Source organism: Dysgonomonas sp. HDW5A (assembly GCF_011299555.1).
Lineage (GTDB): Bacteria > Bacteroidota > Bacteroidia > Bacteroidales > Dysgonomonadaceae > Dysgonomonas_A.
Genome location: NZ_CP049857.1, coordinates 2,364,534 through 2,422,204 on the forward strand (window position 1 = coordinate 2,364,534; position 57,671 = coordinate 2,422,204).

The 57,671-nt window shown below is 36.1% G+C and carries 45 protein-coding genes and 1 tRNA gene (2 of these 46 cut by a window edge); 31 read left to right on the top strand and 15 right to left on the bottom strand.

Translation table 11 applies throughout. The features are described 5' to 3' along the window. Positions 1-1,446, top strand: partial view of a TonB-dependent receptor gene (locus G7050_RS09850; RefSeq protein WP_166114634.1) — the 3' portion only. The gene continues 1,038 nt to the left of window position 1, outside the view; only the last 1,446 of its 2,484 coding nucleotides appear in the window; the start codon falls outside the window, past its left edge; the stop codon is at positions 1,444-1,446. Between the two features lie 108 nt (positions 1,447-1,554). On the opposite strand, the gene G7050_RS09855 is transcribed toward G7050_RS09850, so the two are convergent. Beyond that, a complete protein-coding gene (locus tag G7050_RS09855; protein ID WP_166114637.1) occupies positions 1,555-2,082 on the bottom strand; it encodes an NAD(P)H-dependent oxidoreductase in 528 nt (175 codons plus the stop codon). Positions 2,083-2,117: 35 nt separating this feature from the next. Next, positions 2,118-2,507, bottom strand: a complete 390-nt coding sequence (locus tag G7050_RS09860) for a nuclear transport factor 2 family protein (RefSeq protein WP_166114640.1) — start codon at positions 2,505-2,507, stop codon at positions 2,118-2,120. Between the two features lie 324 nt (positions 2,508-2,831). Between G7050_RS09860 and G7050_RS09865 the strand changes: the two genes are divergently transcribed. Further along, a complete protein-coding gene (locus G7050_RS09865) occupies positions 2,832-3,185 on the top strand; it encodes a helix-turn-helix domain-containing protein (RefSeq protein WP_166114643.1) in 354 nt (117 codons plus the stop codon). A 108-nt stretch (positions 3,186-3,293) separates the two neighbouring features. Here the strand turns inward: G7050_RS09865 and G7050_RS09870 are convergent, their stop codons facing one another. Next, entirely contained in the window at positions 3,294-4,523 is a 1,230-nt protein-coding gene (locus tag G7050_RS09870) for a DUF4468 domain-containing protein (protein WP_166114646.1), read from the bottom strand. Between the two features lie 1,039 nt (positions 4,524-5,562). Here G7050_RS09870 and G7050_RS09875 point away from each other — a divergent pair. From G7050_RS09875 to G7050_RS09885, 3 genes are all read left to right on the top strand, one after another. Continuing rightward, a complete protein-coding gene (locus tag G7050_RS09875; RefSeq protein WP_166114649.1) occupies positions 5,563-7,662 on the top strand; it encodes a S9 family peptidase in 2,100 nt (699 codons plus the stop codon). Between the two features lie 240 nt (positions 7,663-7,902). After that, a tRNA-Asp gene (locus tag G7050_RS09880) sits at positions 7,903-7,976 on the top strand. Between the two features lie 298 nt (positions 7,977-8,274). Next, positions 8,275-8,685, top strand: a complete 411-nt coding sequence (locus tag G7050_RS09885; RefSeq protein WP_166114653.1) for an Arm DNA-binding domain-containing protein — start codon at positions 8,275-8,277, stop codon at positions 8,683-8,685. Positions 8,686-8,812: 127 nt separating this feature from the next. On the opposite strand, the gene istB is transcribed toward G7050_RS09885, so the two are convergent. The 3 genes from istB to G7050_RS09900 all read right to left on the bottom strand — a co-directional run bounded on the left by istB (position 8,813) and on the right by G7050_RS09900 (position 11,957). After that, a complete protein-coding gene (gene istB / locus G7050_RS09890) occupies positions 8,813-9,559 on the bottom strand; it encodes an IS21-like element helper ATPase IstB (RefSeq protein WP_166111946.1) in 747 nt (248 codons plus the stop codon). Between the two features lie 35 nt (positions 9,560-9,594). Further along, the gene (istA, locus tag G7050_RS09895) at positions 9,595-11,118 is read right to left on the bottom strand and encodes an IS21 family transposase (protein ID WP_255499085.1); all 1,524 of its coding nucleotides are present in this window, start codon (positions 11,116-11,118) and stop codon (positions 9,595-9,597) included. Positions 11,119-11,393: 275 nt separating this feature from the next. Next, positions 11,394-11,957 (bottom strand): 5'-methylthioadenosine/S-adenosylhomocysteine nucleosidase, encoded by a 564-nt coding sequence (locus G7050_RS09900; protein ID WP_166114656.1) that lies wholly within the window; start codon positions 11,955-11,957, stop codon positions 11,394-11,396. 118 nt (positions 11,958-12,075) lie between these two features. Between G7050_RS09900 and G7050_RS09905 the strand changes: the two genes are divergently transcribed. Together G7050_RS09905 and pdxY are read left to right on the top strand one after the other, a co-directional pair. Further along, a complete protein-coding gene (locus G7050_RS09905) occupies positions 12,076-13,023 on the top strand; it encodes a GyrI-like domain-containing protein (protein WP_166114659.1) in 948 nt (315 codons plus the stop codon). A gap of 240 nt (positions 13,024-13,263) precedes the next feature. Beyond that, the gene (gene pdxY / locus G7050_RS09910) at positions 13,264-14,088 is read left to right on the top strand and encodes a pyridoxal kinase (RefSeq protein WP_166114662.1); all 825 of its coding nucleotides are present in this window, start codon (positions 13,264-13,266) and stop codon (positions 14,086-14,088) included. 22 nt (positions 14,089-14,110) lie between these two features. On the opposite strand, the gene G7050_RS09915 is transcribed toward pdxY, so the two are convergent. The 3 genes from G7050_RS09915 to G7050_RS09925 form a co-directional block, all read right to left on the bottom strand. Then, positions 14,111-15,427: a TolC family protein gene (locus G7050_RS09915; protein ID WP_166114665.1), complete on the bottom strand. Its 1,317-nt coding sequence runs from the start codon at positions 15,425-15,427 to the stop codon at positions 14,111-14,113. Positions 15,428-15,456: 29 nt separating this feature from the next. Then, positions 15,457-18,513, bottom strand: coding sequence for an efflux RND transporter permease subunit (locus G7050_RS09920; RefSeq protein WP_166114668.1), 3,057 nt, complete (start codon positions 18,511-18,513; stop codon positions 15,457-15,459). Between the two features lie 90 nt (positions 18,514-18,603). Continuing rightward, the gene (locus G7050_RS09925) at positions 18,604-19,692 is read right to left on the bottom strand and encodes an efflux RND transporter periplasmic adaptor subunit (protein WP_166114671.1); all 1,089 of its coding nucleotides are present in this window, start codon (positions 19,690-19,692) and stop codon (positions 18,604-18,606) included. Positions 19,693-20,082: 390 nt separating this feature from the next. Here G7050_RS09925 and G7050_RS09930 point away from each other — a divergent pair, with 390 nt between their 5' ends. From G7050_RS09930 to G7050_RS09955, 6 genes are all read left to right on the top strand, one after another. Beyond that, complete coding sequence (locus G7050_RS09930; protein ID WP_166114674.1) at positions 20,083-20,511, top strand: SRPBCC domain-containing protein; 429 nt, start codon at positions 20,083-20,085, stop codon at positions 20,509-20,511. A gap of 158 nt (positions 20,512-20,669) precedes the next feature. Beyond that, on the top strand, positions 20,670-21,122 hold the full coding sequence (locus G7050_RS09935; RefSeq protein WP_166114677.1) for a VOC family protein: 453 nt from the start codon (positions 20,670-20,672) through the stop codon (positions 21,120-21,122). A 4-nt stretch (positions 21,123-21,126) separates the two neighbouring features. Further along, positions 21,127-21,513, top strand: coding sequence for a VOC family protein (locus G7050_RS09940; protein WP_166114680.1), 387 nt, complete (start codon positions 21,127-21,129; stop codon positions 21,511-21,513). Between the two features lie 150 nt (positions 21,514-21,663). Beyond that, a complete protein-coding gene (locus G7050_RS09945) occupies positions 21,664-22,098 on the top strand; it encodes an SRPBCC family protein (RefSeq protein WP_166114683.1) in 435 nt (144 codons plus the stop codon). 7 nt (positions 22,099-22,105) lie between these two features. Continuing rightward, the gene (locus tag G7050_RS09950) at positions 22,106-22,567 is read left to right on the top strand and encodes a VOC family protein (RefSeq protein WP_255499303.1); all 462 of its coding nucleotides are present in this window, start codon (positions 22,106-22,108) and stop codon (positions 22,565-22,567) included. A gap of 384 nt (positions 22,568-22,951) precedes the next feature. Next, on the top strand, positions 22,952-23,584 hold the full coding sequence (locus G7050_RS09955) for a DUF4136 domain-containing protein (protein ID WP_166114698.1): 633 nt from the start codon (positions 22,952-22,954) through the stop codon (positions 23,582-23,584). A gap of 172 nt (positions 23,585-23,756) precedes the next feature. Here the strand turns inward: G7050_RS09955 and G7050_RS09960 are convergent, their stop codons facing one another. The 3 genes from G7050_RS09960 to G7050_RS09970 form a co-directional block, all read right to left on the bottom strand. Beyond that, on the bottom strand, positions 23,757-24,002 hold the full coding sequence (locus tag G7050_RS09960; protein WP_166114699.1) for a hypothetical protein: 246 nt from the start codon (positions 24,000-24,002) through the stop codon (positions 23,757-23,759). A 202-nt stretch (positions 24,003-24,204) separates the two neighbouring features. Further along, positions 24,205-25,161, bottom strand: a complete 957-nt coding sequence (locus G7050_RS09965; protein ID WP_166114700.1) for a DUF5106 domain-containing protein — start codon at positions 25,159-25,161, stop codon at positions 24,205-24,207. A gap of 258 nt (positions 25,162-25,419) precedes the next feature. Further along, positions 25,420-26,190: an NYN domain-containing protein gene (locus G7050_RS09970; RefSeq protein ID WP_166114702.1), complete on the bottom strand. Its 771-nt coding sequence runs from the start codon at positions 26,188-26,190 to the stop codon at positions 25,420-25,422. Between the two features lie 234 nt (positions 26,191-26,424). Here G7050_RS09970 and G7050_RS09975 point away from each other — a divergent pair, with 234 nt between their 5' ends. Further along, positions 26,425-26,967: an RNA polymerase sigma factor gene (locus G7050_RS09975; protein WP_166114705.1), complete on the top strand. Its 543-nt coding sequence runs from the start codon at positions 26,425-26,427 to the stop codon at positions 26,965-26,967. Between the two features lie 29 nt (positions 26,968-26,996). Here G7050_RS09975 and G7050_RS09980 read toward each other — a convergent pair whose 3' ends face one another. Then, positions 26,997-27,332 carry a carboxymuconolactone decarboxylase family protein gene (locus G7050_RS09980; RefSeq protein WP_166114708.1) on the bottom strand — a complete coding sequence of 112 codons (336 nt, stop codon included), beginning with the start codon at positions 27,330-27,332 and terminating at the stop codon, positions 26,997-26,999. Positions 27,333-27,511: 179 nt separating this feature from the next. Here G7050_RS09980 and G7050_RS09985 point away from each other — a divergent pair, with 179 nt between their 5' ends. Next, complete coding sequence (locus tag G7050_RS09985) at positions 27,512-30,214, top strand: cation-transporting P-type ATPase (protein ID WP_166114711.1); 2,703 nt, start codon at positions 27,512-27,514, stop codon at positions 30,212-30,214. A gap of 76 nt (positions 30,215-30,290) precedes the next feature. On the opposite strand, the gene G7050_RS09990 is transcribed toward G7050_RS09985, so the two are convergent. Further along, complete coding sequence (locus G7050_RS09990) at positions 30,291-32,216, bottom strand: sialate O-acetylesterase (protein ID WP_166114714.1); 1,926 nt, start codon at positions 32,214-32,216, stop codon at positions 30,291-30,293. Positions 32,217-32,759: 543 nt separating this feature from the next. Between G7050_RS09990 and G7050_RS09995 the strand changes: the two genes are divergently transcribed. The 3 genes from G7050_RS09995 to G7050_RS10005 all read left to right on the top strand — a co-directional run bounded on the left by G7050_RS09995 (position 32,760) and on the right by G7050_RS10005 (position 36,381). Next, entirely contained in the window at positions 32,760-34,019 is a 1,260-nt protein-coding gene (locus tag G7050_RS09995; RefSeq protein WP_166114717.1) for a site-specific integrase, read from the top strand. Between the two features lie 85 nt (positions 34,020-34,104). Further along, positions 34,105-35,067 carry a hypothetical protein gene (locus G7050_RS10000; RefSeq protein WP_166114720.1) on the top strand — a complete coding sequence of 321 codons (963 nt, stop codon included), beginning with the start codon at positions 34,105-34,107 and terminating at the stop codon, positions 35,065-35,067. A gap of 306 nt (positions 35,068-35,373) precedes the next feature. Next, on the top strand, positions 35,374-36,381 hold the full coding sequence (locus tag G7050_RS10005; RefSeq protein WP_166114723.1) for a hypothetical protein: 1,008 nt from the start codon (positions 35,374-35,376) through the stop codon (positions 36,379-36,381). Positions 36,382-37,132: 751 nt separating this feature from the next. Here G7050_RS10005 and G7050_RS10010 read toward each other — a convergent pair. Further along, on the bottom strand, positions 37,133-37,975 hold the full coding sequence (locus tag G7050_RS10010; RefSeq protein ID WP_166114725.1) for a helix-turn-helix transcriptional regulator: 843 nt from the start codon (positions 37,973-37,975) through the stop codon (positions 37,133-37,135). A gap of 271 nt (positions 37,976-38,246) precedes the next feature. On the opposite strand from G7050_RS10010, the gene G7050_RS10015 reads away from it, so the two are divergent. The 13 genes from G7050_RS10015 to G7050_RS10075 form a co-directional block, all read left to right on the top strand. Continuing rightward, a complete protein-coding gene (locus G7050_RS10015) occupies positions 38,247-38,684 on the top strand; it encodes a DUF3868 domain-containing protein (protein WP_166114729.1) in 438 nt (145 codons plus the stop codon). Positions 38,685-38,740: 56 nt separating this feature from the next. Continuing rightward, positions 38,741-39,979, top strand: a complete 1,239-nt coding sequence (locus G7050_RS10020) for a hypothetical protein (RefSeq protein WP_166114731.1) — start codon at positions 38,741-38,743, stop codon at positions 39,977-39,979. Positions 39,980-40,080: 101 nt separating this feature from the next. Continuing rightward, positions 40,081-41,091: a hypothetical protein gene (locus G7050_RS10025; protein ID WP_166114733.1), complete on the top strand. Its 1,011-nt coding sequence runs from the start codon at positions 40,081-40,083 to the stop codon at positions 41,089-41,091. Between the two features lie 35 nt (positions 41,092-41,126). Next, the gene (locus G7050_RS10030) at positions 41,127-41,726 is read left to right on the top strand and encodes a DUF3575 domain-containing protein (protein ID WP_166114736.1); all 600 of its coding nucleotides are present in this window, start codon (positions 41,127-41,129) and stop codon (positions 41,724-41,726) included. Positions 41,727-41,737: 11 nt separating this feature from the next. Continuing rightward, positions 41,738-43,657, top strand: coding sequence for an OmpA family protein (locus G7050_RS10035; protein ID WP_166114741.1), 1,920 nt, complete (start codon positions 41,738-41,740; stop codon positions 43,655-43,657). A 15-nt stretch (positions 43,658-43,672) separates the two neighbouring features. Continuing rightward, complete coding sequence (locus tag G7050_RS10040) at positions 43,673-46,132, top strand: Calx-beta domain-containing protein (RefSeq protein ID WP_166114744.1); 2,460 nt, start codon at positions 43,673-43,675, stop codon at positions 46,130-46,132. Further along, on the top strand, positions 46,098-46,238 hold the full coding sequence (locus tag G7050_RS10045; RefSeq protein WP_166114747.1) for a hypothetical protein: 141 nt from the start codon (positions 46,098-46,100) through the stop codon (positions 46,236-46,238). The genes G7050_RS10040 and G7050_RS10045 overlap by 35 nt, the downstream gene beginning before the upstream one ends. A gap of 45 nt (positions 46,239-46,283) precedes the next feature. Then, on the top strand, positions 46,284-46,784 hold the full coding sequence (locus G7050_RS10050; RefSeq protein ID WP_166114749.1) for a hypothetical protein: 501 nt from the start codon (positions 46,284-46,286) through the stop codon (positions 46,782-46,784). A 198-nt stretch (positions 46,785-46,982) separates the two neighbouring features. After that, a complete protein-coding gene (locus tag G7050_RS10055) occupies positions 46,983-48,272 on the top strand; it encodes a fimbrial protein (protein ID WP_166114752.1) in 1,290 nt (429 codons plus the stop codon). 53 nt (positions 48,273-48,325) lie between these two features. Beyond that, on the top strand, positions 48,326-49,261 hold the full coding sequence (locus G7050_RS10060) for a hypothetical protein (RefSeq protein WP_166114755.1): 936 nt from the start codon (positions 48,326-48,328) through the stop codon (positions 49,259-49,261). 36 nt (positions 49,262-49,297) lie between these two features. Next, on the top strand, positions 49,298-53,830 hold the full coding sequence (locus G7050_RS10065; RefSeq protein WP_166114758.1) for an immunoglobulin domain-containing protein: 4,533 nt from the start codon (positions 49,298-49,300) through the stop codon (positions 53,828-53,830). 127 nt (positions 53,831-53,957) lie between these two features. After that, the gene (locus G7050_RS10070; RefSeq protein ID WP_166114760.1) at positions 53,958-55,178 is read left to right on the top strand and encodes a FimB/Mfa2 family fimbrial subunit; all 1,221 of its coding nucleotides are present in this window, start codon (positions 53,958-53,960) and stop codon (positions 55,176-55,178) included. Positions 55,179-55,189: 11 nt separating this feature from the next. Then, on the top strand, positions 55,190-57,671 hold the 5' portion of the coding sequence (locus G7050_RS10075; RefSeq protein WP_166114763.1) for a BACON domain-containing protein. Its footprint extends 62 nt past the window's final position; 2,482 of the gene's 2,544 nt are visible here — the first part of the coding sequence; the start codon lies at positions 55,190-55,192; its stop codon lies beyond the right edge, outside the window.

Below are 57,671 nucleotides of genomic sequence, written 5' to 3' on the forward strand. Positions count from 1 at the left end.
GAGGAAACAGGACGATTTTTAAGACCGGCTGTTATTGATGGTGAAGAAGGTACAACGATTGCCACTGATAAAGATGGCAGATCTTACAAGCAATTTGTACCTTATCAGCAAGTATATCATTACAAGGCTGTTTCGAACAGTAATATCATATTGGGTGATGGAAGTTTGCGTACCATTTTGGGTTACCAGCAAAACCGTCGTCAGGAATTTGAGAATGTGTTGGATAGAGATGAGTATGCTTTGTATTTCCAATTGCATACCTTTAATTATGATGTGCGCTATACATTTCCCGAAATCAGTGGTTATAAGTTTGTGACAGGTGTAAACGGAATGTATCAGTCTTCATTGAATAAAGGGCACGAAAAGCTTCTGCCCGAGTATAAATTATTTGATATGGGTGTATTTGCTATTGCTTCCAAGAGCTTCGGTAAATTAGATATAAGCGGAGGGTTACGTTTCGACCATCGCCACCAGAATGTAAAAGAGTTTGAGCCTCATACTCATGATCATGGAAGTGGCGGACATGACGACCATGAAGAGGGGGACGATCACGATCATGATCACGAACCACAGATATTTCCGGCATACACCCGGAATTTCAATGGGTTGAGCGGAAGTTTAGGATTTACCTATCAGTTATCGGATGGTTGGTATACAAAGTTAAATCTTTCACATGGATTTCGTGCTCCTAATATTAGTGAATTAGCTTCTAACGGAGCACACGGTGGTGCTGTTCGTTATGAAATTGGTAATCCCAACCTGAAAGCCGAAAATAGCTGGCAGGCCGATTTAGGTTTTGGTTATTCATCACCTATAATATCCGGGGAAGTTTCGCTATTTGCTAATCGGATCAATAACTATATTTTCTCTCATAAATTATTAGATGAGGATGGGCACGATTTGTTGACAGACGGATACAAAACATTTCAATTTGTATCGGGAAATGCCCGCATTTTGGGAGGAGAGATCAGTATAGATATCCATCCGATTGAAAGGTTGCATTTTCAAAACTCATTCTCGTATGTCAACTCAGTACAATTGAATCAGCCTGATTCTACAAAGTACTTGCCATTTACCCCTGCACCTAAGTTGATTTCCGATTTACGTTTCGATTTGATCCGTCATGGTAAAACACTCAATAATACGTATGTATCGGTTGGTGTTGAATGTAACTTGAAACAAGACCGTATCTTTTCGGCTTTTGATACCGAAACTGTAACGCCGGCTTACGCCTTGCTGAATGCTTCATTCGGAACCGACTTTGTACACAAAGGCCGTACGTGGGCATCGCTTTATTTTACAGCAAACAATTTAACGAACAAAGCTTATCAGAATCACTTGAGCCGTCTGAAATATACAGACGTAAATCAGGTGACAGGCCGCGAGGGAGTCTTTAATATGGGACGTAATTTTGGGATAAAATTACTTATCCCTTTAAGCTTCTGATAATAGCTTTTCTTTTTTTATCAAAGTTTATATAGTGAAAAGGAGTTACTTTAATCGGTAACTCCTTTGTTTTTATAGCAATGTTTTTTTTATATTTGATTTATCTGGTTATATATTCATTGCAAACTTAATATAATCTTCTGCACTTTTTTCCAGAGCATCCGAATTGGGGGCATTGTGAGAGTCATATAAAACGAAATGCCCTTTGTAGTCTGACTTGGTATAGAGTGCTGTCGTTTTAAAAGGTAGGGTAAGCTGTTCGATAGTTACTTTCCATTCACCATCTTCCTGAAAGTCTTCTTTGTCTATTCCGGCAGAGATGGCCAATGCTATTTTCCTTCCTTTCATCATATTTCCCTTCGAACCATATGCCCATCCGTAGGTAAAAACATCATCCAACCACTGTTTTAGAAAGGGTGGGCAGTTGAACCAATATAGAGGATATTGTAATATTAAAGCGTCATGTGCTTCAATTAGTTTTTGATCTTTCTCTATGTCTATCTTTCCGTCAGGATACTCTGTGTATATATTATGTATCGTAAAATGGTCGGGATGTTTTTCTAACTCGTTTACCCAACGCTTATTTATTACCGAACTTTCGATGTTTGGATGAGCTACAATTACGAGTTTTTTCATAAACCTTTTTTATTTTTAATTGGAAGCTGAATCGATTAATTGGACTGAGAGAATGCGACTTCTTTGAAAATAAGCCATTTCCCATTTTCTTTTATTAAATCAATGCAGAAAAATAATCTTTCGGAACCTCTGTTTATATCTGCCTTTCTTGTAACTACGACCTGTGCAGTAGTATCATTTGCATCAATATAATTGAATTCGGTATAAGTGCTTAGAGGACCATCTCCGGAATCTCTTTTTTTAGTGAAAAGGTCTATGTTTTCTTGATAATTTAATACTATTACTTGTCCTGTTTCAGTTATCGTTGTAATACGTAAATCTGGGTGGTAAATTTTTGTCAATTTTTCGATATTGTAATTACTCGCGTTGTAAACAAGAAATTCAATAGCTTCTTTTACTTCAATTTGATTTTTACTTAGTTCCATACTTAAATGTGAATTGTGTTTGTTACTTATACTATTATTGTTATTTTGAAAATTGTTAGCGAGAGCATTGTTCGCTATGCCCAGGCAGAGACAGGTGATGAAAATGTAATAATGCATTGTTTTATTAGTTAAATTGTTAAACCTAAATTTCGTGTCAATGAATATGAGCCTCAAAAAAGCTTTTTTCATATCTCTACTTTGTTTTAGAAATACAAAATTAGGGTTTTGATTTATCCGCCACAATAAGGGATTTTTTTATATCCTAGTGATAATTTTGTCACTATCTTTGTATCTTGAAAACGATTTAGACTAGATATATAGAGTATGTATGAGCGCAAAATACCATTAGATTTTTCGTGTGGAATAAGCATCGCGATGGAGGTTATTTTCTCCAAATGGAAATTCTGTATACTTATGGAACTTGATAAGGGTACTACAAGACCTAAAGATTTGGTTGAGACGGTTACAGGCATTACAAAACGAGTGCTACATCAACAACTGAAACAATTGGAGTTTTATAAAATAATAGATAGGGTTACTTATCCCGAAATTCCGCCAAGAGTGGAATATTTTCTGACCGAGGATGGAAAACGTATATTACCGATTCTGGATGCGATTAATAAATGGGGGCTCGATTACGCTCCCAAGTTTAAGGAGATAACAGGTTTGGATGGATAGTGAATGAGTTTTACTGACTCTTCTTATTGCGATATACGAGAAAGCGAGAAATTCAAATCGATGAATCTCTCGCTTTCTTATTTTCTTTAGCTATATAGGATTGTAGCCTTATTTAACCCATACATTTAGTATTTCACCAATGTACATTTTATGTAATTCTTTTCCGTTCCACTTTTTAGCAGCATCAGAATTTTTATCAGCTATTGCCTCTTGAGATAGGGGTTGTGCAATCATTTTTTTGCATTCGAATATCATCCATGCTTCGGCAAATGCTGTTGCTCCCGAAGGAGTTATAATGGGGGTTAATCCCGAGCCTTTTATTTTATCTTCGTTTCTTCCGCTTGTTGATCCGCAATACTGAAGAGCATCATTGTAAGCCTCTGTGTAGAAAGATATAGTGTAAGTATCCCCCTTATCCATTGTGGTAATCGAATAGCGTTGAGCTCCTAAGAAGCAAAATGCAACGGGTTTTTCCCAGAATACACCTAATCCGCCCCAAGAGGCTGTCATTACATTTACGTTCTCGCCCGATCCTGAAGTTATCAGTGTGGCATCGCTCAATAGTTTGATAATATTTCCGGGTATTTTATCCGCAGCAATCCGTCTGAATCCCGGTAGTGTACTTACATTAGCCGCAGTGCTTGTTTCTATGGACTGCGTTTCTATCGGTGAGCTGGCAGTTAGTGGAATCAATGGAATGGCAGATGCTGTAGCGGTTTGAGCAGCAGTTGCTGTTCTTTGAGCTTCGGCTTCTGCCGCACCTTCACGTCTTTTTACTCCATTGAGATAGATATCTATAGAGTTGAATATACCGTTGATACTATCAATTGTATTGGTTCTGAATTTGTCGTAATATCTGTTTAGCTTTTCTCCGTTTAATGCAACCTTATCACTGATCATTTCTTCAGCAGCATAAAAGTCTTTATTGGACCCTTTATCGTAATAATCGTATTTTATATTCTTTATCGTTGCAAGGCACTTTCCCGATTCTATCTGTAGAATGAGCTGATATGCCATTGTGGTTTTGTCAAGTGAAAGGGCTGACTTTTTAAATATGATGTCTTTTTCGCCTTTGCACGCAATCGTTTTATCGGCAGCATTTGATAATAATATACGTTGCTTTGGGTTGGTGGGTGAAGCATAATTTTCTTGTGCCCATTTATTCATCAAATCGAATATTTTATCATCCGATATAGTGTTGTTTACTTTTATAGTCTTTGAAAATATAATTTTCCCATCTACTTCGGGTACAGCTCCCTGCAAGTATTTAGAGTCGACCTGAGCATTGATGCTGGCTGCTATTACTATAAACAGTAAAAATAAGATATGCTTTTTCATGATATTTGAGTAAAGTGATATTTATTCAAAGATAGGAAAAACTCATGAAAACATGAGTTTCGATTTTGAAAATAAAGTTCTTAAGCCCTCAAAGTTATTTGTTACCTTGGTAAGCGTTAATCATATTGTTAAATACTTTCGATTACTGAAGAAGAATCGCTGTAGAGCTTTATCTATAAGTAAAGAAAAGGCTACATGAAAAAGAGAAAATAAAAAAAGCATGTGGTAAACTGTCACTTTTGTCACTTTTGTAATCTTTTTATAGTTTATTTGTTGAAATTCAGTGTTTTAAATAATGGTCAAAAATGACATCATAAATAGAGGTTTTGTCACTTTATTGATTACATTTTGTTACTTATGTCAATGGGGAGTTGGGTTATATGTTCTATAAAATTGTCTTTTACTACGCGCAATCAAAGATTGCTTGTATTCCTTTTGCCCAAAGCCGCAAAAGGAATCAAAAAGGCTTTGTGCTGCGTGGCTCGCTTAGCTGACCTTAGCTTACAGGCTAAACTAAACCTACTGCCTTACGGCACGTTTAGTTTTACGCCTGCTTCGCTTGTCAGCTAATGGCTGTGCCACTGATGCACTGGGGCTGACGCATGATATCGTTTTTCGTCCGTCAGGCTTCCGACCTTGCCGGTTGCACGGGGTACCCGCAGGACGAATGAAAGCGTTAAGAAACAAAAGGATATCAATAGTAAATGTTTTCTTTTGTTTTAGCTTTCGAGTCCTTAGCGGGTCAGGCAAAAGGCACAGTCTTGATCTTTTGTTTCGTTTTGCATCAAGGCAAAATGAAAAACAAACCCAAAGGGTGCGTTAGAATAATAGAACATTAAACATAACAAATCAACTACTGATTCGCATTACTTATGTTTCTTTTGTAAGTGATGTAATTTTTGATCATGCTCTTGCTTCTTTTAGGATAAATAGTTCTCGGAACTTAATAACTTAAGTAGAGTCAGATTTTTAGGGTATTATAAAAAAGGATAACTTTGAAGACATAATGAATAAACTAAATTATCAATCTATTTAACGAATGAAATACAAATCTATTATGGCAATTGCTTTGAGTGCCGGAATGTTAGCTTGTGGCTCAGGTCAGGACAAAGCCAAAGAGACCGGTGACGCTCCTTTGATCGGAAAATCCGAAATCAAAATAGCTGATGGTATAATGACTCCCGAGGCTTTGTATAGTTTTGGGCGTCTGAGTGATGTGCAGGTGTCTCCCGATAATGCAAAGGTTTTATATGGAGTTACTTATGTGAGCATTGAACAGAATAAAACTAATCGCGAATTGTTTACCATGAACATAGATGGTACCGACAATAAGCAAATTACGAAAACTCCCAAGAGTGAGAACAATGCTATTTGGGTAAAAAATGGTTCTAAAATTGCATTTTTAACCAGCGAAAGCGGATCGTCTCAAATATGGGAAATGAATCCTGATGGAACAGACCGTATTCAGATTAGCGAAGTCGATGGTGGAGTGAATGGGTTTAGTTACTCGCCGGATGGAAAAAAGGTGCTTTATATTAAAAATGTAAAGTTTGGCGAGCGTGCTGTTGATAAATATCCTGATTTGCCTAAAGCTTCGGGGCGTATCATCGATGATCTCATGTATAAACACTGGGATGTTTGGGTTGAAGAGGTTCCTCATCCGTTTGTTGCTGATTTTGATGGTGGAAAACTGGTAAATGATATTGATCTACTGAACGGAGAACCTTATGAGTCTCCCATGCTTCCATCGGGAGGTATAGAGCAGCTGGCTTGGAGTCCCGATAGCAAAACGGTTGCGTATACTTGCCGTAAGAAAAAAGGTATGGAGTATGCTTTATCTACCAATTCGGATATTTATTTCTATAATATCGAAACAAAAGAAACTCGCAATATTACCGAAGGTATGATGGGATACGATACAAACCCTGTATTCTCTCCTGATGGTAAGTATGTTGCTTGGCAAAGTATGGAGCGTGACGGATATGAGTCGGATAAAAACCGTTTGTTTGTTATGGATCTGTCGTCAGGAGTAAAGACGTATATAACCGAAGACTTTGATTATAATACGGATTTTGCTGTGTGGAGCAAAGACAACCAGAGTATATATATTGTAGCTTGTGTTGAGGCTAAGACTCAGATATATCAGGCTTATATTCATACAAAAGAAATAAAAGCTTTGACTAAGGGCGTTCATGACTATGAGTCGTTTGCTATTGCAGGTGATAAATTAATAGCTGTGCGTCATTCGATGTCTCAACCCAACGAGATTTACTCAGTAAATGCAACAACGGGAGAGGCTAGTCAAATAACTTCAGAGAATAAAGCGATACTTGACCAGATAACAATGGGTAAGGTTGAGGAGAGATGGATTGCAACTACTGATGGCAAGAAAATGTTGACATGGGTGGTGTATCCTCCAAATTTTGATTCGAATAAAAAATATCCGGCACTGTTGTATTGCCAAGGTGGTCCGCAAAGTACAGTAAGCCAATTCTGGTCTTATCGCTGGAATTTGCAGATGATGGCTGCCAATGGTTATATTATTGTTGCTCCTAACCGTCGTGGATTACCTAGTTTTGGTAAAGAGTGGAACGAACAGATCAGTGGCGATTATGGTGGTCAGAATATGAAAGATTATTTGTCGGCAATAGATGAATTGGCTAAAGAACCTTTTGTTGATAAAGATCGTTTGGGATGTACCGGTGCAAGTTATGGCGGGTTTTCGACATATTGGTTGGCAGGTAATCACAATAAACGCTTCAAGGCATTTTTAGCTCATGCGGGTATATTTAATCTTGAGGCTCAATATCTCGAAACCGAAGAGATGTGGTTTGCTAATTGGGATTTAGGCGGTTCGTTCTGGGATCGTAATAATTCTATCGCTCAGAAATCGTATGCTAACTCTCCTCATCGTTTTGTGGATAAATGGGATACTCCTATCATGATAACTCATGGCGAGTTTGATTACCGAATTTTAGCTTCGCAAGGTATGATGGCTTTTAATGCGGCTAAATTAAAAGGTATACCTACTCGTATGTTGATATTCCCTGACGAAAATCATTGGATATCTCAACCTCAAAATGGAATCTTATTTCAGAGAGAATTCTTCCGTTGGTTTGATGAATGGTTGAAAAAGTAAAGATCAAAAACTCATATAAAAGGAGATTTCTTAAAATGTTCTTTGGAAATTCTCCTTTTGTATAAGTTATTTTAATTTTTATAGTGTCTGATAATGAAATGAATAATGAATGTCTGTGGAATTAAATGATTTTATTTTCAAAAAATATCTTCAAACCTATTGCAGAATTCAAATTCTTACCCTATCTTTGCATCGCATTTCAGAGGAAATGTCACTTCAGAAATGAAGTAAAACAAAAATGGTGTGGTAGTTCAGTTGGTTAGAATACCTGCCTGTCACGCAGGGGGTCGCGGGTTCGAGTCCCGTCCATACCGCAGGGAGCCTAAGACAAGAGGCGACAAAAGCAAGACAAGCCCTTCATATTCAGTGAATATGAGGGGCTTTTTCTATTTATATTGTCTGAGTAAAAAGACAAGAAAAAGCCAAAAAACGACAAAGTAAGTAACCCAAAGTGTACCCCCTTTCTAAAAAACATACAAGGGGTACAGCAAATCGGAAAACAGGGGGTACAGTTTGTCCGAAATTGGCAGAGAGTAGTCCTTATTTGGCAGGGTGTATAAAGCTCATTTTGAAATAGTTCAAAGTAATTTTGCAACATTAAAAAATGAGTTTATGAAAAGTACATTTCGCATTCTTTTCTACGTGAAGAGAGACAAACAAAAATCAGATGGCACACTTCCAATTATGTGCCGAATCACTATCGACGGACAACCAAGCCGTTTTAATACCAAAATGAGTATCAATCCCAAGATATGGGATGCAAAAACAGCAGTTGCTATCGGAAAATCAAACGAAGCAATTGAAGTTAATGCCTTATTGAATGAGATTAAAACAAGCATTCACAATGTCTATCATGATTTACAGACAAAGGAAAATAATGTAAATGCAGAAAGAGTAAAGAACATTTTTCTCGGCATTGATGGAAAAAACGGTAAAATAGACCCCTTAAAAACGGAGGAAAGTGCCCCCCTAAAGTTATGTGTTCAAAACAGTCAAAAGTTATCGTCGGTTTCAGGGTCTTGAAGTTGCAGATTTTGCCCGAGTTAAACTTTTCTTTCTTTTCTTAGTTTTCCTGTTTTTAGGTCCACTTAAGTTTTTACAAACTTAGTAATAAGTCTCTATATTTAGATAGGACCTACTACTGTTTTAATTATAGATAGCTATTTTCATTCTTCGATTTTCTTTTTCTGATTGATTCTCCAATTAATTCTACTCTTAGTGAGTCATGTACCAGGCGATCGAGTATGGCATCTGCTACAGTTTTTTCTCCTATGGCATCATACCAATCTTTAACAGGTACTTGTGAGGTTATCATTGTTGATTTTTTCTGATGCCGATCCTCTATAATATCCATCATTATACCTCTGGACTGAGAGTCAAAGGCTTGCATTGCAAAATCATCAAGGATTAGAAGATCCACCCTTTCGATACGTTTAAATTCATTTAGTATAGTCCCTTTTACTTTGGCTATCTTTAAGCTGCTCATCAATTTAGCGGTATTGGCATAAAAGACCTTATATCCATCTTGGCAGGCTTTGTTTCCTAGTGCAGTAGCCAGATAGCTTTTTCCTGTCCCGGTGGGTCCTGTAATAAAGATATTCTTGTTGTCTTTGATAAAATCCAAGCCCGCCAAGCGTTCTACCTGATTACGATCCAAGCCTCTTTCGAAGCTATAATCAATCTCTTCCAAGAAAGCAGTGTACCGAAACGCTGCCAGCTTGGTTGCTCTTTTGATGGCACGATTGCGACGATTATCCCATTCACTGGATACCAAATGGAAGATAAATTGATCTTGTGTCATCTGCTCTTTTAAAGTGTTCTCTAAAGAAGTTTTAAAAGCATCGTGCATCCCTAAGAAACGCATCTGACGCAGTTTCTCTAATGTTTGATTGTTCATGTTGTTCATTGTTTTTTAATAATTAATTTGTTTGTCTATTTATAATAATCTTTGCCTCTGATATTTTCATGTTCGGGTATATCCACTGTTTCTTCAGGTACTTCTACAAACTCAGATTTAGTTTTAAGGATATCCTGGATCTCGTTATAACTGTATCTGTCATAACTCTCAGCCAATCGGCAGGCTGCCGTCAAACGAGCCGCTCCGACCTTCCTGGCCAATAAAAGGATACCCGAACAACTCTTGTTAGCCTGATCCACATAGCGTTTCTTTTCCATCACTTTACGGATGTAACGCTCCACATCCTCATGGATGTCGGCTGCTTCTTTGATAAATACTTCAGGGGACCATTCCAATACGGCTTTATGTTTGGGATGCAGATGATCTGTATTGGTGGTATGCTTAAACTGCAAACGACTGCGGGTATGAGATGCCACAAGGCTATAGCCGTCAAAGATATGCACATCATCCGCTGAGTAAGAGAGCTTAAGCCTTTTACCGATATACGTGTGAGGTACACTGTAATAATGGATATCCTCACTCAAGCGGATATAACCATCTTTACCTACGGTAGCCATCGCGTGTTTTTTAATCTGATAGCGGATTGGATTCAATGGTCCTAAGGATTCTTTTTCAATCTCTTCAAAATAGGAACGACGAGAGTAGTTCCGATTAGTCAACAGATTATTGTTATGCAGGTCTAAAGCAGACAGGATAGCTGCATTTAAACTCTTTAGATCAGGGCAATGAAGATGACTGGTGCGAGTGTAAATATCCTTATAGGTTAGTTTAACGGCATTCTCCACAGGAGCTTTGTCTCGGGGTTTACGAACACGAGCGGGGAACACTGTGACTCCATAATGTTCAGCAAAACGCTCAAACTCTTCATTCAAGATAGATTCATGGCGAGAAGCTTTGGTTACAGCAGCTTTTAGATTGTCAGGAACAACAGCTTGAGGAACACCTCCATAAAAATAAAAACTGTTCTCACAGGCAGAGATAAAATCTTCTTTGCTCTGCCCTGATACTGCTTCCACATAAGTCAACAAGCTACAACCCAAGATTGCCACAAATACATCCACCTCACGAGGGGATTCACCATGAGGATAAATCCAAAGCTTATCTCCTGTATAATCTACAAACATTTTATCCCCTGCTTTATGTTCCATACGCATAGAGGGGTTATTAATCATTCGATAACGTTGAACTGAGATGCGAAACTGAGTTAAGCCATACCCATCGGGGTGTTCTTTGATATACTTTTGCCATTGCTGCATCGTAGTCATCCCTTTACGACCAAGGTCCTTACTGATGCTCGGAAGAAGAGACTCCAGTGTATCCCGACGTGGGTTAGGCATACCGGGAGCATCTGTAATACAAAATAACGCGTGAAGTTCCGTATCACTCTTAGACACAAAATCATCAAAACTAATCTTTAAAGAGTTCCATTTATGGATATACTTCTTAACAGTATTGCGGGAGGTGCGAGCCATTACGGCAATAGTTTTAAGACCCATATGGTCCTCATACAAACGGATAATCGTTCTTAATTTGGTCATTGTTATAAATTTGTTGGGCATAATATTAGATCGCTTTTAGTTAGTCTGAACATCAAACTAACTAAATCAAAGCCCATCAATAACAAGAACTTTAAAACTATTTTAAGAACACAATCACAGGGGTCACTTTCCTCTGGCTTTAAGGGGTCATTTTCAAGCGTTTTAGGGTGGTCAATTTCACCCGTTTTTCGCTGCTCACTTTCCTCCGTTTTTAAGGGGTCATTTTATCCGTTTTTTCCATTAAATAAAACAATTTGTAGTTGTTTTATTATTTATCATTTTTCAAGAAACCATTCGCCAAGTTCTTTGCGGGCATCAGCTAATTTTCCTTCCCAATGTTTTACCGAATTTTGACCTATGAGATCTGTTACATATTTAACAGCAATAAACGGAATATTATATTCCTTACAGACGATGGCTTGTGCAAATGCTTCCATATCTACTACGTCACCATACACCGATTCAGCTTCAGTAACAAAACTGTCTCCCGTATTACATGTTCCCGAGTTACTATTGGCTAGCAAGTCTTCAAAGATTTTGGTTTTAGCCACTAGTGGAGTAAAATCAATTTCGTATTCAACGCCCGGAAGATTTATTGAATGAAAATCTCGATCGATAAACCGTTGACAAATAAATATATCTCCGATATTATGAGTAAGTGTTCCTGCTGTTCCCATATTTAAGACTAAATCGGGCTTTTCCTTGTAAATAGCCTCAGTTAGTTTCATTGCGGCTTTAGCTTTTCCAATACCTGTGAGGGCATATATCATCTCACAACCTTTAAGTGTAACAGGAATAAACTCATCCTTAACAGCATATGTAAGTAAAACTTTTTTCATATTAATTCAAATAAATAAGAAGTAAAGGTATTAATTTCTCCAACAGTATAACTTTGTATCCTTAAAATAGCAAGAATTGTAAAGAGAGAAATACTGATATAAAGTATATTTGCCTGTTATGATAACAAAAGAGAAAAGCAGACAAGAATATCAGGCAAGAATTAATCGGGTAATGGATTATATTGAAAAGCATATCGATCAGCCTATCGATCTAACTACTCTGGCTGATGTTGCACATTTTTCAGCCTTCCATTTTCACCGCATGTTTACTTTCTTGGTAGGTGAGACTCCCAATACTTTTCTGTTAAGAATACGGGTTGAAAAAGCGGCTTATTTATTGAGAGGGTATAAGGAGCTTTCAATTAGTGAAGTAGCTTATTCCTGTGGGTTTAATAATGTATCTTCGTTTAGTCGTACATTTAAAAAATACTTTGGTGTTAATGCTAAATACTTTCGGGAAACAGAAAAAGGTGTCTTTGCAAAGGATGGGCTGTTTTATAGCAAGAACGGTCAATTACTGAGCAAGAATGGTCAAAAAAACTTGGGTATAAATGCTCAATTTTGCAGTGTCGAATTTAAAAACTTAATTATTATGAACACTCAAATTGAAGTAAAAGAAATGCCCGAAATGAAAGTGATCTATTGTCGTCACACAGGACAATTTCACTTAATCTACAAAGCGTATGAGAAATTGATGAAATGGGCAGCCCCACGGAATTTATTGAATTTTCCGGAAACCAAATCTCTGACAGTTTATCATGATGATCCATCTGTAACTGAAATCGAAAAAGTACGTCAGGATGCTTGTATAACCGTTAACGAAGATGTAAAAGTGGATGGTGAAATAGGTAAAATGACTGTAGAAGGAGGTAAATATGTTGTGGGACGTTTCGAAATAAACGAAACTGAGTTTCAGGAAGCCTGGAATACGATGTGTATGTGGTTTACCGAAAGCGGCTATCAGCAAGGAGATGGTAATACGTATGAATTATACTATAATGATCATACACAACATCCGGAGAAAAAGCATATTCTGGATATTTGTATTCCAGTAAAAGTGTTGTAAACACTTGATGTTTTCGATAAAAAATTAGTACGGAAAAATGCTTTTAGCTTGTTTAATCATAGCTAAAAGCATTTTCAATTAGAATGAGAGGCAACTTAATTCTTTTTTTGTACATTTATAGTATATAAGTAAAAGAAAATATTTAATGGCACATTTCAAAAGCAGAACAACCTATCGCTGTTTTGCTTGCCAAAGCAATAAATAGTTCTGCTAACTTAATGGAACCAGATAGATTAAAAGATGAAAGATAAGATACTGTCAATTCAAAGTAAAGTAGTATATGGATATGTGGGAAATAATATTGCAGAACTGGCTATACAATTGCATGGGTTGGATGTAATTTCTTTTCCGACAGTTTATTTATCTGCACATACGGGACACAGACCCATTCATGGAAAAGCTGTTTCGAAAGATTTATTTGATGATCTGATCGCCGGAATCGAAGCTATTGATGTTCTGGATACTACTTCCTGTGTGGTTACAGGCTATATTGGCTCAGAAGAAATTTTACTTTCGTCGTCTGAATTTATACAACGTATAAAGAAAACATTCCCTCATAAATTATATATCTGCGATCCTGTGATGGGTGATATCAGTACAGGTCTTTATGTGCCTGATGCGGTAGCCGGACAGTTGATTTCTACTTTAATACCTTATTGTGATATACTGACACCTAATCAGTTTGAGCTCGAATATATCCTTAAACATAAGGTTAATACGATTGCTGGAATAATTGATTTAGTAAAATCAAACCCAATATTGAGTAAAAAGACTATTGTTGCCACAGGCTGCTATCTGGAAGATACTCCCGAGGGACAGATCGAAACAATTATTATACGAGGAGAAGATACGGAACGAATTTACTCTCAAAATATAGATATTGATGCGGTAGGAACGGGAGACCTTTTTACTGCAATCTTTGCTTCTCAATTAACTAAAGGTAAAGATCTGGTGTCGGCTGCAACAAAAGCTTCATCAACAATAAGTGAGGTGCTGGCTTACATCACTCGAAGAGGTCTCGATGAAATGAATGCCGAATGTTTACTAAGATATATAAGAGAGTAATACCATAAAAAGCTTTATGATCTTAATATATGTATGATAATATATTTCCACTGATTTGGATCAGCGATATTTCACAAAGTTTCGTATTGTATTGAGCCTGAACAAGTCGATCTTCGGCTTCTAGCAAGCTGTTTTGAGCTTCCCGTAATTCGATTCCTGAAAGATCGCCTAACTTATACCGCTCAAGAGCAATCTCATAATTGTCATGAGCTGTTTGAAGATTCTCTTTTTCGAGATTCGTTAATTCCATATTGTTCTGATAAGCCATCCACATTTTCGACAAATCTGTTCTCAGAGACAATTCTACTTGTTGATATTGAAGTTCTTTCGTTTGAACCTCTATTTTCGCATTTTTCCGTTTTCGTTCCCGGTTAAAACCATCAAAAATATTAAACCCTAGGGTAAGACCATAGTTGAATCCCATATTTTTTTGACGATCAACAGAGCCTATTTCATACATATTTTGAGTAAACCCATACCCTGCATTTACTTTCAAATAAGGGAAGTATTGACTTTGAATAGCTTTCAGGTCGAGGACGCTGATATTTTTGTCTCTTTTATATAATTGAAGGAACACATTCGAAACTTGGAGGTTTTGCCAGATATCATCCCTGTTTAGTAGCGAATTAAATTCGATGATTGAATCTGTTATGTATAGCGGTTCTTCTACATTATCCATCGCCATTAATTGATTGATCTGGACGCGTGAAGTAAATATAACCTCATTTTGTTTGATAAGCATAGAACTATCAGCATTGAAGTCTACCTTCGCTTGTTGTAATTCGAGACGAGACCCTGCACCAATACTATAACGAGCTTCTACTATCCTTAATCTTTCTCTGGATAATTTAACCGCATACCTAAGGTTATCTAATCTTATTTTCTGCTGGATATAGTTATAATACTCATTAGATATATTCAGTACGAAATTCTCAATTGCAAGACGTGTATTCAGTTCTCCGATCTGTTGAAGTTCTTTTAGACGACCGTAATTGGCCTGAATGTTGAATCCGTCAAAAACAGTCCAATCCAGATTAATTCCCGCATTTAATGCCTGATTATGTACTCCGTTGTTTTTGGTTATATCACCCGATGTTAAACGTTGCTCGGTATTATTGATTGTTCCCGAATATCCGCTGTTCAAATTCAAATATGGCAAATATCCCGCATTACCGATAGTCCGATTATTGTCGGCTACCTGTTCATCATTTCTGGTTATTCTTATTTCATAATTACGCTCTAGTCCAATTTCGATACAGCGTTTCAGATCAACCCTATCTTGTGCTGAAATAAAATAAGGAAGTGTCAGTAAAAATATAATAATATGATGTTTCTTCATGATATTGCAAATTGAATTTTATCGAGATCTTACGATTTCTGTTCCTTTTGTTCTTTCTTTTGAGCCTTTTTTTCTCTGTCGGTAGATATATACAAATACATTACCGGTACAATAAATACTGTGAGAAATGTGGATATAGTCATCCCTCCGATTACGGCAATACCCATGGCAATCCGTCCGTTCGAACCTTCGGCAGTAGCCAACACTAGTGGTAATAGACCCAGTATAGTTGCAAAACTGGTCATTAAGATAGGACGGAGGCGTTGTACCGATGCCCCTTGAATAGCTTCAAGTCTGCTCATGCCTGTTTCCTGACGCTGATTAGCAAATTCAACTATAAGAATACCATTTTTAGCTACCAACCCGATAAGCATAATAATACCTATTTGGCTGAATATATTCATTGTTATTCCCCAGATGTACATAAATAGTAATGCACCCGCAATAGCTAGTGGGACGGTAAGCATAATAACCAAAGGATCTTTGAAGCTTTCGAACTGTGCTGCCAATATTAAGAAAATAAGTACAATAGCCAATAGAAAGGCAAACATCAAACTCGATGAGCTTTCCCTGAAATCTTTGGAGTCTCCTGCCAACGCTGTACGAAAACTCTCATCTAAAGTTGTCTTTGCGATACGATCCATTTCATTCAAACCTTCGCCGATGGTAACTCCCGGAGCCAGTCCCGCAGATACGGTAGCTGAGTTAAAACGATTGTAACGATATAGTTGTGGTGGAGCTACACTTTCTTCCAGCTCAACAAGATTATCCAATTGAATCATATCCCCGTTTAGATTCTTGAGGTAGATAGATTTTAGATCCAATGGAGTGTTACGCTGTTGGCGGTTTATTTCGCCTAGTATCTGATACTGCTTACCATTCATATAGAAGTAGCCCATACGCTGACCACTCAAAGCATATTGTAGTGTTTGTCCGATATCTCGTGTACTTACGCCTAGTAAGGCAGCCTTATCACGGTCTATCTTAATACGGGTTTCGGGTTTTGTAAATTTGAGGTTTACGTCAGCCATCTGGAATAAAGGACTCTCGTTTACCTTTTGCATAAATTGGGGAATGAACTCTTCCAGTTTTGCAATATTAGGCGCTTGCAAAACATATTGAATAGGCATACTGGTACGCCTGCCTCCAAAAGTCGATTGTTGCTGCACAAAGGCTCTGGCCTCTGTCTCTTTACGAAGTACAGGCGAAAGAGCGTCGGCTATCTGCATTTGACTTCTCTCCCGATCTTTTATATCAGGCAATACAACTGTTATATTTCCGCCGCCGCTTCTAACCCGCATTATATTCGAAAGTCTTTCGGGTGCTATGGAATCTACGGTTTGAGATACTTTTTCGATATAATCTCTGTAAAATTCATAGGTTGCACCTTCAGGACCACTTACCCGTATCGATATTTGCGACCGATCTTCCAAAGGAGCCATCTCCGATGGTATATTTTTAGCAAGAAAGACGATTCCGATAAATGTCACTATTATAATAGGCCATACAAGTAATCTGTGTGTAAGAAAGTAATGTAGTCCTTTACTGTATACTGAATTCAATCCTTTGAAAAAAGGGTCGGTAACTCGGTAAAACCATCCGGGTTTATCGTTTCTTTTTAGAAGCTTGGTTGCCAGCATAGGTGTGAAGGTTAATGCTACGAACGAAGATATAAGAACCGAACCGGCTATAACCATACTGAATTCACGGAATAAACGTCCTGTCATACCTTCGAGAAATACGATAGGGAAGAATACGGCAACTAAAGTTATGGTGGTTGAGATTACAGCAAAAAGTATTTCTTTTGAACCTTCTATCCCTGCCTCTAAGGGAGACATTCCCTCTTCAATCTTCAAATAGATATTCTCCGTGACTACAATGGCATCGTCTACAACAAGTCCTACAGCCAAAACAACGGCCAACATTGATAGTACATTGATAGAATATCCGGCAACGTACATAACGAAGAAAGCACCAATCAATGAAATAGGAATCACCACACAAGGCACTAGCGTAACACGCCAATCGCGTAGGAAAAGAAATATAATAAGTACTACGAGCAGGAATGCTATGTAAATAGTTTCTTCCACTTCAAAAATAGAAGTTCGAATAAACTTGGTATTATCAAAAGCAATGCCTAATTGTACATCATTGGGTAAATCTTTTTGCATTTGTTCCAACCGGATCATTGTTTCATCCGAGATCTCGATTTGATTGGCTCCGGGCTGAGGGATTATAACGACACTCACCATTGGGATGCCGTTCTTTTTCATAATATTCCTTGGGTTTTCGGTTCCCAATTCGGCATTTCCGATATTCCCAAAACGAACAACATTGTAGTTATCTTCTTTTACAACCAGACTGTTGAACTCTTCGGGAGTCTCCATCAATCCAAGTGTACGGATAGAGAGTTCTATCTTGTCGCCCTCTATACTTCCCGATGGTAGTTCTACATTTTCTTTGTCAATGGCACTCTTTACATCCATAGGAGTAATACCATAGGCAGCCATTTTTACAGGGTCGAGCCATAAACGCATCGAGTAACGATGTTGTCCCCATATTTCGACAGCACTCACATTCGGTATAGTTTGTAAACGTTCTTTTATGGTAAGTTCGGCAATTTCGCTCAGTTCCAATAATGACCGTTTGGCACTTTGAACAGTAATCTGGATAATCGGATTTGCATCAGCATCAGCTTTCGATACAGTCGGAGGGTCACAGTCGCGAGGTAAATATCTTTGTGCTCTTGATACTTTGTCGCGCACATCATTGGCGGCCGTTTCAAGGTCTACACTCAACTCAAATTCAACAGTAATGTTGCTAGAGCCTTGGCTACTGCTACTTACTAGTGAACGGATACCGGGAATACCATTGATGTTTTGCTCCAATGGTTCGGTTATCTGGCTTTCTATGATTTCGGCATTTGCCCCCGGATAAGATACACTAACCGTGATAATAGGGTTGTCTATATTGGGATATTCCCGAACTCCAAGGTAAGTATAACCAATCATACCTAAAAGGAATATAATCAGTACAAATACGGTGGATAGCACAGGGCGTCGTATACTTAATTCTGAAATAGTCATAAGTTGATAAACTTAAGTAATAGAACGTTTTTCAATGTTGTGACAGTTATTGTTATGCTTGATTGGAATAATAAAAAAAGTTCGGCGACCTTAATTTATATTGTCAAGAGTAATCGGCATACCATCTCGTAATTGCATTACACCACTTGTTAATAAAGTATCTCCTAAAGCGAGTCCGTCAAGTATTTGTATCGAAGAGGCTGTTCGCATACCTTTTTTTATCTCTACCTGATGAGCTTTCCCGTCTTTGTAAATGTAAGCGATATCACGTCCCATTTCGGCAACAGTAGAAATGCTGGGTATGACCAGCGTATTTTTTATCTCTTGTAATTTTATTTCGATATTAGCAGAATGACCGGGTTTTAGTTTTCCGCCTGCATTCTGATAAATAGCACGGGCTTTTAAAGTCAAGGTTTGCTTGTCGAGGTTAGATTCGATGGCATATACTGAGGCTTGATATTTATTTAAATCATTATCTAATGTGAAGAAAAGAACAGTTCCCGGTTTTATATCGTTGGCTTGTCGTTCATTAACCGAAAACTCAATTTTAAGAGGAGTTATTTTGGTCAATTTCGAAATAATGGTAGCTGAAGTAGCGTAAGCACCTTCACTCACGAAGCGAAGTCCGATAATACCGGTAAAAGGAGCTCTTAATTCAGTCTGAGCAATTTTTGCTTTGACTAATTCAATATCAGCATTTAATTTATCCAGCTCGGTATTTACCGATTCGTATGCTTCCTGGCTGACAGCATCTTTTGCCAATAATGATTTTTGACGAAAAACACGATCTTCGGCAAGAGGTTTTTGAGCTTCGAGTTTTTTGAGCTCAGCCTGTAATGGAGTGTCGTTTACTTTGGCAAGCAAATCGCCTTTTTTGACAGCACTTCCTTCCTTGAAATAAATAGCGGTAATTTTTCCGGAGGTTTCAAAAGATAAATCGACTTCTTCATCAGGAATTAATACACCTTTTGTTTTGAAAACATCATCCAGATTTTGAAATTTAAGTACCATGGCATTTACATTGAGGGAACCCTGTCCTCTGCCACTTGTATTACCTCTTTGTTCCTGAGAATTTTTTTCTTTGAGAGGTAGTATATTTTTGATACTGGGATAAAAAGCCATACCGGCAATTATCAAAACGATTACGATAATGAGTGCTATTTTAGCTTTTTTATTCATGGGGTGATGTTCTGAAATATAAGGTCTCGGACCTATTTGTTGTCCATCTAAGTATACCGAAAAATGGTAGTTATAGCCTTAAAATGTGACATTAAATACTTTCTGTTGTTTAATTAGTTACGAATATACATATAACTAATGCATAATGTTAGACAAGTTTAAAGTGAAAAGGTTTAATCAGATAATAAAAAATTATAACTAAAAAAAGTCATTTCCCATTATACTTTTATATCTCTATATATGTTATATAAATAATGAGGAGTATTTAATAATGTTTTTATAAACTGTAAAAGCTTGTATTTGTTATACTTGATAAAGCAGAGAGACGCTTTGATGCGTAAATCTCAACTGATTGAAAAAAATATTTTTAAAATAAATAAATTTAGGATTATGGATAATTTACCGATTATAATAGAACAAATCTATACAGCTCCTGTGTCAAAAGTATGGGAGGCTCTAACGGATAAGGAGAAAATGGAAGAGTGGTACTTCGATATCAAAGGTTTTATTGCCGAAGAAGGAAAGACTTTTGATTTTGACGTGGAAGATGGTGGAAATTTATATCACCATCATTTTGAAATATTGGAAGTTATTCCCAATAAAAAACTTCGACATACGTGGACACATCCGGGACATAGTAAAGGTCGATCCGTTTTAACCTGGGTATTAGAACCTGTAGGCAAAGGTACAAAGGTGACACTGATTCACGAAGGAGTCGAAAATTTCTCCGATGCAGGAGATGGATTCACAAAAGAGAATTATATTAAAGGCTGGAACGAAATATTAGAAAAATGGTTAAGAAATTTTCTTGAAGGATAAGGACTTAGAGTCCTTTATATTTTGTTGTCGAGGTGAACTTATCCGTTTATTTCTCTAACAATTATGAACATCTGGATCTGCTGGGACAAATTGAGGCAGATTATTAATCAATATTTTATTTATTTACTTAATTAGTTATCTATTAAACTTGAAAAATTATGGCAACAGCAATTCAACCATACCTGACTTTTGAGGGTAATTGTGAAGAGGCATTCAATTTTTATAAATCTGTATTCGGAAAAGAATTTACTTATATAGGTCGTTTTGCGGATATGCCTCCATTGGAAGGACAACCTGCAATATCTCCGGAATATTCTAATAGAATTATGCATGTGGCTTTGCCTATAAATAATGATTTTATGCTTTTTGGAAGTGATAATATGGAGGGGAGCTGTGGAGGCCCTGATCTGGTTATCGGGAATAATATTTCTTTATCCCTTCAAATTGAAACAAAAGAAGAAGCCGATAGAGTATTTGGAGCACTATCGAAAGGAGGTACTGTAGGTGTGCCTATGGGCGATACTTTCTGGAATGCTTATTTTGGAATGTTTACTGATCGGTTTGGAATAAACTGGATGATTAATGTAGAACAGAATACTGATAAAAAGTAACCATATGAAAAAGATAGCAAATCCTGTAGGCTGGTTCGAAATTTATGTTAGTGATTTGGAACGTGCAAAAAAGTTTTACGAAAATGTGTTTGATCGTGAACTGTATGAGATACCAGCTCCTGATGATTCGGATATAAAGATGGTTGTTTTCGAAATGGATGAAGATGCCCCCAACGCTTCCGGAGCATTGGTAAAGATGGAGGGTATGGAACCCGGCGGAAATAGTACAATAGTATATTTTTCTTCTTACGATTGTGAAATTGAACAAAAGAAGGTAGAGGTTGCCGGAGGAAAAATTCTGAAACCCAAATTTTCGATTGGCGAATATGGCTTTATCTCACTAGTTCTGGATACTGAAGAAAATTGTATAGGCATACATTCCCTTAAATAATAATTAATTAAAAGGAAGAATTTATTCGAATATCTTAGTCAGGTCGGGGCGTATACAATACGCCCTGATACACAATCGGTAAAATGTTTCGATAATTATGATTAATAACTTCTAGAATTCTTTCTATTTAATACTTAAAATGATTTCAGAATGGCAAAACATAGAGACATAGTCACTGTACAAGTGCTTGTTGATGCATCTATAGATACTGTTTGGAAATGCTGGACTACCCCCGCTGATATAATTAAATGGAATAATGCATCCGATGACTGGCATACGCCTGAAGCTAGTAATGATTTGAGAAAAGGGGGTAAATTTAGTTATAGGATGGAAGCTAAAGATGCTTCTATGGGGTTCGACTTTGGAGGTGTTTATAGTGATATAATTGATAAACAAGAGATAAATTATACGCTTGAAGATGGTCGGAAGACTAAAATAACTTTTATAGAGGTAGATAACAAAGTTCAAGTTATAGAATCTTTCGAAGCCGAAGATATTAATTCCATAGAAATGCAACGACAAGGTTGGCAAGCTATTCTGGATAATTTTCAAAAATATGTAGAGCATCAATTGCCGAAAAGATGAAAAAAAAATTAGACCATGTCTTTGGTTTGATAATCAAGCCGAAGAAGCTGTAAAATTCTATACTTCGATTTTTAGAGATTCAAAAGTTGAAGGAGTGAGTTATTATGGCAAAGAAGGATTTGATATCCATCATCAGAAAGAAGGGACAGTATTGACCATCGAATTTGAGATAAACGGGCAGTCTCTTACAGCATTAAACGGAGGTCCTGTTTTTCAATTCAATGAGTCAATATCGTTACAGGTATTTTGTGATAGTCAACAAGAAATAGACTATTACTGGGACAAACTTACCGGTGATGGGGGAGAAGAAAGCTATTGCGGATGGCTTAAGGATAAATACGGACTTTCGTGGCAAATAGTACCATCTATGCTTTCTGAATTAATGAAAGATCCGGTTAAAGCCGAAAAAATAATGAGTGTATTTATGGAGATGAGAAAACTTGATCTCGAAAAGATACAAAATGCCTAAGCCGATTTAATACTGTTTTATCTATAAGTAAATTATATTATTACATATATTTTTGAGTAAAGAGTAGGAGCTTAAAGTTAAACACACTATAAGCTCTTATTTTTTTATATGAATAGAGTTTTTTCTATCTATTGTTGCTTTGTAAAATGAGAACATCTTAGGTTCGAAGACTTCTTTCGGAGCTTTTTCGTAATCTTTTTAATTGCTTAAAATCCAGTGAACATTGTTTTCATAAATAATGTTATAAAGTGTGATATGAAATGAGCGATTTGGCTTAGTTAACTCGAAAAGTGAAAATTATAAAACAATATAGAGCTATTTCTTGTTAACATAATACGAAAACTTTATTTAGCATTGGACATATCGAAATTAAATTATAAAATTATGAGAACTTTAAGACTTTTTTCGCTAGTATTATTTAGCGCATTGATGTTTGCTTCGTGTAAGTCATCATTGACAGTGTCGACAGACTATGATCGTAGCGTTGACTTTTCGAAGTATAAAACATTTGGAATTTATAAGTTGGATGCCGAAGCTCAAACTATTAGCCAACTAAATAGAAATCGTATCTATGAAGCTATAAAAGCCGCACTTATCGAACGTGGTTTAACCGAATCTGCAACTCCTGATCTATGGGTAAATAGCCTTGCTTTTGTTGAATCAAGAGAGTCACATTCCAGTACTACCATGACTACCGGTATGGGTATGGGAATGGGTATGGGCGGAATGGGAATGGGTGGTTTCCATCGTCCTTATATGTGGGGTGGTCCTATGATGATGACCGGATCAAGTGTAGCCCGCACTCAGCACAATGTAGATATTTATCATAAAGGATCGTTATTGGTTGACTTGATTGATGCAAGAACTAATACTTTGGTATGGCATGCCGCAGGTAACCGCGATGTTGATAAAAACTTCGGACGTAATGCTGATGAAAAGATCGCAAAATACGTATCTAAAATGTTTGCAAGTTTTCCTCCTGCAACAATTGTAAATACAACAGTAAAGTCTAAATAAGTTTCTGTAGTTCTGAATTAATATGAAAAGCTGCTCCTAAAGAGCAGCTTTTTTCTTTTATGTTATACCATTAATATGCAGAACCAAGATTAATAATAAAAACCCCCCACCATTTTCCAGAGGAAAAATGGTGGGGGGTTAACAGGTCTATTTCTTGTGTCTTATATTAAAGCTACTTGATTGGCTTTATACCCATATTTTTTATATAATTCTTCACATGCTCGTTTCGCTGTTCTGGCGTTAAACTGGCAGGAAGTTCAATTGATGTTCTACTATCAACTACTACACAAACAACATCGCCCATTCTTTTCTTATGCTCTTCTAACATTTGACTTACAAGGTCATTTGCTCTCACACGTTCAGAACGATTAATTGCGCCCTCTTTACCCTTGAGCGGCGTTCTTTTTTTAGTTTCCATATTCACACTATATTTATAAGTAAATAAATAAAATAACCTTCTCAGGCTGGTTTTTTGTGAATATACTCAATAATAATCAGATAAACAATTATTTAACAAAAATAGACAAGTTCCGATGACCCTAAATTGAGCCATATTTTGATTCGTGTAAGATTGCTAATGAGTCTGACACCACAATTACGACGTTTTTGTACAATAGAAATTAACGAGAAATAATTGTAGTATTATTTTCGGATAGCCATTTTTGAAGAACATAAAAATCGACATCTTTTAATATAACTTGTTTATTGGCATCAAGTAAATAAAGTGTGGGTATTGCTTTTAAATCGTAAACCTTTTTGTTTTGTACAATTTGATTTTTATCATATCCGTTTATCCATAAAGGAGGAATATCATTCATATGTTTTTTCCAAATTTCTAAATCAGCATCCGGATAAAATGAAAGTATAGAAAGAGATTTGTTTTGTAGACCTTCATTAATAACATTCGAAGCCTTAATTGCTTCAATCAGCTCTGCACAAGCATGGCAATCGGGATTATAGAATAAAACAATCGTGTATTCGCTTTTTATATCATATAGCCTGCCTGTTTTCCCAGAGGCTAAAGTATATGTAAAGTCTGTTGCTTTATCGCCGATTCTGTTTTTCAATAGCATGTTCAGTTTAAAATCAGCACGCTCTTTATCCGTCTCATTAGTTTTGCCGGACTCTATAATATAATTTAATACAGGGATGTAAAACTCTTCGTTTCGTAAAGGAGAATTCGGATCATAAAGGTATTTATTATATATATCCAGAAAATAGCTGTGCATTTTATTATCTGTCTCAGCCTTTATTAAGGTGCTTTTTATTGAGGCATAGGCTGTATCTTTATCAGCATGAGGCAAGATCTCAATATAATCAGCCATGGCTTGCTCTGTAATACTTGGCAAATGGATATATGCGGTATCGGTGAAGTCAAAATTATCCCAATAGTGTTTCACCAGATAATTTGCTCTGTCTAGTGGAACAACCAGTTCATCAGGAACTATAGGCATTCTGAATTTGCGTTCTTTTTTTTGCTCAGTTGTTGCTTGAGTTTGTTTATCCGTATTGCTACATGCTGACAGGCAAATTCCAAAGGACAGACAGAAAAAGATAATTGTATAATATATTTTCATAATTGTACTTTATTCTCTAAAGATATTCCTCAAAATTAAAAACAGAGTTAAAATGTATAAGCTAATGCTATCCCTATATTATCAGAAGGTGATAGTGTTGGTTCCGATTGTCGGTACACTCTTCTTGTATCTTCCTTGGTGGAGGAAGAATATACGTAGGCAGTAAGTAATTAAAAAATCAAGAAAGAGCGTTTCATTATTTTATCTGCAATATTAGTTTTCTGTTGATTCTACAAATAGATTAATTTCCGACTCCGATTATTCTTTAATCTTAACGTATATATGTTTAATATGTTTCTTGTCGGCAACTCTAACATCTATATCAAAGACTTTGTTCAGCGACTTTATCATAGGAGTAAGTTTGGGGTAGCCATAATTTCGAGGATCAAAATCGGGTCTCTTTTTAATAATCAGATTACCCATATCCCCAAGAAAAGCCCATCCATCATCATCGGCTAAATCCTGAACTGTAGTTTTAAGCAGCTGTATCAGTTTCTTATTAATAGGTTCGATATTAGAATCTTTATCAGATTTAGACTGATTTGAAGATGCTGAATCTTGTTGCGTATCGGATGTTTCAGCTTCAGAATTTCCGATTATTTCGATATAAATAAACTTGTCGCAAGCTACAATAAACGGTTTTGGCGTTTTTTTCTCGCCGATCCCAATAACCAGCATACTCGATTCTCGTAATCTCACAGCTAATCTGGTAAAATCGCTATCACTCGAAACGAGACAAAAGCCATCTACTTTATCGGAGTGAAGTATATCCATGGCATCAATAATCATGGCTGAGTCGGTTGCGTTCTTTCCAGTGGTGTAACTGTATTGTTGTATGGGAGTTATGGCATGTTCCAGTAACGGTTGCTTCCATCCCGAGACAGTTGGTTTAGTCCAGTCTCCATATATTCTTTTGATAGTAGGTACACCTATTTTAGCAATTTCATCGAGCATACCTTTTATATTTGAATAAGGTATATTATCGGCATCAATAAGAACTGCTAATTTTAAGTCTTGACTTTCTCTCATAAACGTAATCTTTTATTAATCTCAAATGTACAATTTCTTTGAGGTTATTCATTGTAAGTATCGTAAAATATTATGATTATGATTTTATTTTTCTATTATATCTTTGTCGGGCATAGTTTGTTTAATTAGTATTTAAATATATCTGCAAAAATTCGAACAACTTCTATTCTTTTATTGTAATGTGGGTGATAATCTTATCTAATATGGTATTAAACTGGATTAAATAGGTGTATAATGAATAATTTTTCTGATTTAAGTTTAATAAACGAACTACAATGTAATAATAAGGATGCTTATGAAATATTGTATATGAGATATTTTCCTGTAATTGCTTCTTATATAAAACAAAATAGAGGTAATGATGAAGATGCACAAGATGTTTTTCAGGAAGCAATTATTGTTTTATTTGAGAAGGTAGAGCATCCCGATTTTGTGTTGACGTCGTCATTATCGACTTATCTGTTTGCTATTTCAAAAAATATTTGGTTGAAGGTTCTGAGAGATCATAAATTTGTTGTGACAGATCAACTTGACGAAACTTTGCATAATGCAGAGTTACTTGTTCATCGAGAAGAAGATGTTGACTTATTTGAAAAGGTCGATTCGTGGCTTAATAAAATAACCAAACATTGTCAACAGGTTCTAAGAGCATTGTTCTTTTACAATCAATCCATTGAGACGTTAATGGGTATTATGGGTTGGAAAAATAGACACACTGCCGATAATCAAAAATATAAATGCATTCAGCAATTAAAGAAAAGCTCAAAAAGAGAATGACTTGATCGTTCCCTTTTTGAGCTTTACCTTTACTCTTCAGTGTCTTTGAAAAATTTCATTGATAATAATCCATATCCGACTGCTGCACCCGATCGTAATGCAGCTGCAATCATGATTGTTTCCGAGAGTTCTTCTTGAGTTATTCCTATTTCTTTTGCTTTTAAAGTGTGAACTTCTATGCAATATGGGCATTGTGTCGTTAAAGCTATTCCGATGGATATTAGTTCTTTGTATTTAGTCGGAATACTAGTTTGGACGTCATGCACTTCTTTATCGAAGCTTAGCCACGCCTTGCTTTGTTGGGGAGCACTTTCAATAATTTCTTTAGCAAACTGTTTGTCTGTGGATTCAGTGTAATGTTTCATACAAATTTTTCATTTATGGGTTTCAGTTATTAATACCTCAAATCTCATTATATCACCCTCATTATATTTTTCTTATTATATAATCTATGTAACAATAATGAGACACCTTTATATTTTTTGATAGAGGAGTAATAAACAATAGGTAATTTTTATTGTTTCATATTGAAACAACCTATTTTATGAGGAAAGATTATATTCATACTAAAAGAGAATGGTATTCTGCCGAAAGTGCTGATGTTATAGACTCCTTGGAATCGGATATTGCTGCCGGATTATCAGACAGTGAGGCTACCCAACGACTACAACAATTTGGCGAAAATGTACTTCCCGATAAGAAAAGAGAAAGCAAATTAATTCGTTTTCTGAAGCATTTTAATGATATATTGATATATGTGCTTTTTGTCGCAGCAATAGTTACTGCCGTATTGGGGCACTATGTTGATACTGCAGTTATTTTGCTGGTTGCTATTGTGAATGCATCAATCGGATATTTTCAGGAGAATAAAGCCGAGAAAGCATTAGAGGATATCAAAAAGATGCTATCTCTTAAAGCACAGGTAATAAGAAACGGAGTAAGAACCGAAATTGATGCTTCTCATTTGACAGTGGGTGACATCGTTTTGTTAAGTCCCGGAGATAAAGTTCCTGCCGATTTGCGTTTGTTGAGAGCCGATAATTTAAAAATAGAAGAATCTCCTTTGACGGGAGAATCTGTTCCTTCGGAGAAGAAAGTTGGAGCTTTACCTCTTGATACCATGTTGGGAGATAGAATCAATATGGCCTTTTCGAGTACTACCGTTAGTGCAGGTACAGGCGTAGGCGTTGTAATAGCCATAGGAAAAGATACTGAAATAGGTAAAATCAATGAGATGATGTCCGAGGTTGAGGAGATTACAACTCCTTTGCTTAAACAAACAGCTAAGTTTGGAAAATCGGTATCTATAATAATTGTCGGCATTGCATTTGTAATTTATTTGTTCGGGTATTTCTTCCGCCATTACGATTCAGGCGAATTGCTTATGTCGGTTATCGGGCTTGCAGTAGCAGCTATTCCCGAAGGTTTGCCTGCCATACTTTCGATTATTTTGGCAATCGGAGTTCAGAATATGGCTCGACGAAATGCAATTGTCCGTACACTCCCGTCGGTAGAAACATTAGGAGCAGTATCTGTTATTTGTTCAGATAAAACAGGTACACTTACTAAAAATGAAATGACTGTAAAAACTGTTGATATACGCGATGGTCAATTTACCGTTACAGGTACCGGTTATGCTCCAACAGGAGATGTATTGAGTAATGGTAAAAAGGTTGATTTTAATTCCGAGCCTATATTGGAAGAACTGATCAACTGTTTCAATATTTGCAATGAGGCATCTTTAGGAAAAGACGAACACGATCATTGGTTTGTAAAAGGAGATCCTACTGAAGGAGCTTTAATAACTCTATACCAAAAAGCAGATGTTGATCATAGTCCCGTTGAACGAAAGTCAACTATTCCTTTCGATTCGGAATATAAATATATGGCTACCCTTATTGAGAATGCTGATCACAATATTATCTATATTAAAGGTGCTCCCGACAGGCTACTGGATATGGCTGAAAAAGAAAAGTCTAAAGCCGGAGAGCAAAATTTTGATCGCCGTTATTGGGAGAGTAAGATTACGGAGCTAGCTCAAAAAGGTCAGCGTATTATCGGTGCAGCCTACAAAATAGTAGATAAGAGTGTAACTGATATCGAACACGAAGATATTCACGATGGTATTGTTTTTCTTGGTCTTGCCGGAATTATAGACCCTCCACGTGAAGAAGCAGTAGAAGCTATCCGATTGTGTGCCGAAGCAGGAATTACCGTCAAAATGATTACAGGTGACCATGTTGATACAGCAAAAACTATCGGAAAAGAGATGGGTATTGGCGATGGTACTAAAGCTTTACAAGGAAAAGACCTTGAAAAAATGAGCGATGCCGAACTTGAAGTTGCCGCTCAGGAATACGATATTTTTGCCCGTACAAGTCCCGAACATAAATTGAAATTGGTAAAAGCTTTACAGGCCAGAGGTACTATTTGTGCTATGACGGGTGATGGGGTGAATGATGCACCTGCCCTGAAAAAAGCTGATGTTGGTATTGCCATGGGGATCAAAGGTACGGAGGTGACCAAGGATGCTTCGGAAATGGTGTTGGCAGACGATAATTTCAGTACGATAGTGGCTGCAGTTGAGGAAGGACGAAGGGTATATGATAATTTGAAAAAAACTATCTTATTTATCTTGCCGACTAATGGAGCGGAAAGCTTTCTTATTATTGCAAGTATTTTATTTGGCACAATGATGCCTTTGACACCCGTTCAGATACTGTGGGTTAATATGGTAACATCGGTAACCGTTTCATTGGCACTAGCCTTTGAGAGAATTGAGCCGGGAGCAATGAAGCGTCCTCCACGTTCGCCTCAAACGCCCTTGTTAAGCGGATATTTTATTTGGCGAATATTGTTTGTATCGGTTCTTATTGGTGGTGGAACTCTTTGGATGACTATAAACTTGTTAGCTCACGGTGTTGCTGAGGAAATTGTAAGGACAATCACTTTGCAGACTATCGTAATTGCTCAGATGTTCCACTTATTCAATAGCCGAAGCATTAGAGGTTTTGCATTTAATAAAGATTTCTTTACGAACAAAGCCGTATTTGTAGTATCAGCTTTATTGATAATTCTTCAGTTAAGTATTACTTATCTGCCATTTATGAATGATGTGTTTGGCACTAATCCTTTGACTTTGGAGGATTGGATATATCCGTTTACTCTTGGCTTTGCAGTATTTGTTATTGTAGAAATTGAAAAAGCTGTAATGAGACAGATTGATAAAAGAAGGATCTTAAAATAAGATTATATATCTTCAAGAAATGAAAAAGACCGATATAAATAATATATCGGTCTTTTTTATTTCGAATAATTTGATTTTACTTATCAGTTCTGAATGGTGCAGCGGGTAATCCTTCGCTATTGAACAGATTCACGTCCGGATTATTTGACCATGAATATCTTACAGCAGCCGGATTAGTTATTTTATCACTTGCCACTATTACTTTATCGCCATCTAAATAAGCTTTAGCCCATACAAATTTATTATCAGCTCCCGCAATTGCAAAACCTTCGATGTATCCATATTTGCTTTTTACAGATAATCCTTTCCCTATGTTATCAAAATAGATGATTGCTTTATCTCCTGATATTTCCATTTTTTTGAATGTCGGTCCCGAATAAACGATGTCACTCTTTCCATAATCTTTATTCAGAGCAATTAGTGCTAAGCGCAAGCCTACATCCTGTTTGTTGCGAGGATGGATATCAGCTCCATCACCTATATCTGTAATTACTGCCTGACCTGTATTGGGTAACGAAAGAGTCATGGCTTGAGCTTCACGTAATTCAGCCCATTTGCTATCCTCCGGTTGAGTATCTTTTGCCATATAATTAGCCAGTTGTACCCAATAGAAAGGAAATTGATATCCCCATTTACCTCTCCAGTCGTTGATAAGGGTAGGGAAGAGGGTACGATAATTGTAAGCGGTATTGGCATTATTTTCGCCCTGATACCATATCGCTCCTTTTATAGATAAGGGAGTTATAGGGTTTATCATTGCGTTGTAAAGTAAGGATGGATAAGCATTGGGGGAGAAATCAATATAACCGAACTTTTTGTTGGTAACCGATGGTTTGTATTCCCATTGTCCCGCCAAAGGATATCTAATGCTGTTTACTTCTATATATAAATCTTCAGGCAAACCGAAGAGTCCACCACCTCCACTATGATCTACCACTTTTACGGTTAAAGTATTTATACCATTTTCCAACACGCCTTTTTCGATATCATATATACGAGGAATGCCATATCCCACTGTTTCTCCTATTTTAGTGCCATTAATCCATGAAACATCGTCATCATCCACAGGACCCAGATGTATTGTCGCAGCTTTGCCAATAGCAGTTTCGGGTAAAGTGAAGTTGTATCTGAACCACACAATACCGTCTATCGAAGCAAGCTCTGTTTGTCCCCATTCTTGTGGTATCTGCATTTTTTCCCAATTTGTAGTTGCATATGAAGGTTTAAACCATTCTTCCTTTATACCCGGATCGTTTGCTAAGGCTGTTAAATAGTCTTTCTTTTTACTTTCGTTCTCCTGTGCAAATTTAGCGAGGTCTATGCCTTTCATGTCAGTGTATCGCTCTTTGAAATTATCGGGTAACTTGTTGAATGAATCCGAGCTTATCCATGTTTCTATATCAGTTCCTCCCCACGATGAATTGATTATACCGATAGGAATATTAAGTTCTCTGTTCAATTTACGGGCAAAGAAATAAGCTGTAGCCGAAAAATTAGAAACCGTTTCGGGCGAACAAACCTGCCATTTGCCTTCAAAATCAGAATTAGGTGTCATGCTCATGGCTTTTTCTACATTAAAGGCTCTGATTAAAGGATAATCGGCGTCTTTTATTTCTTTTTCGTAGTTGTATACTTGTCCCCAACCATTTACAGGCATTTCCATATTAGATTGCCCACTGCATAACCAAATATCTCCAATTAGAATATTGTTTAGGGTTATCGTATTGTTAGCCCCTTGTATTTTCATTTGGTAAGGCCCTCCGTAAGGGATCGGATCGAGATTTACATACCAATAACCCGATTTATCGGTTTTAGCATTTTTAATTTGTCCTAGCATTTCTATTTTGACTTTTTCATTTTTATCAGCCCATCCCCATATTTTTAGAACTTTGTCTCTTTGGAGGATCATATTATCCGAAAATATATGAGGCAATCTAACTTCAGCCTGTAGTACTGATGTGAAAAGAACCGTAAGGAGTAACAGATAAGCGTACTTTTTCATCGATAATAGTTTAAGTATTATGTTTAATTATTAGATACTTACAAATATAATATATCGTACTGAGATTTTGTGTCGATTAAATATTAATAGTTTGGTTTGTCCATATGATAAATTGGAGTGTGAATTTAAGATATTTTCCGCCGTTTTTTATTTTTTATTGATTATTTTGAGTTTTTCTTGATTACTATATATTTGATAAATAGAATTGTATCTTTCCATGATTGCGAATTAACGTTTTGGTGTCGTCTAAAAGTATAATAATATTCAATCTCAATTGTATCTTTGCTGCTCACTTTATATAATGAAAAGTATTTATGTATTGCACTAAACATATCTTTTCATTTTAGGAAAATCAATCAAGAAAAGCTCATAAAGAAGTAATTAAAAACTATTTAACTCTCCCGGTCTAAATGGGTTTAACATTAGCTTTGTTATAATTGAAGTGGAATAACCGACAGTATAACTTCTATGAAGTATTCTTTTATTTGGTATTGGGCGAAATGTCTCCTGTTCAAGCAGAAATAATAACTTATATATAGTAATATGTCCTCATTTACTCTCAATTACAGAGCGTCTACAAAAGGTACGCATTGTGAAGGAAGTTTATATGTTCGTGTAATTCATGAACGGAAATCAGCTACTGTAACAATGCCATATCGCCTTTATCCTCAAGAATGGGATCCTTTGAATCGATGTATCAATTTTGACAGGGCTGATTCATTTAGGTTAAAGTATCTTCATGAAATCGATAATAAAATACAGTCTGATAAAGAATTTTTGGTCCAGACAATTAACCGCCTGCATGATCAAGGTTCTTATACGTTAGAGGATATTTTAGCAGGTTATAGGTTGAAAAACACAGTCAATCTGCTGAGCTTGTATATGGAGCAACAAGCCGATAAGTTACACTCTGGAGGACAAGAGCGTACGGCGAAAGCGTATCGTTCTGCTGTTAAGTCGTTGATAAAGTATAACGGAGGAAAAGATTTATCGTTAGGAGATATTAATGCCCGCTTGATTAAAAATTATGAGTCCTTTTTGAAGGAGGATGGTAAAAGTCTTAATACAATTTCATTCTATATGCGTAATCTGCGTGCTATTTATTATCGTGCCGTACGTGATAGATGCATTGAGTTATGTGTGGAAGATCCTTTTCGTCAAGTATATACAGGGGTTCAGATTACTCGTAAACGAGCATTAAATAAACAAGAGATAAACTCTCTAAACAATCTGATCTTTATTGAAAATAAAAATATTCTGGGAGATAGAACCTCGAACTCGGGACTTCGTTTTGCGCTAGATATTTTTTTATTTTGTTTCTATGCGAGAGGTATGCCTTTTGTAGATTTGGCCTATTTAAGAAAAGAAAATATAGAGAAAGGTGTTCTTGCCTATTTTCGAAAAAAAACAGGGCAATTGATTGAAGTTAAGGTTACTCCTCCTATGCAGAAGATTATAGATCGTTATTCTTCGCAAATTGAAGAGACTCCTTATGTATTTCCTATAATAAAGGATAATTCAAAATCTACGCGGATACAATATGAAAGCGCACTTCGTCTGCAAAATTTACGTTTAAAAAAATTAGCTCTACTTGCTAAAGTAAATAAGAAACTGACAACACATGTTACCCGACATTCATGGGCTACTATTGCAAAAAGTGAAAATCTACCCTTATGGGTTATCAGTGAAGGGTTAGGGCATGCAAATGAAAAGACAACTTATACTTATCTGGCATCTTTTGAACGCTCTGTTCTTGATCGTGCAAATGCTCGGATAATGGCTTCGATAGGCAATTCAAGATAAAGTTGACCGGGTTTTTTGTAAGAGGATTAATCTAATAATTATGTGAAACCTAAATAGGATTGTAAAGCAGACTTAACACTAGGTAATGAATCGAAAATTGAATGAAAATCTGGTAAGTGCCATTAAAATTGCACTTCCTGAAAAAACGAATGTGGCTTTGTACCTGATGGATTTATTATCCTTGGGAAAAGAAGCTGTATATCGTCGTTTGAGAGGTACTGTATCTTTTAATATAGAAGAGTCGGCACTTATCTCAAAAGATCTTAATATATCTCTGGATCAGATTGTTGGTATGAGAAGCGCCGAGAAAGCAATCTTCAATCTTAATCTTATTCAGACTCCCAATATGATGGATGACTATTGTGCATCTATGAGGACTTATATACAGGCATTACGAAAGATTAAACCCTATGCCGATTCTAAATGGCAATCAGCCTGTAGTTCTATCCCTTGTCCGTTTTATATTCAATATGCTTTGATATCTAAGTTCTGTTTGTATAAATGGGCATATCAGATGAGAGGTTTTGATAGTACATTAAAGTTCGCTCAATTTGTTATCCCTCAGAATGTATTGGATACTCACGAAGAGTTTTTGAATGAAAATCGCTTTATCCGTAATGGTTCTTGTATTTTATCCAGAAATATGTTTACTTCTTTAGCTAAGGATATAGCTCTCTTTTCGAGATTAAATGTTCTCACTAAAATTGAAACTCAGCAAATAAAAGAAGAGCTTATTGATATGATCTGTAATTTAGAGTCAATTACGGCTGCTGGTACTTTGAACGTCAATAGTAATATATCTTTTTATTTATCTAATATTGATTTTGAATCATCTTATACCTACTTGGAGTGTAGTGATTTCGAATTGTCTATTTTTAGGGTTTTCTCTTTTGGTTCAATTAATTCGCTAAAACCAGAAGTCTGTAAAGTGCATAAGGAATGGATAAATTCACTCAAAAGATCTTCTACACTGATCTCTAGAAGTGGAGATGTACATCGGGCTGAGTATTTTAACGAACAAAGAGAGTTGTTAAATACAATTTTATGATTCGTATGATGATGCATTGGCTTTGCTTTTACGAAATTCGTCTTCGAAATGACCTATGATGTTTTTTTAAATGTAATGTATAAGGGAATAATGTTTCTCTTGGATAATATTATTCCTCTTTTCGAGACATTTTTTTTGAGGAATGTTGAAAATAGAACATTCAATTCTTAAAATTCCACAAAACGGGAGATTTCCATTAGTTAACTTCGTATATCTTTGTGGCTGTAGAATAAAAGGGGAAATAAAAGAAGAAAAATTGACTTTAAATGTGTTTTGAAGCTGGTTGGTGTATCAACAGCTTTCAAAATGCATATATATAAAGTTGCACCCTCTCTTCCTATATCTGAAAACATGAATCAGAAATTCAGCGAAAACTTAGTAAGCGCCATTAAAGATGCACTTCCTGACAAAACGAATGTAGCGATATATCTGATGGACTTATTATCATTAGGTAAAGAAGCTGTTTATCGCCGTCTGAGAGGTACAGTATCTTTTGATATTGAAGAGTCGGCACTCATCTCTAGGGATTTAAATATTTCATTAGATCATATTGTTGGGATGAAGAGTGAGGATAAGGCTATTTTTAATTTGAACCTTATACAAAAGTCTGATATACTGGATGATTACTGTCGATTTATTGATAACTATATACAGACTTTTCGTCGATTACAACTATATTCTAACTCTAAGTGCTATTCTGCATATAATGTTATTCCGCTTTCTTTTTATACACAATACGATTTGATATCTAAATTTTATTGGTATAAATGGCTTTATCAAATGGAGGGATTTGAAAACACAACACAATTTTCTCAATTTTCTTTTCCTACCAGAGTCTCAGATATCCATAAATCATTTATTCAGGAAAGTCGTTTTATAGATAGCTCATCTTTTGTTTTGGCTCGAAATATATTTGTTTCTTTGGCTAGGGATGTTGATTTCTTTTCGAGACTGAATTTATTAACAAAAGCTGAGGTTCAGCAGATAAAGATTGAGTTAATTGATCTTCTAACCAATTTAGAGTCGGTTGCAGCTTCCGGTATTTGGAATGGAGGTAAAGAGGTGTTCTTCTATCTATCTAATATGAATTTTGAATCGTCATACACTTATCTGGAATGTAGTGATTTCGAGTTATCTATTTTGCGTGTATTTTCTTTTGGTTCGATTCATTCTCTTAAAGATCAGGTTTGCAAAGTGCATAAAGACTGGTTGGATTCGTTAAAGCGTTCATCTACATTGATTTCCCGAAGTGGAGATGTGCATAGGGCTGAGTACTTTAACGAACAAAAAGAGGCGATTAATACTATCTTATAAGCATATATTTAGATTGAAGAATTCATCTATTTGAAAGCCCAGATTATTATCATACTACCCTTTACTATTTTGATATTTAACGATATCCCTAAAATCTCATTTTTTCTTCATAATACTTTTTGATTTGCCATGATGTGTGTCTATTCAGGGAAAATGGAGTTTTGTTAGTTTATTATTCCTCTTTTCGAGACTTGCTGGTTGCTATTCGTCGAAAAGAGAAACTTTAAGTGTTTTTTGTTCCATGATCTGATTCGTTTTTATCAATAAACTCCTCATACTTTTGCAGTAGAATATCGCAACATTTATATCATCCGGTAGATTTTTCCTCTTTTCAGGAAGGCTCTCACTTTTTTAATCTAGGTTTTTTATCTAGGTCTAAAATTATTGACCTTATTGAAAGAGTAGAAATTTTACCACTTTAAGATATTTTTTTAAGTGTTTGATATATAGGTGTTTTTGATGTTTTTATTTATCCATCACTTCTTAAGTGACGGAATAGGGGAGAACTTTTTAGTCTTAGAAAAATAAATCGACACAAACTTAGTTCGAATTGGACTAACACCATTTATAATTTTCGCTCGTTTAATTCACAATTTTGATATTTATACACAAAATATAAGTTTTCATGTAAACTATTAAGCATTTTAGCTCTAGAAAAAAAAGCTTTAACAGGTTTTAAGGTGTTAATATATAAATGTTTATATAAATAATTCTCTAGAATGAGCTAAATGTTTAATACTGATTACAACAACTAGTCTTTCTTTCTTATCTCTCCCGGAGTAAGTCCAAAATGAACTTTGCAGAAATCATTAAATTGAGAGAGAGAGGAAAATCCATATTCTTCACTAATAACTTTAAAGTTCTTTGTGTAATTATTTATTTCGTGGAATATACGTTTTGCTCGTTGATCTTTCATCCATTTATATGGAGATATACCAAAACTCTTCTTAAAGCGTTTATTAAAAGCAGATACGCTATAATTTGATAGTGCAACTAATTGCTGAATATTCTTAACTTTATAATGATTATCATAGATGAAATTAGAAAAGATCTGATCATTATTAAGCAAAGAACTAAATAGAAGAGCTAAATCTTCTTTAGAGTAATAAGCTCTTAATAAGAAGAATAGTTCCTGTTTCTTAATGTCGAAAAAATGAGTACATTTAATCCCATCTGATATATTAACATAGGTCCAATGAAGAAATCCTCTTAATCTGTCGTTTACCTCCAATAAGTTAAATTCCTCTTCTGTTGTAGACTCTTTTTTGTAAAGTTGTTGTATCGAAAACCGATCACAAAAATTGATTTGGGAGCTAATGCGAAAGATCATTATGAAAGTATCTTCTTCTACGTAAGCCTTGTACTGATAGCCCTGTCTTAGAATAAACATTTGTTTTGAGTCAACTATTCGATCAGTAATTTCTCCGTAAGAGATATTAATACGACCTTCTATCACAAATATAATTTTACTTTCTTCGACTATATTTTCCCAGATGTTAGCCGCATTAATTCTTAAACCTTCTATTGGCGCCTTATTTTCCTTTTGATAATTGTAGCATGCAAGATGCTCTTCTTTATATAATAATTTGTTCATTATTAAATGTTTTGGAATGTTTGAGTATTGTTGTCTTTATTTTTAATAACCAATTAAATAGTATTGTACATTGTTTCTGCACATTAAGGATTTTGTCTATAGATCACTACATCAGAATGTTTGATTAATGTGTTGTTTTTTATTTCACAAATAATATTTATTCACTATAATCTATTGTTTATATGCGTTTTATATTCTTTGCGATTTATTTATCCGTCACTTAAGAAGTGATAGAATTTAATAATATTGATTTGAAGTAAATTTCACACCTATGGTTAGTTCATTAATTTATACACTTTCTCTATGGAATTCCACATTGGATTTAGGTTCCATCGAAATCTGTGAAAGCTCGTTAATCGAACAAAACGGGCGTATGCATATTGACTTAGACCTTGATATAAGGTGCCTATCAGTAGGAGCCAATCAATCTTTAACGTTTACTCCCATGTTGATTAATGACTGCCATCATCAGGAGCTTCCGGCTATTATTATTTATGGGAAGGAGCGATTTAGGGCTTATCGCAAATGGAGGATATGTCCATGGATATTATCATTTAAAGCTGATTATAATATCTATAAAGTAATTGAGGCTAGAAACGGCGAATCAGTCTCTCTCTCTTATACTCTCAAAACTCCGATTAAAGGATGGATGTCTGATGCTACAATTGGCTTTTATGACCATGTAACAGGACAGCTACAAACTCAGTAAAAAAAACGTAACCAATTATAGCACATTAATTTATTTATAATTTAAAGTTTTCAAAAATGAAGAAATTTTTTTTTAGCGCAGTAGCAGCTATTGCGATAATGTTTTCGTCATGTAACAATGATGAAGTGACAAATTCAGAAGGAAGTTCCGGCTCAATTCGATTTGCAGTTGATTTCGAAGAAGTCGCAGGAGCGACAACTAAAGCTGCTGCTTCGTCAACAGCTATTCCTATCACTACGTGGAATAATGTAGAGAAAATACGTATGTTCTTGTACAATCCTACTGATGGTACGATTGCTTATTCGTATGAAATAGATCCTGCAGCAAAAGCTGATAAAGTATTTAACTTTCTAGATATTCCTAGTGGTACTTATGATTTAGCTCTTGTTGCAAATATAAGAAACAGTGTTAAAACTAATGTTGCTACTTCTGTAGATAATTGGGGTACAATTGCTGAACTTGGAGATTATACTGTTCGTACTAAAAAGTTAAACACTGCTGTAGTGATGGACTTGAAAAAGATGACAGCTTTCCCAGCTGGTCACACAGTTCCTGCTGCTAGACTTCCTTTTTATTCTGCACCAGAAGTATTCATGGCTTATCAAGCAGGAGTTGTTATTGCTACAGGACAAACTAAAGATCTAACAGCTACACCTCTATTGTTGAAGCGTGAGGTATCGATGATGCGTTTCCGTATCAACAAAAAAGCTGATTTCTTAAATGAGGCAGGTAAAGTAGTTGATTTTGCTCAGGCTACAAACTTAGTGGCAGTTCAAAACATACCTGTTGCATTTGGAGTTAAAGTAGGTTCATTCGCAGGAGGTATTAATGCTGCATCTGATGCTAACAGAATTATCGTTGGAGCAAGTGGAGTTTCTACTTTCAAAACAACTAATCCAACAGCAACAACTCACACTAACCCTGTTGTTATTGATTCTGATTTCACTCTTTGGCAAGATGTACTTGTATTACCAAATGCTACAAAAGCTGAAGGTAAAGCAGCTTCTGCCGATGCCTCTCAATCTCGTAAATTTTCTATAATAGTTAGTGCTTATGCACCTGCAGGTTATGTGCTTGATAATGGTACTACTTTAGCAACAGCTAGACCTATCTATTGGAGCGGTATTGTTAACGAAGTATTCCTTGAAAATAATATCCGTGAAGTAAATCTGACTATTAAATCAAGAGGTACAGATGTATGGCCAGAGATTAAAGAAGTAGGAGGATTAGATATTAAAGTTAGTGCTCCCGAAAACTGGAATGCTACTATTCAAAGAACAGACAAAGAAATTTAATAAAATAAAATTCATTATCAGGTTATCCCTTTTGCGTAGTGCTATTAAAGGTACTACGCAAAAGATAACTAAAAAAGTTTATTCTACCAAAGTGAAGAGCAATGAATAATATACATAAATATACTATAAGACTTTGTTTGTCATCTGTTTTGATATGCCTTTGTTTACTCTCGTCTTGCACCTATGATTATTTTGAAGATGAAACAAATTATGTGGTATATGTACCTAAAGCTGATGTAAATAGAAGAACAGAGACGTATAAAGTGGATGATGTCAGAATCTTCATTTACAATACAGATCTGGAAAAAGATCGTTATTCTTTACATCCTTTTGAGGACAATGCAAGAACTATGGTGGGAAACTTCCATTTCAAACTTTTTCCGGGAATGCATCCTGTTCACTGTTTTTCAAATATTGACGGAGTCGATTTTTCCGAAATACAATCTTACAATACTGCAAAATTTACTTTGCAAAAATCAGAGGATGGTTACTATAAAGAGCCTCCCGTTATTTTATCGGAATATGTATCACCACTTATTCGTATTCCAGGTCCATTAGTTACAGATACAGCCTGGTTCGAACATAAATATGTCGGACGTATTTGTTTTGCTATAAAGAATCTAGAGGTCTTTAATTCGAAACTGACACTTAATAATATAAAGAAGGTTGAGGTTTTAGCTTCAGGTATTGGTACATTCCAATATCTGTCTCAGATCTCCGATTCTATCAACACTCGCTCCTCCCGCAGTAATGCAAATGATAAGATGCTATTGACTGCTAAATTATATGAAAGTCCTTATTTGGATTTCGAATTTGGATTTGAGAATTATTACTTACCATCTCCTGATCTTTCGGCTGAAGGAAATTCTTCAGAGCCCATCAATTTTAAGTTGACATTTTTTGATGCTAATAATCAACCTATAGACTTTCTTCATGTTGAAGTTACAGATGACAATCATCAACCTCAAGTATTACATATGGCAGAGACTATTATGGTAACTATTGATGGCAAAAATGTAAAAGTGCTCACATTAAAAGATTTACTCGATTGGAATCCCATAATTGAAGCCGGAAAAGATAACACACCCGGTGGTGGAGGTACAGAAGTATAAGATGAATTTGAATATCAATAAATATAATTAATCAGATGAAACGCTTTCTACAACACATATTAGTTTGCCTAGCACTATGTTTTTTCTATTGCCCTTCGTCTCAGGCGCAAGCTCTAAAGACAAATATCCCTTTAATACTTACAGGAACTCCCAATATTGGAGTAGAATGGTCTGTTGGAAAACAGCTGACTGTAAATGGGGATATTCTATGGGCTCCCTATCTCTTTAAAAAGGACGAAGAGGTTTTCAGATCTCTTATCGGGAGTGTCGATGTGAGATATTACATTAATCCTAAATATTATTATACCAATGACCTATGGGATGGTTTCTATGTGGGGCCTTATGCTATGTATGGTAATTTTAATATTGGACTGAAGAATAGTGACGAGGATAAAACCAGTTACCGAAGAAAAGGATGGGGAGTCTCAGCCGGACTTTCGACCGGATATAAATTTTATTTGTCCAGCCGGTTTAGATTAGAGGTTAATCTTGGATTAGGCTATGCTCATATGCAATACGACAAACACGAATTAGGAGGAGAATTTGCTCATTATCCAATAGAACGAAAAAAGACAAAAGCTTATATCGGACCTACAAAATTTGGGGTTCATCTAGTTTATAACATATTCAGATAATATCAAAAATAATGATAAATAGAAAAATGAAAATCAGCTTTTTGACTTTGTCTCTCTTAGCTGCGATGTCGCTGCATGTATATCCTAAAGATAAACAACAAAGCAAGCAAGACAATAAAGCCAGAAAAACAGAGGTAAAGGCTGACCGAAAATTTGTCAGACAAGAGTTTGAGCAGGCGATGAAATTATATGAATCGGCTCTCACTAAAAAAGCAAGTGATACTTATAATGCATTACTTCATCTGAAAACTGCAAGGTTGTATCTTAGTCTGTTGAATTACACAGCTTCAATTCCCCATTATGAGAAGGCAATGTTGTTAAATGAAGACTTATTTAGTGCTTCTGATGTCTGTAATTATTTGGATGCTCTACGATACTCAGGAGCAAAGATCGAGGCTATTAAAATTGCCCGGAACTATGCTTATCGTGATGTCTATAATAAAGATCAGCGTTATCTGAATATAGTCCATGCTCTTGATTTTGAGGACGGATTTATGCCTGTAGGTGTTCCCGAATTCATTGTCGAAAGGTTGGATAAAGGCAATACTCCATTTTCGGAATTCTGGATCGGAAAAATGAATGATGAGTATTTTTATGCTACCAGTAATAGTAAATTCCATGACCCCAACAAGAAGTTCTATCATCGAACAAAGTACTATTCGTTAGATGAGAACTCCGAGTTTTCGATGAGTGCTGTATTAGGTCGGAAGAAGAGATCTCGTGAATTATTACACATGGTTCCTGTTGATTTACAAAATGGTCCCCTTTCTTTTTCGGAAGATATGAGCCGAATGGTCGTTACTTCAGTGGCTTATGACAAGGGGGAGCAGATTGATATTTCGTCAAAAGGGATTAATGCTTTTAATACTAAGCTGTATTCTTCGAAATATAACAGCAAACGTAATGGATGGTCATCATTTGAGTTAGCCTTTCCTCAAAAGAAAGAAGCATCTTACGCTCATCCTTTTCTTTTTGATAACGATAGATTTCTCCTTTTTTCGTCGGATATGCCGGGAGGATACGGAGGCTATGACATATATATATCCGAATGGAATGACGAACTTCAGAGATGGGGGGATCCTATTAATCTTGGAGCACAAGTAAATACCGAAGGAGACGAAATATCTCCTACTATATATAACGATTTGTTGATTTTTGCCTCTAATGGACATGTTGGTTTTGGAGGATATGATATCTACGGTATTATTTATGAAAGAGGATTGATCACAAAAGGTAGTCTAATTCATTTTGATTATCCGATCAATTCGGTACTGAATGATTTTAGCATGCTTCGAATCGATAATGACAGAGGCTATATCGTTTCCGACCGATTATTACAACATCAGGATGATATATTCTACTTCTATCGTAATAATTTACAGCACAAGAGTAGTTCAATATACGGAATGTCGGAGGCCAATGCTATTTCGAATGGGACAATAAATCTGATTAAGAATGGTGGTGATTTTAATGCTCCTCGTCATGAGGAACTTCCGAAGTTCTCATACTATACAGAATCAATGTTAACCGTGTATTTCGACTTCGATAATGCGGAATTAACTTATACAGCTATTGATGCCTTGCAAAATTTTCTGACTGATACCGATTTCAGCCAAGTCGAATCTCTAATTATTGACGGATATGCCGACGAAATGGGAGGAGAAGGTTATAATCTCTTATTATCAGAGAAAAGAGCAGAATCGGTTTATTCTTGGTTGATGAGTAAAGGAATCAAGGTAAAAACTAAAATTGCAGGTAAAGGTCAGATCTTCCTTACAAAAAAAGATATGGAAGATGATGGACAAGAACTGTTAACTCCTTTCCATAAAAGAGAATCGCAATATAATAATGGTACTTCTTCCGTTTGGGATCAGAAAATATGGATGAATCGCAAAGCTAGACGTGTTGAAATAAAAGCAATAATAAAATAACAAATGAATATAATTATGAAGTGCAGAAAAAAGATATATGGCAGCCTGCTTATTTGTGCCTTATTGATTGGATTTCCGATGAACACACTTAAAGCTCAGTATATGCCTGTGGTTTTTGACAGAACATATGGCGAAAATATAGATTATCAGCATTTATGCCCTGCAGCTGATGGTGAAGCCGTTTTGGTAGGTACTGATAACAATAGAACAACAGTAACTTGGGTAAAGAGAGAAGGTGATACTCGTTTTTCACGTTCGTTACCCACCGGATTTCTTTCAGTTAATAATGTTTATTATGCCGGAAATAACAAAGTACTGATTATAGGTCAGTCAAATGTTAATGCAAAAGGCAAAAGGTCTGCACAAATCTCGGGTCGTGCCTTAATTATAGATAATAAAGGAGATATATCTACAGATGTCTATCTGGGAAATGAAGGAAGTGAATTATTCTGCGGAAAGATTCTTAAAGACGGAAGTTTGATTCTTGGTGGTTATGAACCTACTCCCTTAAGTGTTAAGGCGGGAATGGTTGGAAAAGTAGATGCTGCCGGAAAAACAATATATAAGTATGTCGCGAGTGAAAGCGGTACCTGTGTTGCTTTTGACATACTGGGTAGTTCTACAGAATTTGTATATGCTGCTTTTACTTCCGAAGATGGAGCAGGTGCATCGGTTACACGTCTTGATAGTAACGGTAAACCTTTATTCGTTACAGTTTTACCTGATGCAGGATTTCATATAAATAAAATGATAACAGCTCAGGACGGACATGTATTTCTTGTTGGAAACAGTAACTCAGGCGGGGGAAAAGTGCTTAAAATAAGAGCCGAAGGAGACATCGTTTTCAATAAAGAAATTGTACCGGCTTCGCAATTATCATCTTTAGAGCATTTGTATTTAGCCAATAATGGAAATATTCTTGTAGGAGGAAATGGCAGTGACAAAAGCTATTATTCGCTATTGCGTAATGATGGAACCGACCTGCAAAAGTATGTAATGAAGGAAAGTATCTCCGGTATGGGAATAGATGCGGTATCAGGTGAATCGGTGATCGTAGGTTTCGATAACGACAGAGCGAGAGGTACAATTATCGGGTTAGCTAAAGATGGACGCCAAATATACCAGAAAGCAACAGATGGTAACTTTAATAAAGCACAACTAAGCCCTAATGGCATATTCTTGGCAAGTACTTCTTCGGGTCGTATTTGTATGGTTTCCAATATGGGAGATTTATTATTTGATCGTTATGCTGTTGAAGATTCTAAGAAATCATTCAATGAAATTAACTTCACTTCAAATGGTGATGTTCTTCTGAAAGACATGAATAATCGTTTGGTAAAACTCGGTCACGGTGTTTATGTTTCGGATGTCAAAATAAATAAGCCGGTAAATGGTTATACCACAGCTTTGTTTACGGTAACTCTAACGGGATATTCAACAACAGATCAGGGTGTTCCGGTTCCTGTAACGGTAGAGTATTTTACGAAGGAAGGTACAGCCACAGAAGCTAATAACTATTCTCCGATAAAAGGAAGTTTATCCTTTGTTCCTTCTAATGATGGAGCAGCTAAATATATGATCAAACAAGATGTAGAGGTTCCGATTAAAGCAAACAATTTAGTGGAAGGACGTAAATTGTTTGAGATGTATCTTGCTAATATTAGTAAAAGTTACTTAGTAAAACCTAAAGGAACAGCTACTATTGAAGATCAGGAAGTGGTCGTGAAACTGGTAAATACAAGAGACGGTCTTGAAGATGATAGAGACATAGTTTATGAATTAGGAATCTTCAAAACAAACGGCGAGTCTCTGGTAAATGCAACAGGTTCGGATATTGTAATAGATGGTAGCTATGGAAAAGGAACGGCAGATGCTCTTGACTTTGATATGGGCATAACTCCTCGCTTGACTATTGCTAATGGATCGAAAACCGGACAATTCAATGTGAAAACGCTAAGTGACACTCGATACGAATTACCTAAAACTGTAATTGTAGACTTCAATAAGGTACATGCTATCAGCGATGCAAACGTAGGCTTCGAAAGCTCATTGCTAAGTTGTTCAGGTACAGTTATAGATCAACCTGCAATGCTTGCTGTTACATCATTGGGTGATCATGGCCGTATGAATAATATTGTATCAGGTTTCTTCCGTATCTCTTTATTGAGAGCATCTGACGGAGCATTATTAACAAATGCAACAGGTGGTGATATAACTATCTCGTCTTCTGTAGCTGCTGAGACAACTGCTGCTGAAGGTAAAGACTTTGTTTTCACCAATCTTCATGACTTACGTATTTGGGGTGATGGAAACAGAAGTGCTGTAAACTTAAATGGTATTATTCTTTTTGATAAAGACAAACTGGGTGCTAAGAAATTGGTTGTTGGTCTGGATTCTGTGATAACACCGGCTAATGCGCCTCAAATAAATATTTCATCAGATGGAAAATATGCAGGCTTTACTATTAATGACTAAACATTTACTTTCTCATCACATGGTGTCTCATCATATTCTGACAAAGACACCGGTGATGAAAGTGATGACTAAGCGTTCGGATCACCATGGTCTGATACGTCCTTAAATAAATATCCTTTTTCGAATCGAACTTTAGAATAAGAGAAATAATATGAGAAAAAATATTTTACCCTTGGTTCTATCTTTCAGACATTGCCAGATAAAAGAGTTTAAAATGTTTGCCGGCTCAAAAAAAGGAGCTGTAGAGTTGGAAACCTCAGGACTGGATCCTAAAAAACTATGGGTCGATTATATAGGTGTCGAAGATTCTTATTTTGAACATTCTATGTTGGTTTTTATTAATGATTCAAAACTCTGTTTTATGCCTGAGCGGTATACCTATGAGTATCGATTCGAAAAAGGAATTTTAAAAGTTTACGATACTCAGCAAGGTGAATGGGTGACTTTTGCTTATGGAGATAGAAATAAGCTTGTTGTAGTGAAAGGACTCACCAGAGTTGAGAAATTGTATGGATCTGATAAACTAAGAATAAAAAATAATGAGGAGACTTTTTCCGGTGCTTTTGCCTATGCAGGGATATCTTCGATGTCTCTCCTGAAGGATAAAAAAGCTAAAATCTCTTGGTGTAATGTCCACTATACTTTTCAATAGTAGTAATTGATTGACTTTCTATACTAAGTATAAGTATCGGACTTATGAAGATGTATGCGGAAATAACAAATCAATTTAGTTTCAATTATAGGGTGCGAACAAATAATGACAAAGAATAAAATAAAAAGATATCTAGAAACCATATTGGTCCCTCTGATAATTACAATATGTATCTTTTCATGTTCGAATGAATATGTTATGGATAGTGATATTAATGAGGGAAAAGATAAAATATATTTGGCAATCTCATTAAGTCCCTCAGATAAAGAAGAAACTAGTGAGAATGAGACACGTTCGACTGGAACGCCCGATAATTCGGCAGAAAGTAAGATTTATAGTTTGGTCGTCTTAGTTTTCAAATCAGATAATGGTGTACTTGACGGATATAAATCAATTCCTCGCAAAATTGATGTGTTAACAGGTACGGGATATGAAGAAATCGATGAAGTCAAAGGCGTTGCCTTAACTGCTGGTACACGTGAAATATACGTAGTAGCCAATGCTCCTGATAATTATTTCAGTAGTATCTCAAACATTGGAGTTTCAACCATTACAGACTTTAAGAATGCGTATGAGAATTTGTCGACCCAAGGACAATATGCCAACTTGGGTGAAACAAATACCGAAGATCCTGATTTACCTATTGGTGGGGTAGCTCCATCTGATTGGAAAACAAATCTGACTATGTGTGGCTATAATCAAGTAGTTTGCAGTGCTCAGGATGAGCAACAATATTTAGGATATACTTCAAATGGAGGACGTCCCGACGGAGTTTCGGATGGTTATGTGCTCAATGGAATGAATCCGTTTTATTTAGAGCGTTTGGTTGCTAGAGTTGCATTTAAGAAAATAACATTTGATTTGCCTTCTCAACTTCAATTTGAGGCAGGTTATCCAACAAATGTTTATGAATATGCACTTGATTCCATATTTCTTTTGAATGCTAAAACGGCATCTTATTTTGTATCAAAAGATAATATTCCCTTAGCCGGAAACTTTGGACATGGAAACAATAATGGATATCGCTTCTTACAGAATTCTTTTTCTAATATTTCTACAGGTAGCATATTTACAGATTATTTAGAGGAACCTATAAATTCATCAAGTTATGATATTGAGTCTAATCATTCTCCTTTATGGTTTTATGTTTTCGAGAATGATGCTCAAGCTCCCACATACTTTGTAATCAGTGTGAGATACGATTTTATAAGTACCCTTGATGGTAAGGCTAAAACTGTCAAATATTATTATCCAGTAGTGATTAATGCCAATGGTATTGCAAATGGAGCAAGCCATAATTATATAAGACGTAATTATCAATATGGTATAATAGCCGTGATAAGAAATCTAGGTGTTTTTTATGATGAAAATACAATTGAAGAATTAAGATCTGCATCAACTCTGAAGAGAATATCTGTTCCTTCTATCGAGGTTGAAGAAACAATCGGGAGAAATCTCTTTTCGTGGACTAGTAATATTTACAAGTGATTTATAGTATGTATAAACTAATAAGAAAATATATTAAGTGTCAGAAGAGTCTAATGAGCTTATGTGTTGTATCACTCTTCTTTTTACAGGCATGTAATGGAGATACGGATGAAACGGTTGGAGAAAAATCTAATATTACTTTAGACCTAAGATCGGCTCCAATAGAGATTATAAATAATGCTTTATTATATGTCTTTGATGCTAATGCTAATTTTCATCATAGACAGCTAAATGTAAGGCAATCGGGAGATATTCTATCCACAGATATGGAAGTAGGCCCTACCGGTATCTGGAACTTAGTTTTGTTGAGTTGTAAATCGGATATTTCAGGAAAAATAATTCTTCCTGAATATAACGGAGCCATGCATCTATCGCCAATGTGGAGAACAGGCGTAAAAGCAGGAGGCGAATTTCTGGAACAAACTCCCGAATTACGTTATGCTCCTTTAATGTCAACCGTTATAGCAGCAAATACAACTACTCAGAAAGATGCATTGCTTAATAGGAATGTAGCAATGATTCGGATTATTTTAAAAGAATATGGTGGCTTTGATGAAGTAAACGGAAGCCATGCTTATGCTTATGCGGAATTGCTTGACGTGCCTACTACTTTACTCTGGAATGGCAAACTATCCTTGGCTCCTTCTGAAATTTCTACTAAACCTTTGCGTGAATACTTCGTGTTTGATGCAGAGGGAAAAGCTGCTGCAATTGAATTTATTATACCCGCTGATATAGAGGCACAAACATTTGATCCTCTAACTGCTAATAAAATACGATTAAAAGTGAGTATGCCCATGAATGGTTTACCGTTTTATGGACAAAGTCCTGTTAGTATTCCCTCTACAGATATTCCTTTTATTCCGCTACCAAACGGTATAATAGAGATTAACTTAACATTTAAGGGTGAACCGGATACAAATCTCGATGTAAAAGTAACTGCTAAGGAATGGGAACCATATATAGACCAGACTGATATTTTTAATTGATATTTTTTCTCTAAATAATATACCAACACACTTTCGATGAAAATGAATAATGTTTTACATAAATTTATAGTTTTATTCCTCTTTGTTTTATGTCCTATATTACTTTGGGCAACACCTTCGGTTACAGTAAGAGTAACGGCAGGTACTTGTTTGGCAAATGGTGTGATTACGGTAACAGCCACTAATGTAACAGGTACAGCTTCTTATGGGTTAAGAGGTAATAATAATGAGATTTACGAAATTGTTAATCAAACATCCAATGTATTTAACGATTTGCCTGCCGGAACATATACTGTATCAGTGTATGATCAGTCTACCGGGGCGACTCCTGTTACTGCAAGTGCTACAATAACTACTACCTATAAAGCATTTACCATGAATGTTCCTACTGCCAGTATGGCTTCAAGCCAATATTGTGCAGATAATGGCAGTCTAACTATTAGTGTAGTCGGAGGAAAGAGTCCCTATCGTTATAGAATAAGGAATACAACGACCAATGACGTAGCTATGGAACGCGAGCATAGTACAATTTCTACAGCATTGACAATTAGTGGTTTGAGTACGGGGCAGTATTATGCGGAAGTAGAAGATGCTTGCGGCGAATTACGTATAACAACATCCACAATTGCTGTAACATCAAGTGGAGCCCCTTTGAAAGGTGTTGAATTTACATCTCTTGATTTTACGCCTTATAGTTCTGGTTATTATGGTAATGGAGCTTGTGACAAAATTTATGTATATGGATATTATTCCTCAAGTTTTAAGATTAATGGAAGCACGGCACTATCTATGGCATATTATAATGCAATCAAGTATTGTATTGAATATCCTGCTTATTCTGGAAACTATTCTGCTTGGAATACATCTTTTTATTCTATAAATTTTCCTATTACCGGATATGATCCAACCAATCCCGGGCAATACCGAATTCTAGCCCAACATCCTTGTACAGGGGCTACAGTTGTATCTCCGGCCTATACACTGCCAAGTGTAACTATGAATTTTTCATATGCCAATTATCTTGTATATAACGATTATTGTAATTTACCTACTGAAGCTGTTGTTCGTTTATCTCTGTCAACTACAGGGGTTTCAAACTATGTTTGCGATAATTTTTCAGTAGAGGTTACCCCTCAGTCGGGGGGGACAACCCAAACTTATACATGGGCGGGAGGAACCTTTTACGATATAAAGGGTCTCTCTCCGGCAACATCTTATAACATAGTTGTAAAATCAAATAATACAGTGGTAAAAACATTATCTGTTACGACTATATCTCCATCTTTGACAGGATATATGACTGCGACGGTTAATCCTGCTATTAATAGTTCGAACTATTATGGTTATAACTTTGGCCGTACTTGCGATTTTAATACTACTGCAATTTATGCATATTATTCTGTGCCAACAACTGCTTATACATTAAATAGAGCTCATGAAATAACATATTCTATCGAATCTGGACCTGTAACCAGAGATCCTATTACTATAACAGCAGCACAAAACGCCAGTTCTTCTTATCTGATTTTGTGGTCTGACCTTCCTTATGGTGTTTATCAAATAAAAATAGATTATGGATGCCGTCAAGAGACCAAAACCGTAACGCTAACCAAAGTGGTAACAGGTTTCGGTGCTGATGAGCCAACATATACCACTGCTGCTGTTTGTGGTCAATATACTGTTTCAGGTAAAGGGTATTTTCTTAATATGTCTGGAGTTCCCTATACGACAACAAGTTCTCCTTATATGTATTATATGTTGATAACCAATACCGTAACAAATGCAACATATTCAACTTATGCTTACAGTAATTATACCGCGAGCATAAGTGGTTTAGGTGCAGGTAAATATAAGGTGCAGTATTATGCTTATTACAACCATTCGACAACAGCAACAAGGTGCTATTATAAAGAACAAGAGTTGATTTTACCCGATTATATATCTCCTACTGTGAATATACCTCTCTCTGGAGGTATTACTTGCGGTGGAGAAGAGAATATTGGAAAATTGACCATAACAGCGAATGGAAGTCGTCCTCCGTTTCGATATCGTTTTAAAAGAGAAGATGCAGATGATAATACTTATTCAGCATGGCAAAATTCAAATGTGTTTGAGAATCTGATCTCCGGACGCTTTAAAGTACAGATTGTCGATAATTGCGGATCAGTTACATCTCAGAACTTAAGTATTTATAGTGGAAACGATCAGTTTGTAGCATTAATAGGTTCTATTGATGAGACTACGGTTTGCGAAACTAAACCTGTTCAGCTCTCGGTTCTTTCGGTTGGACCTGTAAATTCTTATAAATGGCTTAAGAATGGTGACGTAATAGACGATGCTACAGGACCTGTTTATAATATAGAGTCGGCACAGCAATCTGATATGGGAATTTATACAGTTGTTATTAATAATGGTTTGTGCGAGTTGCAAAGTTCGGTAGAGATAAACCGAGTATTGCCGGTTGCCGAAACTCCTACTATAACAGGTGCATGTGTATTAACAGGTGCATCAACAGTTCTGACAGCTCAGACTACAGTTGCATTACCATCTTATCAATGGTACAAAGATAAGGCTATTGTATCGGGAGCGGTAAATAGGACTTATACGGCAACAAGTCCCGGAATTTACTCTGTAATTGTTACTCCTAAAGGAGCATGCCCGTCTACTCCCAGCGATCCTTTTATATTATCATTGCCGGTGCTATATTGGAAAGGTACTGCTAATGATCATAACTGGAATAATCCGGAAAATTGGGGAACTCCTTCAGGTAGCTCAGTAACTGTAATTCCTTCTCAATGTACAGAAGTGCATATTCCCGGAGGTTTATTATCTTATCCATCTTTAGATCCTTTATATACTTTCATAGAAGGATATGGAAATCCTGTTGCCGACAAGATCATTTTTCATTTTGGAGGAGAACTTGCCTATCAGCATTTGTTGACTTATAATAAGGCTTATATACAATATAATTGGGGGTACTATGCGGGAAATAATACAGAACAACCCCAAAATAATCTTGACGGTAGTGCTTGTTCGATGATTACCAGAGATAAGTGGTATATGTTGGCTGCGCCATTGAAGAAGATGGCATCCGGCGACTTTGCATTAGCGGGGTATCCATTAACTTGGCAGTCATTGTATAATGCACCACACCCCTTGAGTGGAAATCTTGTTTCGGGAGATTTTAGCACTCCATTTGCATCTAACGATATTGATTTATCAACTACAAATAATGCTTTGGCAGTAAAAGTGGCTTGTTATAATCCAAACATTGGTTATAATGATCATACTAACCTCGAAGGTTTGAAAGGTATATTGGAAATACCATATTTCGAGAATAGCAATGTATTGACTTACCATCCGGGGCATACATACAATTCGATTCGGAAAGAAAGTCGTTTTTATTATTTTAATGAGAAGACATTAAAACAGTTGGCTTCTCCTATAGGAGTAATGTCACGTTCTGACGAAGCATATAGGTTCGTATATGAGGACAATATAACCAAGAAGGCTCCTAATATAAATGTCCAGGGAGAAAATGTACCGGCTTATAGTCAGCACGTGACTTCCGGGGCTAGTACTTCTAATACTGTTATGATTGGTAATCCTTTTATGGCATCTATAAATAGCCGATTGTTTTTTGAGGCGAATAGGAATGTATTGAACGAAGATGCCGGTTACTACTTATTAACGCCAACCAATCAGGTGTGGGCACGGACAGAATATAAGTTGGAAAATAAAATCTCTGCTTTACAAGCCTTTGTAATAACATTAGCCGATGGCTTAACTAGTGCAGACATTGTTTATCCCTTGGAAGGAAATTATGCTTTGACCGGCAATCTTAATAATGCTGCTATTAATAATACTAGATCATTGAATGCTTTATCGTTCAGGTCTAAAAGCGGCAATCTTGCCGGATCGGATTATGCGATACTGAATGTGAATCAACAAAATGAATCGGTTGGTGTACGTAAAATGGTTTATCCGGATAGTCATGCTGTAAGCGAAGCTTTTATAATATCACCAGATCAAGAATATAGCCTTATCGAGTTTTTATCTAAGGGGCAAAACGAAATTGGCATCGGGGTTAAGAGCTCGAATCAGAAGGATGTATTGAGCTTGGAATTTGATAATGTAAGTTCATTTACTTATGCAACGGGTTTGACTCCCATATTGGTTGATAAGCATTTGAAGATAGAACAGGATCTTACGGCTAAAAATGTGTATAGTTTTAATCAACGTGAGACGGATCCGAAAAAACAGTATGCTGATACAGATCGTTTTTCTCTCCGATTGGCATCCTCAACATCAGGTATTATAGATGAAACTGGAGATGAAGGTTTGATTACAGTTATTTACGCTAAAAATCAATTAGAGGTGCGTTGTGAAGATGGTTTGACTGAAATTGATGTATATGATTTACAAGGGAGGCGTTTACATAACAGTGGTAAGTTGGTGGGTGCTCCTACAGTTTATAATAAAGATTTGGTCTTGAACCAAGGTGCTTATATTGTAAAAGTAAAGACATCAATAATGCAGATAGTTTCTAAGAAGATCAATGCCAACTAGCCTTCTTTTTGGGTTGATAAGGTTAAAGTGACATACGTATTGAATATAATTAGGTGATTGAAATTTGGAATTTAGTCTGTCGTGTAAAACGGTTATAAGGCTTATTCCTAGATAAAAATATATAAACATGCACGCAAAAGTAAAATATGCAGCTCTGGCTTTCAGTCTGCTTCTGAGTTACTCATCCTGTAGTAACGAAGAGGTCATAGCTGATAATGAAATTGTAAAGAATGGTATTCAGTTGAGGGTCGCTGGAGTATCTGAAAATATCAGGCAGTACTCCGAATTGTATGCTTTTAACGGACAGTCTCCAAATTTGGATTACTTCAATCATATGCCATTGAATATCGAACGTACCCAGGAATATCTTAAGATGGATATGCTTGTCGGGAAATGGAATTTTGTGTTGGTCGGCTGCAATGAAATGGATATCCGTTCTCTTTTAAAAGCCCCCCAATTTACATTTGCCAAATCCGATATGCCCATGTGGGTAACTCAGCCTTCGGGAGGATTATTGCCTGATGTACCCGAGATTCGTACAGCTTTAATCGATGGGTTAACCATTGTAAAGGATCAGTCTCATGAAGCTACAGCTGTTTTAGATCGTAATGTTGCTAAAGTGCGACTAGTACTAAAAGACGGTGTCGGATTTAAATTAGGTGGAGGGCATACTTTCTCATTGATAAACGTTCCCACAAGTTTGTCATGGAGTGGAGGTTTATACCCTAATAAAACAAATCCTACTACGACCAGTATTCCTATGACAAAAGCGGCAACGTTTCATGAATCAGAAGATCAGGCGGGGCATCAGCAAAGTGATACTATTGATTTTATTATTCCTGCACATAAATCGTTATCGGCTGGAGATATAAGTACACACAAAATTTCTGTGGGGGTAAAACTTATAACTGCAGGAGGAACAGATTATATAAATGAAGTAGAAATACCTATTGTTCCACAGGATAATAAAATTCTGGAAATAAGTCTCATCGCTAAAGGAGGAATTGAAGTAAAGGTTGATGTTAAAGATTGGGCGACTGTATATTCTACCAATAACATAGATCTGTATACTATGACGCTTTCGGGCAACTCGGGGTATATAGCTACTTATGCCATGAATATGAAGCAAGAACGAAATTGGTGGGTAACGCTTGAAGATCCTACAAATTTTGAATTTGTCGATGAAAGTGTAACATTCGGACAAAAAACAGTTTCTCCTGTTAACATTCAGGTAAGACGTAAAACTGCAGGAGCTGCTCTTTCTACTAAGTTGAATCTTTTCATTTCGGGTTTAGATGGTTCTAAAGAGCAATATGATATCACCGGTTTAACAATATTAATACCCTAAAACGTTAGCTCATGTACTTTAGAATAAAGAATAAATATATCAAAATAATAACTTTTTTACTGATAATACTCTTTCTCCCTTCTTGTGCGAAGGAGCAGGATGAATTGGGAAGTTCAAAACCCATTGACGGTAAAGTGCAGATTGCTTTGCAATTGCCTTCGGTTGACACACCTGAGTTGAGAAGCACAGCTACCGATGAAGAAACTCTGGTTACTAATCTTTCACTTTTTATATTTGAAAGTGCCACAGGAAATAAAGAGTTTTCTATTCGAATAGATGTACCTTATACAGGTGCGTCTGGCGATATTGATATGAGCAGATGGGTTAGTGATCAGGTGATTATGGTACTCAATTCTGTAATATTATCAGATCTGGATAAATCGAGAAACATACATATAGTTAGTAATATAGCAGCAAATAAATTGGCTTCTGTTACTAACGAGAGTAGTCTGGAGGCTGTAATAACCGATGCTATTGCGGCAGAGATTGCGGAGCCTGATGCAGATAAACCCCTTTTGATGCATGGCGTTAAGAAGGATCACAATTTTATAACCGACGTTAGAGCTTCTATCTCTTTGGTGCGTAATGTAGCTAAAGTAAATATGACTGTTAATACAACCGATTTTACTTTTGGAGGAGTTAAGTACTTACTGGCTCCTGCGAATCAAAATCTATCGGTTAAGATGGCTAATGTTGCAGACCGTTCTTATATTGTTTCAGCTTTAGCTAGCCCTACTACAGCCAATTATATATCTTATGATTTCAAAACAGTAACACCTTCGGAAAGAGGAGTTGGTACAACGAAATCAACGGTTCATTCTTATATCAATGAGAATTTACGAACGACTTATGATGTGGAAAAGGATGCAACTTTTGTTGTATTGCAAATTCCTTATCAGAAGGAAGGAGATGTTACTGTGAAAACCGAAAATTATTATAAAATACTGATTAATCAAGAGAATGGTTATAAGATAAATCGTAATACGATATATGATATAACACTAAACATCTCTTCTTTAGGAGGAGAAACCGATGCATCAGCAAAACTGATTGATGGTACATTAAATATACTACCTTGGGATGAAAATACAATAATCTCAGATATCTCTCAAACTTTCCTTACTGTGAAAGAGACCGTGTTTAATATGGGAGTAAGTAAAGATTTTTATTATGCAACTAATGCAGAGACAGGTGATTGCTCTTTAGAATCGGGAGCAAGTTGGTTAACAGCCTCTTTTGATGCGACTAATAATATAAAGCTAACTGCTACGGGAGCAGACTATACGGTTCCGCGATCTACAACATTGAACATTAAGGTGAAGAATCTGACAAAGGTAATTACCGTGAATCAGACTCCGATTATTACAACAGGTTCGATAACATTAAATCCTCAAACGATCTATATTTCCGAATCTCCGACATTCAAGGATGTTGTATTGACGGTTGATCCGGCTACCTCCTCATGGATGAAGATAGATGGAGATGCTTCTATAGCTTCTTGTAATTATACTACGGGGACAGGTAATCAAACTCTTAGATTCACCAGAGGTGGCACTTATGATAATACAATTTATAAATTTTTAAATAAGAGTACTTTAGAGTACGATGAAGTGAAGGTTTGTAACTTAAATATGATAACTCCAGTTGATATTGTGGTGGCTTCTACAGGAGGTACGGTGACAAATACGGATGTTTCAGCTCTAGGAGGGGATGCAAACTGGGTAGTTGACTCTAAATCTTCATGGATTACCTCTGCAATAAATAATGGTGGAGATCTGACCTTTACAGCAGAAGCAGAAACCAGCTATATAGATAGAGAAGGATTTATAATTTTAAGGCATATTAATGATATAAATTTTAAGAAAACGATAAAGATCATACAATCTGCGAAAATAATTCCTATACCACCATTTGATTATTTGTGCGTTTATTATACTTGGGATTCAGCTGCAGGCAACGATTTAGATACCAGAACTGAATTTATAAATACAGGAATAAATGTTGGAGGTTCTATAGATGGTTGTGCTGTTGGATATGGAAGGTGTAATAGTGCGGGAGTCAAAAATTTCCTAAAGTGGGGAGCCGACAATACAAGCTCAGGAGGAGAATCCGTTCTGGTTGATATGCAAGCTTTATGCGTTGTTCAATATTTCCCCATTTTGCCTGCTATTATTAATTTAGATATGTATGCTACTTGGTATGGGGCTAAGGGAACCGGAATTATAACTGCTGAAGTTGTAGCTTGGCAGGGAGGAACAATGTCCTTAAGTAATTATGTCTGGAAAAATACGGGAGGTACCGAAGTGCATCGGAGTACAAGGCGAATGACTGTAACGCAAAGATATTCGAATTATAATTATCTGGCTCAATTACAGTATAATAAGAATACTCAGGCTGCAAATGTGGTATTCCAACAAGTTGAAACGAGAAATGCAGTTAGAATGGTCGAAGTTATAGACCCAAATTATCCGATAAGATTGCCTAATGAGTCGA

Coding starts and splice junctions, on each gene's coding strand:
- G7050_RS09855 (WP_166114637.1), bottom strand. CDS start 2,082: ATGAAAAAACTCGTAATTGTAGCTCATCCAAACATCGAAAGTTCGGTA.
- G7050_RS09860 (WP_166114640.1), bottom strand. CDS start 2,507: ATGGAACTAAGTAAAAATCAAATTGAAGTAAAAGAAGCTATTGAATTT.
- G7050_RS09865 (WP_166114643.1), top strand. CDS start 2,832: ATGTATGAGCGCAAAATACCATTAGATTTTTCGTGTGGAATAAGCATC.
- G7050_RS09870 (WP_166114646.1), bottom strand. CDS start 4,523: ATGAAAAAGCATATCTTATTTTTACTGTTTATAGTAATAGCAGCCAGC.
- G7050_RS09875 (WP_166114649.1), top strand. CDS start 5,563: ATGAAATACAAATCTATTATGGCAATTGCTTTGAGTGCCGGAATGTTA.
- G7050_RS09885 (WP_166114653.1), top strand. CDS start 8,275: ATGAAAAGTACATTTCGCATTCTTTTCTACGTGAAGAGAGACAAACAA.
- istB (WP_166111946.1), bottom strand. CDS start 9,559: ATGAACAATCAAACATTAGAGAAACTGCGTCAGATGCGTTTCTTAGGG.
- istA (WP_255499085.1), bottom strand. CDS start 11,118: ATGACCAAATTAAGAACGATTATCCGTTTGTATGAGGACCATATGGGT.
- G7050_RS09900 (WP_166114656.1), bottom strand. CDS start 11,957: ATGAAAAAAGTTTTACTTACATATGCTGTTAAGGATGAGTTTATTCCT.
- G7050_RS09905 (WP_166114659.1), top strand. CDS start 12,076: ATGATAACAAAAGAGAAAAGCAGACAAGAATATCAGGCAAGAATTAAT.
- pdxY (WP_166114662.1), top strand. CDS start 13,264: ATGAAAGATAAGATACTGTCAATTCAAAGTAAAGTAGTATATGGATAT.
- G7050_RS09915 (WP_166114665.1), bottom strand. CDS start 15,427: ATGAAGAAACATCATATTATTATATTTTTACTGACACTTCCTTATTTT.
- G7050_RS09920 (WP_166114668.1), bottom strand. CDS start 18,513: ATGACTATTTCAGAATTAAGTATACGACGCCCTGTGCTATCCACCGTA.
- G7050_RS09925 (WP_166114671.1), bottom strand. CDS start 19,692: ATGAATAAAAAAGCTAAAATAGCACTCATTATCGTAATCGTTTTGATA.
- G7050_RS09930 (WP_166114674.1), top strand. CDS start 20,083: ATGGATAATTTACCGATTATAATAGAACAAATCTATACAGCTCCTGTG.
- G7050_RS09935 (WP_166114677.1), top strand. CDS start 20,670: ATGGCAACAGCAATTCAACCATACCTGACTTTTGAGGGTAATTGTGAA.
- G7050_RS09940 (WP_166114680.1), top strand. CDS start 21,127: ATGAAAAAGATAGCAAATCCTGTAGGCTGGTTCGAAATTTATGTTAGT.
- G7050_RS09945 (WP_166114683.1), top strand. CDS start 21,664: ATGGCAAAACATAGAGACATAGTCACTGTACAAGTGCTTGTTGATGCA.
- G7050_RS09955 (WP_166114698.1), top strand. CDS start 22,952: ATGAGAACTTTAAGACTTTTTTCGCTAGTATTATTTAGCGCATTGATG.
- G7050_RS09960 (WP_166114699.1), bottom strand. CDS start 24,002: ATGGAAACTAAAAAAAGAACGCCGCTCAAGGGTAAAGAGGGCGCAATT.
- G7050_RS09965 (WP_166114700.1), bottom strand. CDS start 25,161: ATGAAAATATATTATACAATTATCTTTTTCTGTCTGTCCTTTGGAATT.
- G7050_RS09970 (WP_166114702.1), bottom strand. CDS start 26,190: ATGAGAGAAAGTCAAGACTTAAAATTAGCAGTTCTTATTGATGCCGAT.
- G7050_RS09975 (WP_166114705.1), top strand. CDS start 26,425: ATGAATAATTTTTCTGATTTAAGTTTAATAAACGAACTACAATGTAAT.
- G7050_RS09980 (WP_166114708.1), bottom strand. CDS start 27,332: ATGAAACATTACACTGAATCCACAGACAAACAGTTTGCTAAAGAAATT.
- G7050_RS09985 (WP_166114711.1), top strand. CDS start 27,512: ATGAGGAAAGATTATATTCATACTAAAAGAGAATGGTATTCTGCCGAA.
- G7050_RS09990 (WP_166114714.1), bottom strand. CDS start 32,216: ATGAAAAAGTACGCTTATCTGTTACTCCTTACGGTTCTTTTCACATCA.
- G7050_RS09995 (WP_166114717.1), top strand. CDS start 32,760: ATGTCCTCATTTACTCTCAATTACAGAGCGTCTACAAAAGGTACGCAT.
- G7050_RS10000 (WP_166114720.1), top strand. CDS start 34,105: ATGAATCGAAAATTGAATGAAAATCTGGTAAGTGCCATTAAAATTGCA.
- G7050_RS10005 (WP_166114723.1), top strand. CDS start 35,374: ATGCATATATATAAAGTTGCACCCTCTCTTCCTATATCTGAAAACATG.
- G7050_RS10010 (WP_166114725.1), bottom strand. CDS start 37,975: ATGAACAAATTATTATATAAAGAAGAGCATCTTGCATGCTACAATTAT.
- G7050_RS10015 (WP_166114729.1), top strand. CDS start 38,247: ATGGTTAGTTCATTAATTTATACACTTTCTCTATGGAATTCCACATTG.
- G7050_RS10020 (WP_166114731.1), top strand. CDS start 38,741: ATGAAGAAATTTTTTTTTAGCGCAGTAGCAGCTATTGCGATAATGTTT.
- G7050_RS10025 (WP_166114733.1), top strand. CDS start 40,081: ATGAATAATATACATAAATATACTATAAGACTTTGTTTGTCATCTGTT.
- G7050_RS10030 (WP_166114736.1), top strand. CDS start 41,127: ATGAAACGCTTTCTACAACACATATTAGTTTGCCTAGCACTATGTTTT.
- G7050_RS10035 (WP_166114741.1), top strand. CDS start 41,738: ATGATAAATAGAAAAATGAAAATCAGCTTTTTGACTTTGTCTCTCTTA.
- G7050_RS10040 (WP_166114744.1), top strand. CDS start 43,673: ATGAAGTGCAGAAAAAAGATATATGGCAGCCTGCTTATTTGTGCCTTA.
- G7050_RS10045 (WP_166114747.1), top strand. CDS start 46,098: ATGGAAAATATGCAGGCTTTACTATTAATGACTAAACATTTACTTTCT.
- G7050_RS10050 (WP_166114749.1), top strand. CDS start 46,284: ATGAGAAAAAATATTTTACCCTTGGTTCTATCTTTCAGACATTGCCAG.
- G7050_RS10055 (WP_166114752.1), top strand. CDS start 46,983: ATGGATAGTGATATTAATGAGGGAAAAGATAAAATATATTTGGCAATC.
- G7050_RS10060 (WP_166114755.1), top strand. CDS start 48,326: ATGAGCTTATGTGTTGTATCACTCTTCTTTTTACAGGCATGTAATGGA.
- G7050_RS10065 (WP_166114758.1), top strand. CDS start 49,298: ATGAAAATGAATAATGTTTTACATAAATTTATAGTTTTATTCCTCTTT.
- G7050_RS10070 (WP_166114760.1), top strand. CDS start 53,958: ATGCACGCAAAAGTAAAATATGCAGCTCTGGCTTTCAGTCTGCTTCTG.